The 56,417-nt window shown below is 74.1% G+C and carries 51 protein-coding genes (2 of these 51 running past the window's edge); 26 read left to right on the top strand and 25 right to left on the bottom strand.

What is annotated here, in order from left to right:
- From ACZ4UX_RS06070 to ACZ4UX_RS06055, 4 genes are all read left to right on the top strand, one after another.
- Positions 1–739, top strand: the end of a protein-coding gene (locus tag ACZ4UX_RS06070; protein ID WP_465705970.1) for a fumarate reductase/succinate dehydrogenase flavoprotein subunit. It extends 1,205 nt beyond the left edge of the window; only the last 739 of its 1,944 coding nucleotides appear in the window; its start codon lies off the left edge, out of view; it ends in the stop codon at positions 737–739.
- On the top strand, positions 736–1,473 hold the full coding sequence (locus ACZ4UX_RS06065; protein ID WP_465705771.1) for a succinate dehydrogenase/fumarate reductase iron-sulfur subunit: 738 nt from the start codon (positions 736–738) through the stop codon (positions 1,471–1,473). The genes ACZ4UX_RS06070 and ACZ4UX_RS06065 overlap by 4 nt, the downstream gene beginning before the upstream one ends.
- Positions 1,474–1,636: 163 nt before the next feature.
- Entirely contained in the window at positions 1,637–1,801 is a 165-nt protein-coding gene (locus ACZ4UX_RS06060; protein ID WP_465705770.1) for a hypothetical protein, read from the top strand.
- Entirely contained in the window at positions 1,798–2,100 is a 303-nt protein-coding gene (locus ACZ4UX_RS06055) for a hypothetical protein (RefSeq protein WP_352295314.1), read from the top strand. The genes ACZ4UX_RS06060 and ACZ4UX_RS06055 overlap by 4 nt, the downstream gene beginning before the upstream one ends.
- A 76-nt stretch (positions 2,101–2,176) precedes the next feature.
- Here the strand turns inward: ACZ4UX_RS06055 and ACZ4UX_RS06050 are convergent, their stop codons facing one another.
- Positions 2,177–3,103 (bottom strand): DUF2797 domain-containing protein, encoded by a 927-nt coding sequence (locus tag ACZ4UX_RS06050; RefSeq protein WP_465705769.1) that lies wholly within the window; start codon positions 3,101–3,103, stop codon positions 2,177–2,179.
- 265 nt (positions 3,104–3,368) lie between these two features.
- Between ACZ4UX_RS06050 and ACZ4UX_RS06045 the strand changes: the two genes are divergently transcribed.
- From ACZ4UX_RS06045 to ACZ4UX_RS06025, 5 genes are all read left to right on the top strand, one after another.
- Complete coding sequence (locus ACZ4UX_RS06045; RefSeq protein ID WP_359839214.1) at positions 3,369–3,587, top strand: hypothetical protein; 219 nt, start codon at positions 3,369–3,371, stop codon at positions 3,585–3,587.
- Positions 3,588–3,652: 65 nt separating this feature from the next.
- Positions 3,653–4,339 carry a maleylpyruvate isomerase mycothiol-dependent enzyme family protein gene (locus tag ACZ4UX_RS06040; RefSeq protein ID WP_465705768.1) on the top strand — a complete coding sequence of 229 codons (687 nt, stop codon included), beginning with the start codon at positions 3,653–3,655 and terminating at the stop codon, positions 4,337–4,339.
- A 510-nt stretch (positions 4,340–4,849) separates the two neighbouring features.
- Entirely contained in the window at positions 4,850–7,084 is a 2,235-nt protein-coding gene (locus ACZ4UX_RS06035) for a restriction endonuclease (RefSeq protein ID WP_465705767.1), read from the top strand.
- A 188-nt stretch (positions 7,085–7,272) separates the two neighbouring features.
- Entirely contained in the window at positions 7,273–8,043 is a 771-nt protein-coding gene (locus tag ACZ4UX_RS06030) for an ABC transporter ATP-binding protein (protein WP_329486010.1), read from the top strand.
- 47 nt (positions 8,044–8,090) lie between these two features.
- A complete protein-coding gene (locus ACZ4UX_RS06025) occupies positions 8,091–10,670 on the top strand; it encodes an ABC transporter permease (RefSeq protein ID WP_465705766.1) in 2,580 nt (859 codons plus the stop codon).
- A gap of 100 nt (positions 10,671–10,770) precedes the next feature.
- Here the strand turns inward: ACZ4UX_RS06025 and ACZ4UX_RS06020 are convergent, their stop codons facing one another.
- The 5 genes from ACZ4UX_RS06020 to ACZ4UX_RS06000 form a co-directional block, all read right to left on the bottom strand.
- Positions 10,771–11,418, bottom strand: a complete 648-nt coding sequence (locus tag ACZ4UX_RS06020; protein ID WP_465705765.1) for an HNH endonuclease family protein — start codon at positions 11,416–11,418, stop codon at positions 10,771–10,773.
- 433 nt (positions 11,419–11,851) lie between these two features.
- Entirely contained in the window at positions 11,852–12,700 is an 849-nt protein-coding gene (gene efeU / locus ACZ4UX_RS06015; protein WP_329486013.1) for an iron uptake transporter permease EfeU, read from the bottom strand.
- A 51-nt stretch (positions 12,701–12,751) separates the two neighbouring features.
- A complete protein-coding gene (efeB, locus tag ACZ4UX_RS06010; protein ID WP_359807904.1) occupies positions 12,752–14,077 on the bottom strand; it encodes an iron uptake transporter deferrochelatase/peroxidase subunit in 1,326 nt (441 codons plus the stop codon).
- Positions 14,078–14,238: 161 nt separating this feature from the next.
- Entirely contained in the window at positions 14,239–15,384 is a 1,146-nt protein-coding gene (efeO, locus tag ACZ4UX_RS06005) for an iron uptake system protein EfeO (protein ID WP_465705764.1), read from the bottom strand.
- Positions 15,385–15,705: 321 nt separating this feature from the next.
- Positions 15,706–16,530 (bottom strand): ABC transporter ATP-binding protein, encoded by an 825-nt coding sequence (locus ACZ4UX_RS06000; RefSeq protein WP_465705763.1) that lies wholly within the window; start codon positions 16,528–16,530, stop codon positions 15,706–15,708.
- A gap of 277 nt (positions 16,531–16,807) precedes the next feature.
- Here ACZ4UX_RS06000 and ACZ4UX_RS05995 point away from each other — a divergent pair, with 277 nt between their 5' ends.
- Entirely contained in the window at positions 16,808–19,072 is a 2,265-nt protein-coding gene (locus tag ACZ4UX_RS05995; protein ID WP_465705762.1) for an amino acid adenylation domain-containing protein, read from the top strand.
- Between the two features lie 45 nt (positions 19,073–19,117).
- Here ACZ4UX_RS05995 and ACZ4UX_RS05990 read toward each other — a convergent pair whose 3' ends face one another.
- Entirely contained in the window at positions 19,118–20,446 is a 1,329-nt protein-coding gene (locus ACZ4UX_RS05990) for a hypothetical protein (RefSeq protein WP_465705761.1), read from the bottom strand.
- 418 nt (positions 20,447–20,864) lie between these two features.
- Between ACZ4UX_RS05990 and ACZ4UX_RS05985 the strand changes: the two genes are divergently transcribed.
- Positions 20,865–22,457, top strand: a complete 1,593-nt coding sequence (locus ACZ4UX_RS05985) for a M4 family metallopeptidase (protein WP_380392468.1) — start codon at positions 20,865–20,867, stop codon at positions 22,455–22,457.
- 102 nt (positions 22,458–22,559) lie between these two features.
- Here ACZ4UX_RS05985 and ACZ4UX_RS05980 read toward each other — a convergent pair whose 3' ends face one another.
- The 3 genes from ACZ4UX_RS05980 to ACZ4UX_RS05970 form a co-directional block, all read right to left on the bottom strand.
- Positions 22,560–23,519, bottom strand: coding sequence for a D-2-hydroxyacid dehydrogenase family protein (locus tag ACZ4UX_RS05980; protein WP_465705760.1), 960 nt, complete (start codon positions 23,517–23,519; stop codon positions 22,560–22,562).
- Between the two features lie 85 nt (positions 23,520–23,604).
- Positions 23,605–24,504: an aminoglycoside phosphotransferase family protein gene (locus ACZ4UX_RS05975; RefSeq protein ID WP_465705969.1), complete on the bottom strand. Its 900-nt coding sequence runs from the start codon at positions 24,502–24,504 to the stop codon at positions 23,605–23,607.
- A 261-nt stretch (positions 24,505–24,765) separates the two neighbouring features.
- Positions 24,766–24,906: a hypothetical protein gene (locus ACZ4UX_RS05970; protein WP_465705759.1), complete on the bottom strand. Its 141-nt coding sequence runs from the start codon at positions 24,904–24,906 to the stop codon at positions 24,766–24,768.
- Positions 24,907–25,193: 287 nt separating this feature from the next.
- Here ACZ4UX_RS05970 and ACZ4UX_RS05965 point away from each other — a divergent pair, with 287 nt between their 5' ends.
- Positions 25,194–25,775, top strand: coding sequence for a TetR/AcrR family transcriptional regulator (locus ACZ4UX_RS05965; RefSeq protein WP_465705758.1), 582 nt, complete (start codon positions 25,194–25,196; stop codon positions 25,773–25,775).
- 338 nt (positions 25,776–26,113) lie between these two features.
- Complete coding sequence (locus ACZ4UX_RS05960) at positions 26,114–27,373, top strand: SDR family oxidoreductase (RefSeq protein ID WP_465705757.1); 1,260 nt, start codon at positions 26,114–26,116, stop codon at positions 27,371–27,373.
- Between the two features lie 90 nt (positions 27,374–27,463).
- On the opposite strand, the gene ACZ4UX_RS05955 is transcribed toward ACZ4UX_RS05960, so the two are convergent.
- Both ACZ4UX_RS05955 and ACZ4UX_RS05950 read right to left on the bottom strand, forming a co-directional pair.
- On the bottom strand, positions 27,464–28,081 hold the full coding sequence (locus ACZ4UX_RS05955; RefSeq protein WP_465705756.1) for a class I SAM-dependent methyltransferase: 618 nt from the start codon (positions 28,079–28,081) through the stop codon (positions 27,464–27,466).
- Positions 28,082–28,487: 406 nt separating this feature from the next.
- On the bottom strand, positions 28,488–28,718 hold the full coding sequence (locus tag ACZ4UX_RS05950) for a hypothetical protein (protein WP_329486024.1): 231 nt from the start codon (positions 28,716–28,718) through the stop codon (positions 28,488–28,490).
- Positions 28,719–28,995: 277 nt separating this feature from the next.
- Between ACZ4UX_RS05950 and ACZ4UX_RS05945 the strand changes: the two genes are divergently transcribed.
- A complete protein-coding gene (locus tag ACZ4UX_RS05945) occupies positions 28,996–29,703 on the top strand; it encodes a hypothetical protein (RefSeq protein ID WP_465705755.1) in 708 nt (235 codons plus the stop codon).
- Positions 29,704–29,771: 68 nt separating this feature from the next.
- Here the strand turns inward: ACZ4UX_RS05945 and ACZ4UX_RS05940 are convergent, their stop codons facing one another.
- The 5 genes from ACZ4UX_RS05940 to ACZ4UX_RS05920 all read right to left on the bottom strand — a co-directional run bounded on the left by ACZ4UX_RS05940 (position 29,772) and on the right by ACZ4UX_RS05920 (position 36,716).
- On the bottom strand, positions 29,772–31,931 hold the full coding sequence (locus tag ACZ4UX_RS05940; RefSeq protein WP_465705754.1) for an acyltransferase family protein: 2,160 nt from the start codon (positions 31,929–31,931) through the stop codon (positions 29,772–29,774).
- Between the two features lie 281 nt (positions 31,932–32,212).
- Positions 32,213–32,380 (bottom strand): hypothetical protein, encoded by a 168-nt coding sequence (locus ACZ4UX_RS05935; protein ID WP_465705753.1) that lies wholly within the window; start codon positions 32,378–32,380, stop codon positions 32,213–32,215.
- A 281-nt stretch (positions 32,381–32,661) separates the two neighbouring features.
- Positions 32,662–34,407, bottom strand: a complete 1,746-nt coding sequence (locus ACZ4UX_RS05930) for a glycosyltransferase family 2 protein (protein WP_465705752.1) — start codon at positions 34,405–34,407, stop codon at positions 32,662–32,664.
- Between the two features lie 180 nt (positions 34,408–34,587).
- Complete coding sequence (locus tag ACZ4UX_RS05925; RefSeq protein WP_465705751.1) at positions 34,588–35,157, bottom strand: GNAT family N-acetyltransferase; 570 nt, start codon at positions 35,155–35,157, stop codon at positions 34,588–34,590.
- A 131-nt stretch (positions 35,158–35,288) separates the two neighbouring features.
- Positions 35,289–36,716 carry a phytoene desaturase family protein gene (locus tag ACZ4UX_RS05920; RefSeq protein ID WP_465705750.1) on the bottom strand — a complete coding sequence of 476 codons (1,428 nt, stop codon included), beginning with the start codon at positions 36,714–36,716 and terminating at the stop codon, positions 35,289–35,291.
- A gap of 289 nt (positions 36,717–37,005) precedes the next feature.
- Here ACZ4UX_RS05920 and ACZ4UX_RS05915 point away from each other — a divergent pair, with 289 nt between their 5' ends.
- The 10 genes from ACZ4UX_RS05915 (at position 37,006) to ACZ4UX_RS05870 (ending at position 45,802) form a co-directional block, all read left to right on the top strand.
- Positions 37,006–37,908, top strand: a complete 903-nt coding sequence (locus tag ACZ4UX_RS05915) for a lysozyme (RefSeq protein WP_465705749.1) — start codon at positions 37,006–37,008, stop codon at positions 37,906–37,908.
- Positions 37,909–38,514: 606 nt separating this feature from the next.
- Complete coding sequence (locus tag ACZ4UX_RS05910; protein WP_465705748.1) at positions 38,515–39,033, top strand: DUF6879 family protein; 519 nt, start codon at positions 38,515–38,517, stop codon at positions 39,031–39,033.
- Entirely contained in the window at positions 39,030–39,881 is an 852-nt protein-coding gene (locus tag ACZ4UX_RS05905; RefSeq protein ID WP_465705968.1) for a helix-turn-helix domain-containing protein, read from the top strand. The genes ACZ4UX_RS05910 and ACZ4UX_RS05905 overlap by 4 nt, the downstream gene beginning before the upstream one ends.
- Positions 39,882–40,223: 342 nt before the next feature.
- Positions 40,224–40,397 carry a hypothetical protein gene (locus tag ACZ4UX_RS05900; protein ID WP_359837504.1) on the top strand — a complete coding sequence of 58 codons (174 nt, stop codon included), beginning with the start codon at positions 40,224–40,226 and terminating at the stop codon, positions 40,395–40,397.
- A gap of 115 nt (positions 40,398–40,512) precedes the next feature.
- Positions 40,513–41,439: a hypothetical protein gene (locus tag ACZ4UX_RS05895; protein WP_465705747.1), complete on the top strand. Its 927-nt coding sequence runs from the start codon at positions 40,513–40,515 to the stop codon at positions 41,437–41,439.
- 39 nt (positions 41,440–41,478) lie between these two features.
- Positions 41,479–42,720, top strand: coding sequence for a tetratricopeptide repeat protein (locus tag ACZ4UX_RS05890; RefSeq protein WP_465705746.1), 1,242 nt, complete (start codon positions 41,479–41,481; stop codon positions 42,718–42,720).
- Positions 42,721–43,064: 344 nt separating this feature from the next.
- Complete coding sequence (locus ACZ4UX_RS05885) at positions 43,065–43,436, top strand: PRC-barrel domain-containing protein (protein WP_329486032.1); 372 nt, start codon at positions 43,065–43,067, stop codon at positions 43,434–43,436.
- 118 nt (positions 43,437–43,554) lie between these two features.
- Positions 43,555–43,827, top strand: a complete 273-nt coding sequence (locus ACZ4UX_RS05880; RefSeq protein WP_329486033.1) for a hypothetical protein — start codon at positions 43,555–43,557, stop codon at positions 43,825–43,827.
- 185 nt (positions 43,828–44,012) lie between these two features.
- On the top strand, positions 44,013–44,969 hold the full coding sequence (locus tag ACZ4UX_RS05875) for an NHL repeat-containing protein (protein ID WP_465705745.1): 957 nt from the start codon (positions 44,013–44,015) through the stop codon (positions 44,967–44,969).
- A gap of 182 nt (positions 44,970–45,151) precedes the next feature.
- A complete protein-coding gene (locus ACZ4UX_RS05870) occupies positions 45,152–45,802 on the top strand; it encodes a DUF3995 domain-containing protein (RefSeq protein ID WP_465705744.1) in 651 nt (216 codons plus the stop codon).
- A gap of 71 nt (positions 45,803–45,873) precedes the next feature.
- On the opposite strand, the gene ACZ4UX_RS05865 is transcribed toward ACZ4UX_RS05870, so the two are convergent.
- The 7 genes from ACZ4UX_RS05865 to ACZ4UX_RS05835 form a co-directional block, all read right to left on the bottom strand.
- Complete coding sequence (locus ACZ4UX_RS05865) at positions 45,874–47,322, bottom strand: WGR domain-containing protein (protein ID WP_465705743.1); 1,449 nt, start codon at positions 47,320–47,322, stop codon at positions 45,874–45,876.
- 181 nt (positions 47,323–47,503) lie between these two features.
- Positions 47,504–47,788, bottom strand: coding sequence for a hypothetical protein (locus tag ACZ4UX_RS05860; protein WP_465705742.1), 285 nt, complete (start codon positions 47,786–47,788; stop codon positions 47,504–47,506).
- 87 nt (positions 47,789–47,875) lie between these two features.
- Positions 47,876–48,292: a hypothetical protein gene (locus ACZ4UX_RS05855; RefSeq protein WP_465705741.1), complete on the bottom strand. Its 417-nt coding sequence runs from the start codon at positions 48,290–48,292 to the stop codon at positions 47,876–47,878.
- 221 nt (positions 48,293–48,513) lie between these two features.
- The gene (locus ACZ4UX_RS05850) at positions 48,514–49,773 is read right to left on the bottom strand and encodes a vWA domain-containing protein (RefSeq protein ID WP_465705740.1); all 1,260 of its coding nucleotides are present in this window, start codon (positions 49,771–49,773) and stop codon (positions 48,514–48,516) included.
- Positions 49,774–49,841: 68 nt separating this feature from the next.
- Positions 49,842–51,140 carry an AAA family ATPase gene (locus ACZ4UX_RS05845; RefSeq protein WP_465705739.1) on the bottom strand — a complete coding sequence of 433 codons (1,299 nt, stop codon included), beginning with the start codon at positions 51,138–51,140 and terminating at the stop codon, positions 49,842–49,844.
- A 69-nt stretch (positions 51,141–51,209) separates the two neighbouring features.
- On the bottom strand, positions 51,210–52,610 hold the full coding sequence (locus tag ACZ4UX_RS05840; protein WP_465705738.1) for a hypothetical protein: 1,401 nt from the start codon (positions 52,608–52,610) through the stop codon (positions 51,210–51,212).
- Between the two features lie 223 nt (positions 52,611–52,833).
- Positions 52,834–54,216, bottom strand: coding sequence for a hypothetical protein (locus ACZ4UX_RS05835; RefSeq protein WP_465705737.1), 1,383 nt, complete (start codon positions 54,214–54,216; stop codon positions 52,834–52,836).
- Between the two features lie 276 nt (positions 54,217–54,492).
- On the opposite strand from ACZ4UX_RS05835, the gene ACZ4UX_RS05830 reads away from it, so the two are divergent.
- A complete protein-coding gene (locus tag ACZ4UX_RS05830) occupies positions 54,493–55,338 on the top strand; it encodes a class I SAM-dependent methyltransferase (protein ID WP_465705736.1) in 846 nt (281 codons plus the stop codon).
- A 45-nt stretch (positions 55,339–55,383) separates the two neighbouring features.
- On the opposite strand, the gene ACZ4UX_RS05825 is transcribed toward ACZ4UX_RS05830, so the two are convergent.
- Positions 55,384–56,016, bottom strand: coding sequence for a TetR/AcrR family transcriptional regulator (locus ACZ4UX_RS05825; RefSeq protein WP_329486045.1), 633 nt, complete (start codon positions 56,014–56,016; stop codon positions 55,384–55,386).
- 222 nt (positions 56,017–56,238) lie between these two features.
- Between ACZ4UX_RS05825 and ACZ4UX_RS05820 the strand changes: the two genes are divergently transcribed.
- Positions 56,239–56,417, top strand: the start of a protein-coding gene (locus ACZ4UX_RS05820) for an SDR family oxidoreductase (protein WP_329486046.1). It continues 580 nt past the right edge of the window; only the first 179 of its 759 coding nucleotides appear in the window; its start codon is at positions 56,239–56,241; its stop codon lies beyond the right edge, outside the window.

Genomic DNA, 56,417 nt, shown 5'->3' with positions numbered 1-56,417 from the left:
GCCGATGCGGATCTACCCGGCGATCCACTACACGATGGGCGGACTCTGGGTCGACTACGACCTGCAGACCACCGTCCCGGGCCTGTTCGCGGTCGGCGAGGCCAACTTCTCCGACCACGGCGCCAACCGGCTCGGCGCCAGCGCCCTGATGCAGGGCCTCGCCGACGGCTACTTCGTCCTCCCGCCGACCCTCAACGACTACCTGGCCCGCAACCCGCTGCCCGCCGTCCCGGCCGACCACGCCGAGATCGCCTCGGTGGAGGCCGAGGTGACCGACCGGCTGAACCTGATCCTGGCGGTCGGCGGCGACCGGACGCCGGACTCCTTCCACCGCGAACTCGGCGAACTCCTCTGGGACGAGTGCGGGATGGCCCGCGACGAGGCCGGACTGCGCCGCGCCCTGACCCGGATCCCGGAGCTGCGCGAGGAGTTCTGGCGACGGATCCGGGTGCCCGGCACCGGGCAGGAGCTCAACCAGTCGCTGGAGAAGGCCAACCGGCTGGTCGACTACTTCGAACTGGCCGAGCTCATGTGCCTGGACGCGCTGCACCGCGCCGAGTCCTGCGGCGGCCACTTCCGGACCGAGAGCCAGACCGAGGACGGCGAGGCGGCCCGCCGCGACGACGCCTTCTCCTACGCCGCCGCCTGGGAGTTCACCGACACCGGCAGCGCCCCCGTCCTGCACCGCGAGCACCTCGACTTCGAGCACGTCCACCCCACCCAGCGGAGCTACGCGTGAACCTCACCCTTCGGATCTGGCGCCAGGCGGGCCCGGACACCCCCGGCTCGATGACCACCTACCAGGTCACCGGGATCAGCCCGGACATGTCCTTCCTGGAGATGCTCGACACCCTCAACGAGGAACTGATCACCCGCGGCGACACGCCGGTGGCCTTCGACCACGACTGCCGCGAGGGCATCTGCGGCGCCTGCGGCATGGTCATCAACGGCCAGGCCCACGGCCTCGAGCGGACCACCACCTGCCAGCTGCACATGCGGCACTTCGCCGACGGCGACACGATCGACGTCGAGCCCTGGCGCGCCGCCGCCTTCCCGGTCGTCAAGGACCTGGTGGTGGACCGCTCCGCGTTCGACCGGATCATCGGCTCCGGCGGCTACATCACCGCCCCCACCGGCAGCGCGCCCGACGCCCACGCCACCCCGGTGCCCAAGGAGGCCGCCGACACCGCCTTCGAGCACGCGGAGTGCATCGGCTGCGGCGCCTGCGTCGCCGCCTGCCCCAACGGCTCGGCGATGCTCTTCACCTCCGCCAAGGTCGTCCACCTCAACGTGCTGCCGCAGGGCGCGCCCGAACGCCGCTCCCGGGTGCGCGACATGGTCGCCACGATGGACGCCGAGGGCTTCGGCGGCTGCACCAACACCGGCGAGTGCGCCACCGCCTGCCCCAAGGGCATCCCGCTGCCCAGCATCGCCGCGATGAACCGGGAGTTCCTGCGCAGCGCGGCGGGCTGAGCACCCCGCCGGCCGTCCCGCCGCCGCTCCCCGCCGGGTGCCGCCGGGACGGCCGGGGCGCGCGGGGCGGGCGCACGCGCCCCGTGCGGGTGGTGGTTCGTCAGGACCGCTGCTGTACTCCGGGAATTCGCGCTACGGTGGTCCCCGCGCCAAGGAGGGTCATATGCCCGAGGTTCAGTCCTGCGCCGGGTGCGGCGGGTCCGGGGGCACCGAGAAGACCGAGGCCACGGTGGAACTGGACGAGGAAGGGAGCATGGTGCCGAAGCTCAACACCTTCTGGTCGCCGTGCAGTCGATGCCACGGAGCCGGGACGGTGATCGTCGGATGAGGCTGGTCTTCGAGTGCGTCGAATGCGGCGGCCACTACCTGCCGCCGGAGACCATGGCGTACCCCGACGGGCCCGCCTCGGCGCTCTGGTGCGCGCACTGCCAGGCCGCGAAGCGGGCGGCGGGCCTGCGTGAGGACCCGCTGCTGGCGCGGATGGCGCTGGCCGGCGCCCGGGCCGCACTGGCCCACCGCGCCGCCGAGGACACCGGGGCGACGCGCGCCGACATCCGGCCGTCCAGGCCGCCGCTGTCGCGCCGGGCCCGGTCCGGCCCGGGCGGGGTGCGCGGCAAGCTGGCCTGAGCCGGCCCCTCCTCGGCCGCGATCGGAACAGGCCGCGGGTCAGCACAGGCGGCGGTCGGAACAGGCCGCCGTCGGATCAGAACAGCGCCTCCTGGGTGTCCGGCTCCTCGGGGCGCGTCCGGGGGCTCACCACCAGGCCCGACACCGGGCGGCCCACCGCCGGGGCGAGCGTCCACCCGGTGAGTCTGCGGGTGTCGAGCAGCAGCGGTTCGGCGCCGCCGGGCTGGTCCAGCAGCAGATGGCGCCCGATCGGCGGGCGGAGCGTACCGGCCACCACCGCGCCGGCGGCGAGGGCGTCGATGTGCCCGTAGGACACCGGCGCGCCGTCGGCCAGCCCGAAGATCCCGACCTGGTCCACGACCGGGTGGTCGGGCAGCAGCTCCACCGCGTGCCCGTCCAGCAGCCGGTGGGCCGCGGCGCGGGCTCCGGCCAGCAGCGCGCGGCGGTACTCCGCGTCGCCGTGCCGCCACCAGTGCGCCGTCTTCACCCGGCCCGTGAAGCGTTCCCGGGCCATCCCCGAGGCGGCGACGGTCAGCTCGGCCCGGCGGACGGCGGGCAGCGCGCCACGGGCGGCGAACGTCCAGGCGAGCGCGCCCTGTTCGAGCAACCGGGCGGTGCCGCGCGACTCCCCGGTCAGGCCCACCTTCAGCAGCCCCTCGCCGAACCAGGCGAGATAGAGGCGGTAGGTGCGCCCGTCGTCGAGGATCTGGTCCCGGGCGAGCGCCAGCCCGCGGTCGACGCTCTGGCAGGCGGCGCACTGGACAGCGCCGCCGTCCGGGTCGATGACGGCGTGGTGCGGGCACGGCGTTCGCTCGGTGGCCCCCACCAGCAGGGCGCCGGTGCAGCGGCGCGGCCCGCCGATCAGCCAGCCGATCTCCGCCCCGGGCACCACCACCCGCTCGTGCACCCGGTGCCCGTGGACCGCGCGGAGCACCGGCTGCCCGTCGCGCCAGTGCAGGCCGGTGGAGACCCACCCGCCGCCCGCCTGCTGCGGCACCTTCACGCTCACCCTCCCGTCACCGGCTCACCCGTCCGTCCATCCGTCCATCCGTCCGAACCAGCGAGGCTACCCGCTCCCTCCGACAGGCCGCCCGTGCGCGCCGACGACGGCCCCCTCGGGGCGGCCCGCCCCGGCGCCCGGTGCGGTGATCACCCGTACGCGTGGCATCCGGCCGGGCCCCGCCCTCGTTGCTCCGGGCATGAGCCATACGAACCCGCCCCGTGCCCTGCACGTCGTGTCCACGCCCCCCGAAGGCACCCCGCGGGCCGTGGAACTGACGCAGTCGTGGGACAGCAGCGCGGCGGAGCGGGCCGCCGACGCGCTGGACGCGCTGCGCACCGTCGAGGTCCCCGTGGGCGCCGTGCGGGCCGCTCTGCTGATCCTGGCCGACCTCGTGCGGCGGCCCGGCGAGAGCGAGGAGATGCGGGCCGCCGCCCGGGACGTGTGCGCCGTCCTGGTCGGGCTCACCGACGCCCTCACGGCCTGACGGGGCTCCCCGCGGGCACCCGGGCACGGGCGACCGGGACCGCGCCACGGGGTACGGTCGGCGCCATGATCGACAGCGCCCACGGGCCGAACCCCGCCCCCGACCCGGCCCCCGGCCCGGTCACCGCCGACGACCTCGCGCTCGTCCTCCGGCTCGCCGCCGCCACCCTGCGCGGCGTGCCGGAGGACGCCGACTGGTCCCGGCCCGCCGGAACGCTCAGCTGGGACTGCTGGGCCACCGTCGAGCACCTGGCCGACGACCTGCTGGCCTACGCGGCCCAGCTCGGCCCCCAGGACCCGCCGCGGGACCGCTACGTGCCGTTCCGGTCGGTCCGGCTGTCCCCGGGCGCGCCGAACAGCTTCGTCTTCGCGCAGCGCGAGAGCGGCCCGGACGGGCTGGTCGAGGTCCTGGAAGCGAGCGGGGCGCTGATGGTCGCGATGGCGCGCACCGCCCCGCCGGACACCCGCGCCTACCACCCGTGGGGCCTCGCCGACCCGGCCGGGTTCACCGCGATGAGCCTGGTGGAGACGCTGGTCCACCTGCACGACGTCGCCGAGGGGCTCGGCCTCGCCTGGGAGCCGCCGGCGGACGTCTGCCGACGCACCCTCGCCCGGCTCTTCCCCGACGTTCCGGCCGACGGCGCCGCCGGACCGTGGCCGACCCTGCTCTGGGCCACCGGGCGCGGCGACCTCGCCGGCCGCCCCCGGCGCACCGACTGGCGCTGGGACGCGGCGGTCCGCCCGGGCGGGTAGCCCCACCCACGTCACTCCCCGCCGGGGGTCAGCGCCGCGCACGGCGCCGGCAGCCGACCGGAGGCACCGGCGCCGAGGTGGTCGAGGACCCCGGTCCGGCCACCGTCGACCGGTCGGTCCGCCGAGCCGTGGAGCGCCGGCGAGGCGTACGCGGGGTCGCCGACGACGTGGAAGCGGGGTCGCCCGCGGCCATCCACCGGGAGTTCGTCGGCAGCCGCACCGGCCCGGAGGCGATGCTGTGCCCGGTCGGACCACGGGCTGCGCCCGGCGGCCGGGCGGGAGTTCGGCTTCGGCGAGTACCGGACGCCCACCGGCACTTCCTCGCCCGCGACGCCGTCGCAAGGACCGTCGTCCGGGTGGCCGGACGACGCCGGGCCCCGCCGGACGCCGTCGCAGGTCATGGGCGCTTGGCCGGTTCACCCGTCCACGTTCTATTGTGGCGGGCGCGGCGACGACGCGGCCGGGAGGCGGCGCGCGGGCGCGGCCGGGCGTGAAGCAAAGGGGTGGACGGTGGCGGGGCGGCGGAACGACGGGGTACTGGCGGTCTGGGCGGAGACGCAGCGACAGGAACAGCGCCGGGAGGAAGCCCGGTGGCGCGCCCAGACGGCCGAGCAGCGGCGGCGCGAACGCGAGGAGCGCGAGATCCAGCGGGCGGCCGCCCGGGGCGAGCGCGAGGCGGTGCGGGCGTACCAGCAGTCGCGGGAGGCGGAGGCGGCCCGGCGGACGGCGGAACTCGACGAGCGGGTCGAGGAGTTGAAGGGACTGCTGACGGCGGGCCTGGGGCGGCCGGCGTTCAGCCCGCAGGCCCTGCTGGCACCCGCCGCGCTGCCGCCCTTCGAACCGGGCCGGCTCGGCGAGCCGGTGCCGATGCCCGATCAGGCGGACTACCAGGTGCCGCCGCCGACCCCCGCCCAGGCCCGCAACCCGGGGGTCCGCCAGCAGTACGAGCAGTACGTGGCGCAGGCCCGGACCCGGTTCGAGCAGGACTGGTACGCGGCGCAGGCGGCCGAGGCGGACCGGCAGCGCCGGCTCGCCGAGTACCACCGGCAGTACCTCGACTGGGCGGCCCAGCACCGCCGCCAGGACGAGGACCGGGCGTCCCGGACGCAGGAGTTGCTGCGCCGGCTGCGCGACGGCGAACCGGACGCGGTGCAGGAGTACTTCACCGCCGTGCTGTACGCCTCGGCGGGCTGGCCGGAGGGGTTCCCGCACCGGCTGGTCGCGGCCTGGGAGGCGTCGACCCGCCAACTGGTCGTCAACTGGGAGCTGCCCGGCCCGGACGTCGTCCCGGCCGCCGGCCGGGTGCGGTACGTGAAGTCGGACGACCGGGAGGCCGAGGTGGCCCGGCCGGCCACCGAGCGCAAGGCGCTCTACCGCGAGGTGCTGGCGCAGAGCGCGCTGCGGGTGGTGGCCGAGCTGTTCCGGGCGGACGCGGACGGCAAGTTGGCGTCGGTGGTGCTGAACGGCTTCGTGCGCGGCATCGACCCGGCGACCGGCCGGGAGGCCGAGCGCTTCCTGTCGACGGTGACCGTGGACCGGTCCGAGTTCGCGGGTCTGGCGCTGGACCGGGTGGCCGCCGTGGAGTGCTTCCAGGGGCTCGGCGGCGTGCTGTCCGCCCGGCCGGAGCGGCTGGACGAGGTCCGGCCGGACCGGCTGCCGGAGACGGTCGGCGGCAACGTCGCCGGTCAGGGCGGCGAGGACGAGCCGGACCTCTTCGAGATGGACCCGATCGAGTTCGAGGAGCTGATCGCCGAGCTGTTCCGGCTGCGCGGCTTCCGGGTGATGACCACGGCACGCAGCGGGGACGCCGGGGTGGACGTGGTCGCCGAGGACCTCGACCCGGTGACCGGCGGACGGATCGTCATCCAGGCCAAGCGCTACCGCTCGACGGTCTCCCCCACCGCCGTCCGGGACCTCGACTCCACCGTGCGCCACCACGGTGCGATCAAGGGGATCCTGGTGACCACGGCCGGTTTCGGCCCCGGCTCCTACGAGTACATCCGCAACAAGCCGCTGACGCTGGTGAGCGGGCCGGAGCTGGTCGAGCTGCTGGCCGAGCAGGGCCTGCGCGGCCGGCTCGGCGGCGGCGCGAACGGCGAGGGCAACGGCGACGGCGGTGACGGCGGCGGCGGCAGTGACGGCGGTGGCGCGAACGGCGGCCGTCCCGGGGCCGGTCGGGCGGCCGGGCACGGCTCGCCCGCCCCGGCCGACGGCGCCGAGCCGGACGAGCGTCCGACCCTCCTGCGGCTCTCCTGGCAGAGCCGCACGGCCGGCGGGGACGCCGTGGAGCTCGACGTCTCCGCCTTCCTCTGCGCCGACGGACGGGTGCTCGACGACGAGCACTTCGTCTTCTTCAACAACCCGCAGGACCCGGACGGCGCGGTCCGCCTGCACCCCACCCGCTCGGTCCCCGGCGAGCCCGCCCGGGAGGCCGAACTCAGCCTGCACCTGGGCCGGGTGGCGGCGGGGGTGGACGAAGTGGTGGTCGCCGTCTCCACCGAGGAGGAGGAGTCGCCCGCGCTGCCGCTCGGCTATGTGCACGGGCTGGCCCTGACCGCCTCGTTCGGTCCCGGCGCCGAGGGCCCGGCGCACTGGGCGGCCGTCACCGGCGGGGTGTCGGACAGTGCCCTGGTGATCGGCTCGTTCCACCGCAAGGGCGGCGACTGGCAGTTCGCCCCGGCCGGGACAGCGGTGGCGGGCGGCCTGGCCGGGCTCGCCCAGCGCTGGGGCGTCGCGGTCGAGTGATCCGCCGGACGGCGGGGCGCCCGGGCGCCTCAGGGACCGAGGTCATACCTGAGGAGGAGCGGGCCCCCCGCCGGACCGTCGGGACGGCGGGGGGCGGCCGTACCCGCGGGCGACACTTCGGACCGGAACGGATTGGGAGGATGGAACGGAACCCGATCATCCCGTTCCGTCCCCGCAGGAGTTCCCCCGTGACGATGTCCGCAACCGCCGTCCGTACCGGCCGGGCGGCCGCCCGCGCCACCGGCCTCAACAAGGTCTACGGGGACGGGGAGACCCGCGTCGTCGCGCTCGACAACGTCAGCGTGACGTTCCCGCAGGGCGAGTTCACCGCCATCATGGGCCCCTCCGGCTCCGGCAAGTCCACCCTCATGCACTGCATGGCCGGCCTGGACACCGTCTCCTCCGGCTCCTCCACCATCGGCGACACCGAACTCGTCGGGCTCAAGGACAAGCAGCTCACCCAGCTGCGCCGCGACCACATCGGCTTCATCTTCCAGGCCTTCAACCTGCTCCCCACCCTGACCGCCCTGGAGAACATCACCCTCCCCATGGACATCGCCGGCCGCAAGGCCGACAAGGCCTGGCTCGACCGCGTCGTCGACACCGTCGGCCTCTCCGGCCGCCTCGGCCACCGCCCCAGCCAGCTCTCCGGCGGCCAGCAGCAGCGCGTCGCCTGCGCCCGCGCCCTCGCCGGAAAGCCCGACATCATCTTCGCCGACGAACCGACCGGCAACCTCGACTCCCGCTCCGGAGCCGAAATCCTCTCCTTCCTCCGCAACTCCGTGCGCGAACTCGGCCAGACCGTCGTCATGGTCACCCACGACCCCGTCGCCGCCGCCTACGCCGACCGCGTCGTCTTCCTCGCCGACGGCCGCATCGTCGACGAACTCGCCGGCCCCACCGCCGACACCGTCCTGGACCGCATGCGCCGCTTCGACGCCAAGGGCCGCACCAGCTGACCCCCCGCCGACAGCAGCCCGCCCCTCCGCAGAGTTCAGGACACCCCATGTACCGCACCGCACTGCGCAACGTGCTGGCCCACAAGGGCCGACTCCTGATGACGGCCCTCGCCGTCATGCTCGGCACCGCCTTCGTCGCCGGCACGCTCGTCTTCACCGACACCCTCGGCAACGCGCTGCGCTCCCAGAGCGCCAAGAGCTACACCGACATCGCCGTCACCATCAGTGACCGCAGCGCCGTCGACCGGGGGTACGACCTCAGCGGCGGGAGCACCACCGACCCCACCCTGACCGAGTCCACCCGCAAGGCCGTCGCCCTGCTGCCCGGCGCCGCCGAGGCCCGCGGCGTGGTCACCGGCTTCGCCGGCATCGCCGACCGCAAGGGCGCGCTGATCGGCGACGGCTTCTCGACCACCGGCACCAACTACGTGCCGGGCGCCGACGGCACCGACCCGCGCTACCCGCTCGTCGACGGCCGCGGCCCGCGCGGCTCCGGCGAGGTGGCGCTGGACGTGAAGACCGCCGACAAGGGCGGCTACAAGGTCGGCGACACCGTCCGGGTGGCCGTCAACGGCCCGGTCATGGAGCTGAAGCTCACCGGCACCCTGCACACCAACGACCCGCGCGTCGTCTCCGGCGGCTCGCTCGCCGCCTTCGACACCGCCACCGCCCAGCAGCTCTACCTCAGCCCGGGCCGCTTCGCCGAGATCGACGTCAAGGGCCGGCCCGGCGCCGACGACCGCGCGCTGCTCACCGCCGTCCGGCAGGCCGTCCCGCAGGACGACTCGATCGAGGCGAAGACCGGCCGCGAGCTGGCCGACGAGCAGGACCGGATGATCCAGGAGGGCACCAAGGGCATGAGCGGCGTGCTGCTCGGCTTCGCCGCGATCGCGCTGTTCGTCGGCATCTTCATCATCGCCAACACCTTCACCATGCTGGTCGCCCAGCGCACCAAGGAGCTCGCCCTGCTGCGCGCCGTCGGCGCCAACCGCAGGCAGGTCACCATCTCCGTGATGGTCGAGGCGCTGCTGGTCGGCCTGACCGCCTCGGTGGCCGGACTGCTCGCCGGCATCGGCATCGCCACCGGCCTGCGCGCGCTGCTGAACGGACCGATGGAGGCCAACCTGCCGGACGGCCCGCTGGTGGTCGCCCCGTCCACGGTGCTCGTCTCGGTCGCCATCGGAGTGCTGGTGACGGTGCTCGCCGCCTGGCTGCCCGCCCTCCGCGCCTCCCGGATCGCCCCGGTCGCCGCGATGAGCTCGGCCGAGCAGCCGGCCACCCAGAAGAGCCTGCGGGTGCGCAACACGATCGGCCTGCTGTTCGCCGCGGCCGGCGTCGGCGGCCTGCTGGCCGGCGCCGCCGGCAAGGAGGGCAAGCTGGTCGGCGCCGGCGCGGGCGCGCTGCTGATCGGCGTGTTCGTGCTGACCCCGCTGCTGGCCCGGCCGCTGATCGCGCTGTTCGCCCCGCTGCTGCGCAGGCTGTACGGGACGCCGGGCAAGCTGGCCCGCGAGAACGCCGTGCGCAACCCGCGCCGCACCGCCGCCACCGCCTCGGCCCTCACCATCGGCGTCACCCTGATCACCGCGCTGACCGTGATCGGTGCCTCGGTGAACAAGGCCGTGGACGAGGAGACCGAGAACGACACCAAGGCCGACTACACCATCGCCATGCAGAACTCCTCGATGCTGTCCCCCGAGGTCGCGACGCAGGTCGCCCGGACTCCGGGCGTGAGCGCGATGAGCGTGGTGCGCACCGTCCTGGTCGGGACCGGCGACGCGGCCGGCACCGGCGACCGCGACGACCGCGAGGTGGTCACCTCGGTGGACGCCGCGGCCATCGACCAGCTGGCCACCATCACGGTGAAGGCCGGTAACGCGGACGCGCTGAAGCGGGGCGAGCTGCTGGTCGGCTCCGGCACCGCCGACCGCCTGCGCCTGAAGCCCGGTGACCCGCTGGCCTTCACCTACCCGGACGGCACCAAGGGCTCGCTGACCGTCGGCGGCGTGCTGGAGGCCGGCACCGCGCTGGCCGGTCTGGTCGCCCCGGACTCCGTGGTCGGCCCGCACGCCGCACCCGGCACCGGACCGCAGAAGGTCCTGGTCAAGGGCGTGAACGGCGCCGACGCCAAGCTGAAGCAGGCCCTGCGCGACGCCACCGGCGGCAACCCGCTGATCGCCGTCAAGGGCGAGAAGGACATCAAGGCGGAGAACCGCCAGCTGGTCACCGCGGTGCTGAACATCATGTACGGCCTGCTGGGGATGTCCGTGGTGATCGCCGTCCTGGGCGTCGTCAACACCATGGCGATGTCGGTGTTCGAGCGCCGCCGGGAGATCGGCATGCTGCGGGCGATCGGCCTGGACCGGCGCGGCATCGGCCGGATGGTCCGGCTGGAGTCGCTGATGATCGCGCTCTTCGGCGGCGTGGTCGGCGTGCTGCTCGGCATCGTGACCGCCTGGGCGGGCACCCGCACGATGGCGGACACCTTCAAGGGCATCACCACGGTGGTGCCGCCGGTCCAGATCCTGGGCTTCCTGGTCGCCGCCGCCGTGATCGGCCTGCTCGCCGCCCTCTGGCCGGCCCGCCGGGCCGCCCGGATGGACATCCTGGGCGCGATCAAGAGCGAGTAGCGCCCCGGGAAGGCCACCGACACCCGAAGAGCTCCGCCCGCCGGGAAGGACCCGGCGGGCGGAGCTCTGTGCATGAACGATTCGTCAGCAGTGGGTCGGGTCAGCAGCCGTTGAGGATCGAGGAGAGGGTGCTCTTCTCGGCGCTGTCCACGGAGAGGCCGTAGAAGTACTTCACCTGCACCCAGGCGCGGGCGTAGGTGCAGCGGTAGGAGGTCTGCGGCAGCCAGTGGGCCGGGTCCTGGTCGCCCTTGGAGCGGTTGGAGCTCGCGGAGACGGCCAGCAGCTGCGGGCGGGTCAGGTCGTTGGCGAAGGCCTTGCGCTGGTCCGTCGTCCACGCCCAGGCACCGGAGCGCCAGGCCTCGGCCAGCGGCACCAGGTGGTCGATGTCGAAGGAGGAGGCGTTGGTGGTGGTCGCGTTGTCGTAGACCGAGGACCAGGTGCCGCTGACGGAGGCACAGGCGGAGTCGGTGACCACGCCGCTGCCGTCGCGCTTGAGGACGGTCTCCCGGGTGTTGCAGGTGCCGGCGATGGTGATCCAGTGCGGGAACAGCGTCCGGTCGTAGGTGTCGTCGTGGGTCTCGGCGCCCGTCGCGATGGAGGCCAGGTAGGTGCGGGCCGTCGCGGCCGAGACCGGGGTGGGCAGGGCGGCCTGGGCGGTGCCGGCGCCGGCCAGCAGCGCGGTGAGGGCGAGCAGCAGGGCGCCGAGGGCGGCCGGCAGGGCGCGGTGCAGCGTGCGTATCGCAGGCATACGGGGACTCCAGAGTCGGTGTGAGGGCAGGCGGAAGCCCCCGGGCGGAAGCGGCCCGGGCTGGCAACCAGCATGGCGCGTCGGGGGTTTACGCGGGTAGACCCTGGGATGAACTTTTTGACCGGTGGTCAGCTCGGCGCGGGGTACCACGCGGGCGCCGCGCGGCGCGGGGCGCGGCCGCACGGCGCTGTGCGGTGCCGTACGCGGTGGGAGCGCCGGGCGGCCGGCACGCCGGGCGGCGCCCCGGGGGTGATGACGGGGATCGGTCCCGCCGCCCTCGCGGTCCTCCTCCTGACGTCCGGGCCGCTGCGGCAGCCTGCGGCACCGTGGCCGGACGAGACCCCGGACATGCCGAACCGCCCCGTCCGGCGGCGGCCGGGCGGGGCGGTTCGGGTGCTGTGCGGGTGCTGTGCGGGTGGCGGCCGGTGGGCCGTCAGGCGGCGGTCTTCGCCGGGCCGGCGTTCGCGAGCGGCTTGGCCGGGCGGCCGCCGAAGAGACCGAAGAAGATCGCCAGGGTCGGGATCAGGTACGCCGCCCAGACGACCAGCTGGAGGACGGTCGGGTCGGGCTGGAAGTTGAAGACGCCCTTCAGCAGGGTGCCGTACCAGCTGTCCTTGGGGATGGTGCTGCTGATGTCGAAGGCCTGGCTGTGCAGGCCGCCGAGCCAGCCGGCCTCCTGGAGGTCGTGCACGCCGTAGGCGAGCACGCCGGCCGCGACGACGACCAGCATGGCGCCGGTCCAGGTGAAGAACTTCGCCAGGTTGATCCTCAGCGCGCCCCGGTAGAACAGCCAGCCGAGCACCACCGCGGTGGCCAGGCCCAGGGCCGCGCCGATCACGGGGTTGTAGCCGTCGTCGGTGGCCTGCACCGCCGACCAGATGAACAGCGCGGTCTCCAGCCCCTCCCGGCCCACGGCCAGGAAGGAGGTGACCACCAGCGCGAAGGTGCCCATCGCCATCGCCGCGTCCAGCTTGCCGTGCAGCTCGGTCTTCAGGTGCCGGGCGGTGCGCCGCATCCAGAACACCATCCAGGTGACCAGACCGACCGAGATGATCGACAGCGAGCCGCCGAGCGCCTCCTGCGCCTCGAAGCTCAGCTGCGAGGAGCCGAACTGCAGGACGGCGCCGAAGGCCATGCTGAGGACGACGGCCGCCACCACGCCCGACCAGACCGGCAGGAGCTTGTCCTTGCGGCCGGTCTTGACCAGATAGGCGATCAGGATGCAGACGACGAGGCTGGCTTCGAGGCCCTCGCGCAGGCCGATCAGGTAGTTGCCGAACACGCTGGCTCCTGGGGGTGAAGAGGTGGTACGTGGGTGGGCGGGAGCGCCAGGTCAGCCGAAGAGGGCCTGGCCCCACCACTCGCCGGGCTTGCGGACGCCCGCCGGGCAGGCGAAGTGGGCGGAGCCGACGTGCTGGATGTACTCGTTGAGCTTGTCGCTGGAGGCGAGGCGCTGCTGGAGGGGGACGAACGCCTTGCGGCTGTCCCGCTGGTAGGCGAGGAAGAACAGGCCGGCGTCCAGGCGGCCGAGGCCGTCGGTGCCGTCGGTGAAGGAGAAGCCGCGGCGCAGGATCATCAGGCCGCTGTTGCTGTCCGGGTGGGCCAGGCGCACGTGGGAGTCCTCGGGCATCGCCTTGAGGTCCGGCGCGTCGTGCTCCTTGGGCTTGCCGTACGGCGCGCCCTCGCCCTTGGTGCGGCCGAAGACGTCCTCCTGCTCCTTGAGCGAGGTACGGTCCCAGGTCTCGATGTGCATCCGGATCCGGCGGGCGACCAGGTAGGAGCCGCCGGTCATCCAGTCCGGGCCCTCGCCGGGGGCGACCCAGACGTGCTCGGCGAGCTTCGCCGTGTCGCTGCCGGCGATGTTGTGGGTGCCGTCCTTGAACCCCATCATGTTGCGCGGGGTCTGCGCGTCCGGGGTGGTCGAGGACGTCTTGCCGAAACCGAGCTGCGACCAGCGGATGTTGACCGTGCCCATGCCGATCCGGGCCAGGTTGCGGATCGCGTGCACGGCGACCTGCGGGTCGTCGGCGCAGGCCTGGACGCAGAGGTCGCCGCCGCTGCGCTGCGGGTCGAGCTTGTCGCCCTTGAAGTTCGGCAGGTCGATCAGGGCCTCGGGGCGCCGGGCCTTGAGGCCGAACCGGTCCACGCCGTCCTTCTCGAACAGGCCGGGGCCGAAGCCGATGGTGAGGGTGAGCCGGGAGGCGGGCAGGCCCAGGGCCTCGCCGGTGTCGTCCGGCGGCGCCTCGGGCAGGCCGCTGGCGGCGCCGGTGCCGACCTCGCGACCGCCCGTCATCGCGGCGGCCGCCTTGGACCACTCCTTGAGCATCTTGACCAGCGACTCGCGGGTGGCGGTCGCCGAGACGTCGAACGCGGCGAAGTGCAGCCGGTCCTGGACGGGCGTGGCGATGCCCGACTGGTGCTCGCCGTAGAAGGGGATGTTCGCGGGGGTGGCCGCCGGCGCGGGGGTGTCGTCGTCCTGCCGGGTGGCGGCGGCCACCGAGCCGACCCCGGCGGCGCCGATCGCGACGCCCGCGCCCGCCCAGCCGATCACGGCCCGGCGGCTGATCGGGCCGCGGTCGGCGCCGCCCCGCCCACTCGCGGTGGCGTCGGCGTCGGTGCCGGCCGGCGTCCCGCTCTGCTGCTGGTTCTCGGCGTCCATCGACGGGCGGCCCTTCTCTGCGCTGTCTCACGGATGCCGTGGCGGCCACGGGGGCCGCCACGGCGATGTGGTGGAGGCTAACCCGGCTACGGGAGCCGACACCTCCTAGGGTCCTGCTTGTCGACCGGTCCTGCTTGTCGACCGGTCCTACGGGTCGCCCGTTACTTGACGACGACCGCGGCGGCCAGCTTCGACAGCGGCTCGCCCAGCGAGTTCACCGCGTCGGAGAAGGTCTTGCGCTCGGCCTCGGTGACCTTGTCGTAGGAGGTGTAACCGCCTTCGGCCTGCTTGTACTTGGCCAGCAGCGCCTGGATCGCGGTGAACTCCGCGTCCAGGGTCTTGGCCAGCCCGGCGTCCTTCTCCGAGGCGACCGGCTTGAGCAGCTCGTAGGCCTTCTGCGCACCCTCGACGTTGGCGACGAAGTCCGCCAGGTCGGTGTGGCTGTAGCGGTCCTCCTCGCCGGTGATCTTGTTCTTCGCGACCTCGTCCAGCAGCTCCTTGGCACCGTTGGCCATGCTGGTCGCGGTGATCTCGGCCGCCGGGATCTTCGTCTGCCAGTCCTTCAGGTCCGTCACCAGCTGGTCGGCGAGCTTCTTCTCGTCGTCGCCGATCCTGGCGTCGGCCCAGAGCGACTTCTCCAGCTTGTGCCAGCCGGTCCACTCCTGGCCGGGCTCCAGGCCGTCCTCACGGGTGTCGGTCTTCGGGTCGATGTCGCCGAAGCTCTCGGCGACCGGCTCGGTGCGCTCCCAGCCGGTGCGCGACGGGGCGAAGAGCGACTTGGCCTTCTCCAGGTCCCCCGCCTTGATCGCGTCGGCGAACTGCGTGACCACCGGGATGGTGGCGTCGGCCTGCTCCTGGGCGTAGGTGCGGTACGCGTCCACGGCGGCGGTCAGCCGCGGGTCGGTCGAGGCGCCGGAGGAGGCGGCGTCACCGGTGACGGTGATCTTCTGGCGGATGCCGTCGCCGACCATGCCCGGCTTGCAGGCGATCTCGTACGAGCCGGCCTTGATCTCGGCGGTGATCGACGCCTTGGTGCCGGGGCCGATGTTCTCGCGCTCGGTGATGATCTTGTCACCGTCGCCGTAGACGTAGACCTCGGTGGTCTTCGAGCCCTTGTTCGCGATGTCGATCACCACGTGGCCGGCCGGGAAGCTGGTCTTGGAGACCTCGCACGCGCTGTCGGTGGCGTTCACCTTGACGGCGTCGGCGGAGGCCTTGTCGTCCTTCTTCTGCGAGCAACCGGCCAGCGCGGCGGTCGCCACAGCGAGGGTGAGCAGCGCGGCTGCGGTGGAACGACGGGCGGACATGAGGGCTCCAGCGGGGAGGACAGGCGGTTCCGGGCATGGCTCAGCGTGGGTACGGGAACCGGGGCCACCGGCGCCCCCACCCACTTAGCTAAGGCATACCTTAGGGACATCTGATTTTGCCGTCTACACCGGGGCCGCCTTCGATCCGCGCAGGTGGGGGGTGGGCCAGGCGGCCACGGTGCCGTCAGCCCACCGACCAATTCCGGCCACCGCCGGTGGCCTGTCCCACGCCCCGCCCCGCCCGGGAGCCGCCCGGCGCGCGGGCTCAGCGGCCGGGCACCCGCGGCGCCGAGGTGCCCAGCGGCCGGGGGTCCGGCGGGCTCAGCGGCCGGGGGTCCGGCGGGCGGCCGCGCGGGCGCTCCAGCGGCCCTCGTGCCGGCTGATCCGGATCGGGTGGCCGAAGCAGGCGCTCACCAGCTCGGTGGTCATCACCTCGTCCACCGGACCGGCCCCGACGCATTCGCCGTCCCGCAGCAGCAGCGCGTGCGTGGTGCTCTCCGGCAGCTCCTCCAGGTGGTGCGTGACCAGCACGCTGGCCAGCTCGGGGTGCTGATGGCGCAGCAGGTCCAGGCTGTCGAGCAGCAGCTCGCGGGCCGTGAGGTCGAGCCCGGTGGCGGGCTCGTCGAGCAGCAGCAGCCGGGGGCTGGGCATCAGGGCGCGGGCGATCAGGGCCCGGCCGCGCTCCCCCTGGGAGAGGGTGGGCCACGGGGACTCCGCCATGGCCGTCATGCCGAGGGTCTCGATCAGTCGCTCGCAGCGGTCGAGCTCCTCGGGGGACGGCTTGCGGTGCAGGTCCGGTTCGATGGTGTTGGTGAGGCCGGTCAGCACCACCTCGCGGACGGAGAGCGGCGAACGCAGCGGGTGGCGCGGGTTGACGTGACCGAGGTGGGCGCGCAGCTCGCGGATGTCGACCCGGCCGAGCCGGCAGCCCAGCACGTCCACCGTGCCCCGGGTGGGGTGGGAGACCGCGCCGAGCAGCGCCAGCAGCGTGGACTTGCCGGCGCCGTTGGCACCGAGCAGTGCCCAGTGTTCGCCGGGCTCGATGGTGAGGTCGATCCCGCGCAGCAGGTAGCGGCCGTCCCGGACGACGTCGACGTCCCGGGTGCGCAGCAGCGGGCCGGCGGGCAGCGGTTCGGACGTGCTCATGGCGGGCGGGCCTCCGTGGGATCGGCGCCGGACAGGGTGCGGGCGCGGCGCCGCACCGGGCGGGCTGGCACCGGCCGTCCGCGTGCAGAGTACAACCGTCGGAGCGGCGGCGGCCCGGGGTGTCCGAGGTGTGGACCGGCTCCGGCGCTCGCCCCGCTCCGGGGCGCGCGGGGGCGGGCCGGGGCGCGGACCGACCGGCCGGTCCGCACGCCCCTGTTCGCGGCGGGCAGTTGGCGGGAGGATCGGAGCGGAGCACGATGCGAAGGGGGCTGGACGGATGGGGTGGGACGCGGAACCGGCGGGGCGCGCCGGAACGCTGCACGGGCGGTTCGAGGAGCAGGCGCGGCAGACGCCCGACGCGGTCGCCGTCCGCTGCGGCGCGCGGGAACTGACCTACGGTGAGCTGGACGCGCGGGCGGACCGGCTGGCCCGCCACCTGGCGGCGGCCGGGCTGGAGCCCGGCGGCCGGGCCGCGGTGGCGCTGGGCCGGGGCACCGAGGTGTTCGTCGCCCTGCTCGCGGTACTGAAGGCCGGTGGCGCGTACGTACCGCTGGAGCCGGGGGCGCCCGACCCGCTGCTGCGCCATGTGCTCGCGGAGGCCGATCCGGCCGTGGTGGTGACCGAGGAGAGCCACCGGGTACGGCTGACGGACGCCGGCGGGCGGGCCGTCGTCTGCGTGGACGCGACGGCCGGGGCGGCGACGGTCGGAGCGGGCGAGGCTGCGACGGTCGGAGCGGGCGAGGCGGCGACGGTCGGAGCGGGCGAGAAGGTCGGAGCCGTCGGGGCTGTCGGGGCCGTCGCCGCAACCGAGGCGGTCACCGCGCTGCCCACCGGTCCGCCGGTGGTGGCCACCGGCCCGGACGACCTCGCCTGCGTCTTCTTCACCTCCGGCTCGACCGGGCTGCCCCGGGGCGTGCTGATCGAGCACCGCAACCTGCTGGCCGCCTACCGCGGCTGGCGCTCGGTCTACGGGCTCCGCGCCGCCGACCGGATCCTGCAGACGGCGAGCCTGGAGTTCGACGTCTTCACCGCGGACTGGGTGCGCGCGCTCTGCACCGGCGCCACCCTGGTGGTCGCACCGCGCAACCTCACCCTGGACCGCAGCGCCGACATCGCCGACCTGCCGGCCCTGGTCGCCGCCGAGGGCATCACCGTGCTGGAGCTCAACGTCCGCACGGCGCGCCGCCTGCGGACGCACCTCGCGGCCTCGGGCGGGTCGCTGACCGGTGTGCGGCTGCTCACCGTGGGCGCCGAGAAGTGGTACCTGGACGAGCAGTTGGGCCTGCAGGGGCTGCTCGGCGCGGACGTCCGGGTACTGAACGTGTACGGCCTCGCCGAGGCCTCCGTGGACAGCAGCTACTTCGACGCGGCCGGGGCGACCGGCGGCGAGGGCAGCGAGCGGGTCTCGCTGGTCGGCCGGCCGTTCCCCGGCGCCCGGGTCCATGTGCTCGGCCCGGACGGCGAGCCCGCCCCGAGCGGGACGGTCGGTGAGATCGCGGTCGCCGGCGCGGGCCTGGGCCGGGGCTACCTCAACCGGCCCGAGGAGACGGACCGCCGGTTCCGGCCCGCGGCCTTCGACCCGGACGGCCGGGTCCTGCTGACCGGCGACCTCGGGCGGATCCGCGCGGACGGCGTACTGGAGTTCACGGCCCGCGCCGAGGCCGTGGTGGGGCCGGTCGACTCCGCCCGGGCCGCCGCCGTGGTCGAGCGGGTCACCACGGCCGCGGCCGCCGAGGGCGTACTGCGCTCGCACCCGGCGGTCCGGGAGGCCGCCGTCGCCGAGGTGGAGCCGGAGCCCGGGCGGCGGGCGCTGGTCGGGTACGCGGTGACCGACCCGGAGGCCGAAGGGGCGGACGCGTGGTCGCTCTCCGCCTACCTGACGAAGCGCCTGCCCGCCGGCGACCTGCCCACCGCGGTGGTGCCGCTGTCGGCGCTCCCCCGCACCAGGGCCGGCAAGCTCGACCGCGGCTCCCTGCCGCTGCCGGCGCCGCGCGACTCCACCGGCCCCCGGGCCGGGAAGGCCGGCGCGGGCGGCTCGGCCGGTCACAAGGGCGCCGGCTTCAAGGGCGCGGGCGGGGGGACCGGCTCCGGCCGGGCGGCCGGCGCCGGCGGGCCCGGCCTGTCCGGCTGCGGCTGGCTCCTCATCGCCCTGCCCTTCGCCTTCGCGGCCTGGCTGCTCACCGACTCCCTCTGGCCGGGCTCCACCGACCTGTCCCGGGTGCCGGACCCCTTCGCCTCCTACTTCCACGCCCTGTACATCGCCGAGTGGCTCTCGTTCGGGCTGGGCGCGGCGTTCCTGCTGGCCGGGTGGCCGATGCTCACCGCGCACGGCAGGCCGCGGGGACTCACGCTCGCCACCCACCTGTCGGTGTTCTGGCTGCTGGCCTCCTGGTGGCCGCAGGACAACCTGTACCGGACCAGCTCACCGGTGGACTGGTCGCGGCAGTCGCTCCTGGTCTACGTCTTCAACGTCGCGCTGATGATCGCGGCCGTGGTCGTGGTCCGCTTCCTCGCCTGGCACCCGCCGTCCGCGCGGAGGTGAGGCGGCGGCGGGTCGAGCACGCGGGCCCGGCCGGTCCGGCACCGCTCAGCGCAGGGCCTCGAACATCCGGCCCAGCGCGTGGTTCCCGGCTCCGATCAGCGCCTGTGCGGCCTCCAGCGCCTCGGCCTCGCGCGCGGCGAGGGCCAGTCCGACGGCGGGCTCCGGCTCGTAGCCCGCCGTCGCGACCAGCGGCAGGACGGTCACGCCGAGACGGGCGCAGCGCGGGCGCAGCCGGCCCAGGTGGTCGTGGAGCGCCTCCTGGGAGATCCGGGCGCCGAGCGGCAGCGCGTCCAGGGTGCGGACCAGGTGGCCGGGGCCGCGGACCAGGTCCAGCCGGGCCCGCAGCACGAAGGCGATCGCCGGGCCGGTGAGCCGCAGGTTGATCTCGGTGGGGGCGAGCCGGCGGTCCCGGTCGGTGACGAAGTCGACGTCGTACCAGCCGCGATGGCCCTCGGCGGCGAGCCGCTCGCCGACCGCGAGGCCGAACCGTTCGGCGATCGCCGCCGCGCCGGTCGGCACCACCCCCGGGCCGACCGTCACCCCCTGGTAGCGGGTGCCGTGCACCGCCATCTCGCCGACGCCGACCGGGTGGACGCGGCCGTCGTCGGCGACCACCGCGTCGAAGGTGAGGTCGCGCAGCCGGTCGGCGCGGCCGCCGTCGATGTACTCCTCCAGCAGCACGTCCCCACCGGGCGCCGGCAGTTCGGCCCCGGTCAGCCGGCGCAGCAGGGCCCGGCCGCCGCCGGCCGCGAACACGTCCTGCGGGGTCACCACGACCGTCCCGTAGCCGCCGACGCCGTGCGGGCTCTTCAGCACGGTGGTAAGGCCGCGGCTCGCGCGGGCGGTCAGCCGGCGGGCGGCGCGGCGCCGGGAGCCCGGCTGCTCCTGGTGGGGGACGACGATCCCGTGGTGTTTCGGGGCCAGTTCGGTGAACAGGGCGTGCGCGGCGGCCTTGGACTCGTAGCGCCGCACGGCCGCCAGCTCCGCGCCCTCGCCCTGGGCCGCCGTCCGTCCCCACGGCAGCACCGGGAGACCGGCGGTGGCGATCCGCTCCGCCAGGGCCGGCCGGTCGGCGAGGGCCTGGGCGAGCGTCCGATCCGGCGCGATCCCGCTGTACAGCTCGACCGGCCCCCACTCCAACTCCCGGGCGAGCCAGTCGATCCAGGCCCGCTCGACCTCCCCTGGCAGGACCAGCAGCGCAGGCTCGGGGCTGTAGCAGCTCGCCATCCCGGCGTAGTGGTGTGCCTGCCGCAGGCGCCGGGACCGCTGGTCGGGGTCCGTCCCCGGCGCGAGGAACTGTTCGTTGAAGTCGGCGACGTTCCCCAGGTGCACCGCCCGCCGCCCGCCCGTCCAGGCGCCCAGCCATCCGTCCATCCCGCGAGCGTACGGGCCGGCGGGACCGCCCGCAGGGGATCGGCGACACCGGGCGACGGCGCTCGCACTCGGTCCCGCGCGGAGGGGTAGTCGGAGGTGCGGGTCAGGGCACTGGCCGGAGGCACCGGCCAGAAGCACCGGTCAGCGGCACCGGTCAGTGGCGCGGGAGGCCGGTGCCGACGGGGGCCGGACCCCTCCGCATGCAGAGCGGCCAGTTCACCGTGGGTGAAGGCGCGGCGCCAGAGGTACCGGGTCGTCACGGTGGGCTCCCACGGCATTTGTTCACTACCTATCAAGTTCGATCAGGACAGAACACGGAATGGTCAAGGTCTCTTCAAATCTCTAGCCAACGTTGTCAGTTCACCGTCAAACTCTGACCCAGCTCGTATCCCTGCAGCTACCCCCGACTGGAGTCAGAGTGAGCCCCATCTCCTCTCACCGCCGCAAGCTCGCGGCCGGAGCCATAGCGGTCACCGCCGCACTCGTGGCCGCCACCTTCCAGACCGCCACGGCGTCGGCCGCCCCCACCGACCACGCCGCCGCGATCGCCCAGGCCAGGGCCAACGTCACCCACAACGCGGGGGTGTTCGGCTTCGGCGACGGCCAGGACCTCCAGGTCAAGGACGTCATCATCGACGCCGACGGCACCCAGCACGTCCGCTTCGACCGCACCTTCCAGGGCCTGCCCGTGGTCGGCGGCGACCTGGTCGTGCACCAGGACGCGCGCGGCCGGCTCAAGGACTCCTCCCGCGCCGCCGCCCACGAGGCCGCGGTGGCGTCCATCGTCCCGAAGGTCCCGGCGCAGACCTCCGCGAGCCGCGCCCTCCAGTCCGCGCCGTCCATCGGCTCCGCGACCAGCTCCCCCGAACTGGTCGTCTGGGCCGCCGACGGCACGCCCCGCCTCGCCTGGAAGACCACCGTCGCCGGTGTCGGCGACCACGGTCAGCCCGCCGGGAAGGTCGTCGTCACCGACGCCTCCACCGGCGAACAGATCGAGAGCTACGACTCCGAGCACCAGGCCAGCGGCACCGGCCACTCCGAGTACACCGGCGACATCACCATCGACACCACCGCGCAGTCCGGCGGCTTCGCGCTGATCGACCCGGTGCGCAAGCACACCACCAGGGACGCGCACAACGTCTCCGCGGGCTCGCTCAAGGCGAGCTCCGGCACGCTGTTCACCGACACGGACAACACCTGGGGCGACGGGAAGAAGTTCTCCACCGACCGCGCCACCGCCGCCGTCGACGCCCACGCCAACACCGCCTGGACGTACGACTACTACAAGAACACCTTCGGCCGCAGCGGCATCAAGAACGACGGCAAGGGCGCCACCGTCTTCGTGCACGTCGGCACCGACTGGGACAACGCCCAGTGGTCCGACAGCTGCTTCTGCATGATGACCGGTGACGGCGACGGCTCCAAGGACCCGGAGCAGGTCGACCTCGACACCATGGGCCACGAGATGACCCACGGCGTCACCAGCGCGACCGCCAACCTGCGCTACAGCGGCGAGTCCGGCGGCCTCAACGAGTCCACCAGTGACATCTTCGGCACCATGGTCGAGTGGTACGCCAACAACAAGGTGGACACCCCCGACTACCTGTTCAGCGACCAGTCCACCCCGCCGTGGCTGCGCCGGATGGACAAGCCCTCGCTGGACGGCGGGTCCGCCGACTGCTGGACCAGCAAGGTCGGGCAGCTCGACGTGCACAACTCCTCGGGCGTCGGCAACCACTTCTTCTACCTCGCCAGCGAGGGCAGCGGCAGCAAGACCATCAACGGGTTCACCTACAACAGCCCCACCTGCAACCAGTCCACGGTGACCGGCATCGGCAACCAGAAGGTCGCCAAGATCTGGTACCGCGCGCTGACCGTCTACATGACCTCCACCACCAACTACAAGGCCGCCCGCACCGCGACCCTGAGTGCGGCGAAGGACCTGTACGGCGCGACCAGCACCGAGTACAAGGCCGTCGCGGCCGCCTGGAGCGCCGTCGCGGTCAGCTGACGACCCGCTCCGCGCACCAACGGCGGCCCGTCGCCCCGGGGTTTCCCGGGGCGACGGGCCGCCCCGGCGTGCCCGGCCCGGTGTTCCGGACCGGCCGGGGCCTCAGCCCAGGACGCGGACCGGGGAGCCGGCCAGGAACGCCGCGATGTCCTCCACCGCCTGGCCGTAGAACGTCCGGTAGGTGTCGCCCGACACATAGCCGAGGTGCGGGGTCGCCAGCAGCCGGGGCGCGGTGCGCAACGGATGGTCGGCGGGCAGCGGTTCGACGTCGAAGACGTCCACCGCCGCACCCGCGATCCGGCCCTCGGCCAGGGCGGCGAGCAGCGCGTCCTGGTCGACGATCGCCGCCCGCGAGGTGTTCACCAGGTACGCCCGCGGCTTCATCGACGCGAACTCGGCCTTGCCCAGCAAGCCCCGGCTGCGGTCGCCCAGCACCAGGTGGACGGAGACGAAGTCGCTCTCCCGCAGCAGCTCCTCCTTGGTGGCGGCGCGCCGGACGCCGACCTCGGCGGCCCGCTCCTCGGTGAGGTTCGGGCTCCAGGCGACCACGTCCATGCCGAACGCGAGGCCGACCCGGGCCACCAGCGCCCCGATCTTGCCCAGCCCGAGCAATCCCAGCCGCCGCCCGGCCAGGTCCGCGCCGAGGGTGCTCTGCCACGGGCCGCCCGTGCGCAGCGCGTCGTTCTCGGTGACGATCCCCCGGGCGAGCCCGAGCAGCAGCGCCCAGGTCAGCTCCACCGGCGGCGTGGACGAACTCGCCGTGCCGCAGACCGTCACCCCGTGCGCGCGGGCGGCCGCGTAGTCGATCACCGTGTTCCGCATCCCGGAGGCCACCAGCAGCCGCAGCCGGGGCAGCCGGGCGAACACGGCCGCCGGGAACGCCACCCGTTCGCGCAAGGTCACGATGATGTCGAAGTCGGCGATGGCGTCGACCAGTTCGTCCTCCGAGCCGAAGTGCCGCGGGAAGGAGGTCAGTTCCACCCGGTCGGTCACCGGTGACCAGTCGACGATGCTCGTCGCGACACCCTGGTAGTCGTCGAGTACGGCGCAGCGAAGTTTCATACCGGCACTCTCGCAGACCCGTTGGGCCGGGGGGACAGGGGCCGGGGGGACAGGGGCCGGGCCGTCCACCCGACCGGGACCCGCGTCAGACCTCCCCCAGCACCGTCCGGATCACGTGCCGGGCGTTGCGGGCCATCGCCGGGTTGGTCCTCCGGTAGTACGGCAGCGCGATCAGCGCCTGCGAGAGGGTCCGCCCGCGGCCGCGGATCCAGGTCGCGTCGTCCACGCCCAGCGCCTCGCGGAAGACCTCCCGCGCCCGGGCGGGCAGGAGGTTCCACGCCGGGAACAGGTCGCAGGCGGGATCACCCGTCCCCAGGCAGCCGAAATCGATGACCGAGGTCAGCCTGCCGGCTTCCACCAGCAGGTTGCCCGGCATGAGATCGGCATGCAGCCACACCGGCGGCCCGTCCCAGTCCGGGGTCCGCAACGCCTCCTCCCACACGGCCGTGGCGGCATCGCAGTCGACACCCTCCTGCGGGATCCCGCGCAGCTCCTCGATCGCCGCCCTGGTCTCCACGTCGAGCGAGGCGACCGGCCCGCCGCGGTGGGCCGGGGGCGCACCGGGCAGGGTGATGCTCCGCATCGCCGCCACGAACCCGGCCAGGTCCTCGGCCAGCAGCACCGGTTCGCTCAGGGCCTCCACCTCCGGGTTCTCCCCCGGCAGCCACCGGTAGACCGCCCACGGCCAGAGGAAGCCCTCGGCGGGCACCCCGTCACCGAGCGCCTCGGGGACGGGCCGGGGCAGCTGGGGCGCGAGCCGGGGGAGCCAGGCCCGCTCCAGCAGCACGTCGCCGGCCCCGCCCCGCGTCAGCGGCAGCCGGACGACCATGTCGTCGCCCAGCCGGTACATCGCGTTGACCGTCCCGCCGGACGGGAACCGCTCGACCGCCAGCCCCGCCCACTGCGGGAACTGCCCGGCGATCAGCCGCCGTACGAGATCGACGTCCGTGGGGTAGGTGCCGGGATGCATCTGCCCTGCGCTCATGTTCATGGCAGGTAATCGAACGGCCTGACGCCGGCGAGCGTCAACCGCTTTCCGACGACCGCGGCTGCGCGGCACACCCAGCGGGGTCCGCTCCACCGTCGGCCTCGCCGCTCCCCCGCCGCCGCTCCCCGCCGCCGCACGGCCGCCGCACGGCCGCCGCACGGCCGGTCGCGCCGGCGTCCCTGCCGACCTGCCCGGGCGGCGGGGCCTCGGGGTGTACTGCGGCTCAGCCCCGTTCGACGGCCGTGGCGCTGGTGACGATCAGCCGAGCGCGGTCGCCCGGGACGGACCGGCCGCGGGCGCGGCGTCGGGGTGGGGGGCGTCGGGGTGGGGGGCGTCGAGGTGGGGGGCGACTGTCCGGTCGACATCCGGTTCGGCCTGGTGCTGGTGGCTGTGCGTCATGCCTGACAGGCTAGGAACGTAGCCGAACCGGAAGCCACGGATCCGTCAATCGCCCATGACCATGGGGCGTGCGATTGCCGCCCGTGGCGAATTCCTTGCGCGCAATGGTTGGTTCGTCTCCGCACGGCACCGGTTCACATGGCGGCGGGGTACGCGTCCCCGAGGGCGCCCGGGGCCTGGTCCCTGGTGCCCGGTGCTCAACAGGGCGTCAACGGCCGACCCCCCGATGAACCGGCCACCCGGGTCGAAGGTCGACAGGAATATACAGACCGGTCTACTGTTTCCTCATGGGAGTCAAGGGAGAAGAGACCCGCGCCCGGCTGATCGCCGGCGCGCGCAACCTGATCGAGGCACAGGGCTACTTCGGTACCGGCCTCAACCAGATCGTGGCGGAGAGCGGCGCACCGCGCGGCTCGCTCTACTTCCACTTCCCCGAGGGCAAGGACCAACTGGTCGCCGCCGCCCTCGTCCAGGCCGGGCAGGAGGTCGAGGAACTCCTCCGGACGCCCGTCGGCCGCAGCCCGGAGGCGACGGCACTGGTCGACCGGCTCACCGAGGTCTTCATCGCCCGCCTGGAGGAGTCCGACTACAGCAAGGGCTGCCCCATCGCGACCGTGGGCCTGGAGGTGGCGGGAAGCAACGAGCCTCTGCGCCGCGTCTGCGCCGAGGTGTACGCGAGCTGGCAGCTCGTGCTCACCGAACGCCTCACCGCCCAGGGATTCGCCCCCGCCGAGGCGGAGACCGCTTCGGGCCAGGCGCTCGCCGTACTGGAGGGCGCCGTCCTGCTCGCCCGGGTGCGTCGCGACCGCCGCCCCCTGGAGGACGCCCGGCACGCCGTCCACCACCTGCTCGGCGCCAAGAAGAAGTGACCGACCGGCCGCGCCCGTCCTGACCTCACGTGCGGGGCCCACCGGTCCGCCCGACCCCGCAGTCGGCCGAGCTCCGATCGGCTCCGCTTGATCGTCGCCTGAAAATATACCGACCGGTCTACCGAATCTCAGCTGACGCCCTGACTTCCACCCCAGGCCACCGAGAGAAATCAACCGACCGGTCTACCGAGTCTGAGGCCCTCCAACTCCTGTCACCGTAGGCCGCGTCTGGAAATCTGCCGACCGGTCTACATACTCATCTGCCCTCCCCGCGCCCTCACTCCCACTCAGGCATCCCCCAAAAATATGCAGACCGGTCTACAGAAAAGGACCTCCCGATGAACTCCACCACCCCGCCGCAGCGCCGGCTACCCCAGCCCCTGCCGCGCACCCTGGTCCTCGGCGCGACCGGTTTCCTGGGCCGCTGGCTGGTTCTCGAACTCCTCGACCGCGGCGAGCCGGTGGCCGCCGGCATCCGGGGCGGGCGCGGATCCGCACGGGACGGGCAACTGCGCCACTGGCTCCGCGAGCACGGCGCCGACGACACCGCGCTGACCACCGTCGCCGCCGACCTCACCCGCCCCGGCCTCGGCCTCGGCACGACGGACGAAGCCCGGCTGACGGACATCCGCGACATCCACAACCTCGCCGCCCTCTACCGGTTCGGCCTGGAGCGCACCGAGGCGGACGCCGCCAACGTCGACGGCGCGCTGCACGTGCTGCACTGGGCCGCCGCCCGTCCGGGGCTCCGGCGGCTCGTCCACCTCTCGGGCTACCGGGTCGGCCGGGACGCCACGCCGCGCTACCCACTCCCGGCCGCCGAGACCGACGCGCTCTACACCCGCCTCGGCGCCTACGAGGCCTCCAAACTCGTGGGCGACGCCGCCGTCCGCGTCACGGCCGCCCGCCTCGGCGTACCGCTCACCACGGTCAACCCGAGCAGCGTGGTCGGTCATTCGGTCACCGGCGAGGCCGGACAGTACCTCGGCCTGGCCGAGCTGGTCCGCCAACTCGCCCATCGGCGCCTGCCGTTGCTCCCGGGTTCGGCGCGGACCTTCCTGCCGGTGGTCGCGGTCGACCACCTGGCCCGGTTCCTCGCCGCCGTACCGGAGTTCGACGACGGTCCGGCGCACTCCCACACCGTGCTCGACCCCGCGACGCCCCCGCTGCCCGAGCTGATCGGTCTGCTGGCCGACCACCTCGGAGTGCCCGCACCCCGCGCCCTCGTCCCGGTCGGCCTGGTCCGCCGGTTGCCCCGCGCGCTGACCGGCGCCGACCCCGAGACGCTCAGCTTCCTCTCGGAGGACGGCTACGACACCACGTCCGCCGACCGCCTGGCCCGCGCCGCCGGTCTACACCACCCACCCGTCGCCGACGTCCTGCGCCGCTGGGCGACCCGCCTGGTCGCCGACGGCTTCGGCACCACCACCACCGGCACGGCCCCCCTCGCACCAGACCCACGCGCACCCGGCCCCCTCGCACCAGGCCCACGCGCACCCGGCCGACCGAACCCGGATCGCGCCCCTTCCCGAACCGGCCGGTTCGGGAGGTTCAGCCGCTTCGCCCGGTTCACCAGGTTCGGCGACCGGCGCCGCTGACCGGGGCGCCAGCACGGTTCACCCCCGGCTCGGGCCGCATCGGGGGGTGAACCGTCCTGCCGCCGTCCGAGCAGCGGATGCCCGGCGGCCTCAGCCCTCCCCGGCGCCTGTCCGTTCGAAGGCGAGCAGGGTCCAGGTCACGCCCGGGCGGGCGTGGAGGTCGGGACGGGTGACGTGGGTCAGCAGGGTCAGGCCGTGCCGGTCGGCGAGCGCGACGGTCTCGTCGGCCGGGACGTCGAACATCCGGCGGCCGGGCGGGACGGGGCCGTGGCGGAGGGAGAGCATCACCCGACCGGCGGGCGCGAGCAGACGGGCGAGCGCTGCCATCGCCAACACACGCTCCCGGTCGGCCAGATGCATCCAGACGGCGGTCAGCAGGACCAGGTCGAAGCGCTCCTCCGAGGCGGTGACGGCAGCCGCTTCGGGCAGCGCGTCGTCCACCCAGCGGATGTCGCTGTCGGCGTGGATCCGCTGCCCGATCCGGCGCAGCTCCCCGGTGGGCTCGGCGGCGACGACCCGGTGGCCGAGGGCCGCGAGGGCGGCCGCGTCCCGTCCGGTGCCGGCACCGAAGTCCAGGACGGTGCTCGGCGCCCCGGGGAAGAGGTGCAGCAGTTCGCGGTGGACCTGTTCGAAGGTCACCTCCTCGTACTGCACGGCGAGTTCCGCCGCCGCCTCGGCGTAACCTGCGGTGCCGGCCGGTCGGTTCACGTGCCCCCCTGATGTGTCGGACGGCTGCGGTCAGGCCGGATCGCCCGCCACCGCCGGGGCGATCTTCCCCCGATTGCCGCAGCGCTCCAAACCGCGCTTCTTCGCTTCGGCGGCCACCACCGGCGCGAACGCCCGGCAGGCCCGAAACAGGTGCGGCCCGCATGCACTCACGCCCCAGCGCCGGTCACCCGCAGCACCCCACACCCGCAGCACCCCACGGCCGCAGCACCGCGCATCCGGAGCACCTCCTCCACCGCGGCGTCCTCCGAATGGGCGGCTGATCCGACGACAGCGCGCGCCCCTCCCCCACCGCTCACTCCGCCCTGCTGCCGCCTCCGCACCGCCGACCCCGCCACCGGCCGCCCGCCGGCCCGCCCGACGCCCGGGGCCCGGCGACGCCCGTCCCTCAGGCCTCGCCGGCGTGCCAGGCCGGCCACTGCCAGGGCCGGTCCACCCAGTGCACACGGGACTCGTCGCGTGGATCGAGGTCGGGGAAGAGCTGGTGGATCCGTGGCTCGAACTCCTCCGGGGCCAGCGGCTCCCAGCCGTGGCCCTCGAAGTGGACCAGGCGGTAGCGGCTGTCGGTACGGAACTCGGCGACCTCGACCAGGGGCTTTGACGTGCTGTTCGTTTCCATGCCCCCAGCATGTGGCGGACCTCCGCCGCCCGCACCCGGGGTACGGCCGGCAGCGTACAGCCGGGACGGAGTGCGGAGCGAAGTGCGGAACGGACGGCGCGACAGAACCCTCTTCCGGGTCATGTCCCGCCGTCGGCGCGCTCGTTGAGTACGGCGAACGGGTCGCCGGACGAGGCGGACGGACCGCACCGGGATCGAGGTCGACCCGGGCGGTGGACCCGGCAGTGGCGCAGCGGCGATTCGGCGGCGGCGAATTCGGCAGCAGGAGGACGAGGGCATGAGCGGGCAACCCGGCGATGGACAGTGGCAGTGGCCGACGCAGGCGTGGGAGCCGCCACCGGTACCCGCCGCGCCCCCGGTCGCGTCGCACGTCGCACCCCCGCCCGCCGCACCCGTGCCGCCCCCGGCCAGGCCGCGGTCCCGCCGGGCGTGGGCGGCAGCGGCCGCCGGGATCGGCGCCGTGCTGGCGTCCGTCCTGGTGATGTGCGGGCCCGGATCGGGCGAGGAGTCGTCCGGCGTGGTGGCCTTCCCCGGTACGTCCCCGTCGCCCTCGCCCTCGCCGTCGGTGCCCGCGGTCCCCGACCTGCTGCCGGTACCGGCCCCGCCGACCACCACCGCCCCGGCCTCGGCGGACGCGGCTCCGGGCGGCGCCGCGGGCCCGACGGCCACCGCCGGCACGGCATCCGAGGCCTCGCCGGGGGCGGAGCGGGCGGGAGTGGACGGCGCGCCGGGCGCGGCACGCTCCGCCGCCGCCCGGGCGAGGCAGAGCCGGACGCCCCGCCCGGCCCCGGCCCGGAGCCCGGAGGCCCCGGGGGCCGGCGGGTCGGCGCCCGCGGGGCCGTCGGCCACCGCGGGGACCCCGGGTGCGAGCGGCGGCGGACCGGCCACGACCGGCGGCGGCTCGATCTGCGACCAGGCCGAGCGCTTCGGCCGCTGGCCCGCCGGCTCGGAGCAGGCCAGGCTCTGCCACAACATCTACGGCTGACCGGTCGCCCCAACGATCTGTCCCCGACAGCCCGGCCCGCCACCACTCCCGGGGCCGGGCCGGGTGCCTCACCCCGCCGGCAGCAGCCCCTTGTCCAACCGGGGCGCCAGCACCTTCGCCAGCGTGTCGGTGATGTGCCCCGCGTCCCGGTAGAGCACCACCCCCTCCAGGACCGCCGGGCAGTCCGGGCCGGTCCCGGGGCAGAGCAGCGGCCCGAGGTCCAGCACCCGGACGCGGTAGCGCTCGGCGAGCCCACCCGCGAGCAGCGGGTCCTGCTCGAAGGCCGTCTCCCGGGGGAAGAAGCAGGCGTCCGAGCGGCCGTCGGAGGCTGCCAGGCAGGTCGGGATGTCCTTGCCGGGCATCGGCGTGTCGCCCAGGTAAGCGAGCGGCGCGCCGATGGCCGAGAGGCGGTCCAGCGTGCGGCTCCAGCCTTCGGCGCGCTCCGGCCCGCTGCCGTACCGGTTGAGGCCGGCCATCACGATCAGCCGTGGCTTGGGACCGGTGGCCAGCCGGGTGAAGGTGTTCTCGCGCCAGCGGTCGCACTCGTCGAAGGTCCGGCCGAGGACGTTGTTGCGCACGGTCAGGGTGGCCAGTGGGCAGCCCGGCTTGACCAGCACCTCCAGGGCCCAGTTCCGCTGCTCGGCCAGGGCGAGCGCGCCCGAGATCCACTGGCCCGCGTGCGAGTCGCCGATCAGCACGATCCGGTCGGGGCTGTCCTCGGCGCCGAACAGGCAGCGCGGGCTGTTCTCGGCACCGAGCGGGATCTCGCAGCCGTGCCCCGGGGGGAAGTCCTCGCGGGCCCGGGCCAGCGAGGGCGTCAGGCTCAGGACCCGGCTGCCGGGGGCGAGCAGGGCGGGGCCGTCGACCGCGCCGGCCGGGACGGCGATCGGCCCGGTGGTGTCGCCGAGGGCCCGGACGGTGCCGCCGCCCAGGGTCAGCCCGGCGATCAGCGGGATCACCAGCGCGCTGGCGCCGACCGCCAGGCCCCGGCGAGGGGCCGGGCTGCTGCCGTAGCGCAGCGGTTGTTCGACCAGCCGCATGGTCAGCCAGGCCGGGACGGCGCTCGCCGCCGTGAGCGCGACCAGGGTGGTCCAGGGCAGCGCGCCGTAGCGGGCCTGGGCGATGGTGAGCACCGGCCAGTGCCAGAGGTACCAGACGTAGGAGAGCCGGCCGGCGGCTCGCAGCGGACGGGCCGCGAGCAGCCGGCCGACGTCGGTGGCGCCGAGCGCGCGGTGCGCGGGTCCGGCGAGCAGCACGGCGGCGGTGCCGAGGACGGGCAGCAGGGCGGCGCTGCCGGGGAAGGGGGTGTTGCGGTCGTACCGGAGGACGGCGACCACGACCGCCGCCGCGCCGGCCCAGCCGAGCAGACGCAGGGCCCGGCCGACCGGCCGTCCGGAGCGGCCGGCCCGCGGCAGCCACCCGGCGAGGGCCGAGCCGAGCATGGCGGCGCAGGCGCCGGCGGCGAACTCCCAGAGCCGGCTGGCGGTCGAGAAGTAGCCGAGCGGCGCGGAGCCGGCCGTCCAGCGGATGCAGAGCAGCAGCGAGACGCCACCGATCGCGGTGGTCACGACGGCGATCACGGCGGTGCGCCGGCGGCCCCTCAGGTAGCGGGCGAGGCCGAGCAGCAGCACGCCCCAGAGCAGGTAGAACTGGTTCTCCACGCCGAGCGACCAGAAGTGCTGGAGCGGGCTCGGGTCGCGCTCGGCGCCGAGGTAGTCGGTCTGCTGGCCGACGAACCGCCAGTTGGCGAACTGGCCGGCCGAGGCGATCAGGTCCCGGGCCAGGTCGGTGCCGCGCAGCGGGTCGAGCAGCGCGCCGCCGGCCAGTGCGGTGGCGACCAGGACGACCGCGGCGGCGGGCAGGATCCGGCGGGCACGGCGGGCGGCGAAGTCCCGGAGGCCGATCGGTCGGGCCAGCAGCAGGCCGGTGATCAGGAACCCGGAGATGACGAAGAAGATGTCGACGCCGACGTAGCCGCCGGTGAAGGCCGGCACGGCGGCGTGGAAGGCGAGGACGGCGAGCACGGCGACGCCGCGCAGTCCTTCGATGTCGGGGCGGAAGGCCGCCCGCTTCCGGGGCTCCTCGGCCGGCTGCGCCTGCGCCGCCACGGCGGTGCCGGCTGCCGTCAGCAGCACGAGGTCGGCCGCCGGGTCGGGGTCGGCGGCCGCACCGCCGGCACTCGGCGCGGCGGCGGTGGCGGAGGCGGCAGTGGCGGCGGTGGCGAACACCGAAACCGCAACCGGCTCACGAACACGATCCGGGACAGCAACAGGAACAGGAACAGGAACAGCAACAGGGACAGGAACGGGAACGGCGCGCGGCGGTTCGGCGTTCGGTGGTACGGCCGTTGACACGGCGGGGCTCCTTGCAGGGCTGGCAGCGGCGGTTCGGGGGCCGCGCGGCCGAGTGGGGCGGCCTGGCGGGTGAGGTCGTTCCGCGCCGGTGGGGCGACGCGCAAGGGCGGCAAAGGAAGTCAACTAACTTACAAAGTCAGCTCATTGATGGAACATCAGAAGAGCAGCGGGTCCGCCCAGCCGGAGGCCAGCAGGCCGCACAGCAGCAGGACGGCGGTGACGGCGACGGCCTCGGCACGCCCGAAGCGCAGATCGGCGGCCGCACCGCCGGCACTCGGCGCGGCGGCGGTGGCGGAGGCGGCAGTGGCGGCGGTGGCGAACACCGAAACCGCAACCGGCTCACGAACACGATCCGGGACAGCAACAGGAACAGGAACAGGAACAGCAACAGGGACAGGAACGGGAACGGCGCGCGGCGGTTCGGCGTTCGGTGGTACGGCCGTTGACACGGCGGGGCTCCTTGCAGGGCTGGCAGCGGCGGTTCGGGGGCCGCGCGGCCGAGTGGGGCGGCCTGGCGGGTGAGGTCGTTCCGCGCCGGTGGGGCGACGCGCAAGGGCGGCAAAGGAAGTCAACTAACTTACAAAGTCAGCTCATTGATGGAACATCAGAAGAGCAGCGGGTCCGCCCAGCCGGAGGCCAGCAGGCCGCACAGCAGCAGGACGGCGGTGACGGCGACGGCCTCGGCACGCCCGAAGCGCAGATCGGCGGCCGCCCGCTCGGCGGCGGTTCCCCGGACGGTGCCCCCGTCCGCGCCGGTGGCGCGTCGAACGGGCGCGGCGACGTCGCCGCCCTTGCCGCCGCGCAGCAGCGGCCAGAGCGACCGGACGAGCGGGATCATCGTGTGGGCGGTGAGCCCGAGCAGCCCCACCAGCGCCCAGTACGGCTGCCAGCCGTGCAGCGCGACGGCCCGGCCGAGACCCACGGCCCCGGCGACCACGACCAGGCCGAGCCAGCCGACCCCGATCCGGGCGACCGCGCGGGCCAGCGCGCTGCCGCCGGAGACGGCACCGGTGGGCACCCAGTCGGCGCTGCGGCGGCGCAGCGCGTGCGCGATGGCGACCACGTGGCAGAGCCCGCCGAGGAGTTGGACGCGGGTGACCTCGAAGCGCCAGCGGGTGCGGGACATCGCGGGCAGCAGGACGAGGGCGACCCAGATCGGCGGCAGGAACGGCAGGACCTGCCAGGGCTCGATCTCGTCGGGCGCGAAGAACAGCATGATCAGGGCCGGCAGCGGGATGGCGAAGACGTTCACCGCGCTGGTCAGGTAGCCGAGGATGCCGTTCCAGAAGCAGAGCCGGGCCGAGCGGCTCAGCGGCCCGCTGCGGAAGCCGGGATCGCCGACCAGGGCGAGCGAGCCGAGGCACCAGCGGTACTGCTGGCTGATGAAGGCGGGCAGGCCGGTGGGCGACATGCCCTTGGCGACCAGCGCGGGGACGTAGCGGGTGGTCCACCCGGCGCGCGCCAGCGAGAGGCCGGTGTAGAGGTCCTCGCTGTGGTCGATCTCGGCGAAGCCGCCGACCCGCTCCAGCGCGGCGCGCCGGTAGAGCGCGTTGGTGCCGCAGCAGACGGTGCCGTCCTGGGCGTCGCGGGAGGGCTGGATCCAGCGGTAGAAGATCTCCTGGGTCGCGCCGGCGGCCCGCTCCAGCCACGACATGTCCGGGTCGGTGTCGAAGCACTGGGGGCTCTGCACGATGCCGACCTCGGGGGTGTCGAGGTAGGGCACCAGGTGGTGCAGGAAGTCGGGGCGCGGGCAGAAGTCGGCGTCGAGGACGGCGATGATGTCGCCGGTGCCCTCGGCCAGGCCGTGGTTGAGGTTGCCGGCCTTCTTGAACCGGCCCCGGTCGGGCCGGGCCCGGTACTGGAAGCCGTAGGACTCGGCGAGTTCGCGCACCTCGGGGCGGGCGGCGTCGTCCAGGACGAGGACGGTCAGCGCGCCCGGCCAGCGGACGGCGGCGGTGTGGCGGTAGGCGTTGTCCAGCACGGCCAGCGGCTCGCCGGCGGTGGGCAGCAGCAGGTCGACGCCGGGGTGGCGGGCGGGCTGCCAGGCGCGCAGCAGCAGGTCGTGCGAGTCACGGGTGAACCGGCGCGCCCGCTGGCCGTCGGCGAGGGAGAGCACCCAGGTCACGGCGTTGAGGACGGTCAGCACCAGGAAGGGCCAGAGCAGCGGCCGGCTGAGTGCGAAGAGGCCGAGCGTGACGGTCGCGCCGGTGTAGGAGAGGGTGGCGCAGAGCAGCACCCAGCGGCGCTGCGGGCCGAAGTACCAGTAGAGCTCCTGATCGTCGGGTGGGCTGGGCAGTCGCAGCGAGTCGTCCGCGACGGCGAGGCGCGGACCGGTGTCGGATGCGGGCATGGCGGTGCCATGGAGTACGGGCATGCGGAGATGGCCCCCCTGGGCTCGGACGGAACGTGGCCGTTCGTTCCGCCAGCCTCTCACATTGGCCTAGACCAATAATGAACGAGGTGTGACATCTCCACATCGCCGCAGGTCAGCACTTTGACATTGCGTCATCGCACTGATGGAACGTCATCATTACTGCTCGGTAAGGTCCTTCACCAGCTTCTCGAACCGCAGGTCGGGGCGGCGCGGGACGCCGAAACGCTCGTCGCCGTAGGGGAACGGCGAGTAGACGCCGGTGCGGTGGAAGCCCCGGCGCTCGTACCAGGCGATCAGGTCGGCACGCTGCTCGATCACCGTCATCTCCAGCTCGACGGCGCCCCACTCCCGCGCGACGAACCGCGCGGCCTCCTCCAGCACGGCCCGCCCCACGCCGCCGCCCTGCCGGCCGGGGCTCACCGAGAACATGCCGAAGTAGGCGGTCGGGCCCCGGTGTTCGAGCTGGCAGCAGGCGACCAGTTCGCCGGCCCGCTCGACGAGCAGCACCACGCCGTCGGGGTGGGTGACGGCGGCGGTGACGCCCTCGGCATCGGTGCGCTGGCCGTCCAGCAGATCGGCCTCGGTGGTCCAGCCCGCCCGGCTGGCGTCGCCGCGGTAGGCGGACTCGACGAGGGCGAGCAGCGCGGGCACGTCGGCCACGGTCGCGATACGGAAGTCGAGGCTGTCCGCCTCGGGCCGGGCGGTGTCCGGGGTGGTCGCGGGCACGGTGGTCCTCTTCTCATCGGTAGGGCGGCGGCCGTTCGGGTGCCGACTCAGGCATCGTGCCACAACGGCACCGCACCCCCTGGCGGCCGAGGCCGCCGCCGCGCCCCGGCCCCGACGGAGGCGCCCCCGCCTCACCCGGGCCCACCGTGCGGCACGGCGCGCAGGGCGGCCCGGGCCGCGTTGGCACCGCACATGCCGTGCACCCCGGCGCCCGGCGGGGTCGCCGCCGAGCAGAGGTAGACGCCCGGAATGCCCGTGTCGTACGGGTGCGGCGCGGTTCTCGGACGCAGCACCGTCCGGACCGGACCGTTGGCGCCGGTGCAGATGTCCCCGCCGACGTAGTTCGGGTTGCGGCTCTCCAGCCCCCCGGGGCCGGTGGCGACGGAAGCGAGGATCCGGTGCCGGAAACCCGGTGCGAACCGCTCGATCCCGGCGACGAGCAGGTCCTCGACGTCACCGGGGTAGCCGTGCGGCACGTGCGCGTAGGCATGGACGGGGTGGACGTCGCCGGCCGAGCGGTCCGGGTCGGCGAGGTACTGCTGGGCCACCACCAGGAACGGGCGCTGCGGCATCCTCCCCCGGGCCACCTCCCCCTCGGCGAACGCCACCTCCTCCAGCGTGCCGCCCACGTGGACGGTGCCGGCCCGACGGCAGTCCGCGTTGCGCCACGGGATGCCGCCCGCCACCGCGAAGTCCACCTTGAAGGCCGCCGGCCCGTGCCGGTAGCGCAGGTACGCGCGCCGGACGGGGCGCGGCAGGGCGGGCCCGCAGATCGCCGCGGCCGCGCGGGGGGCCACGTCGAGCAGGACGACCGGGCACGGGCGCAGCTCGGCCAGCGAGGTCACCCGCACCCCGGTCTCGATCCGGCCGCCCAGCTCGCGCAGCCGCCCGGCCAGGGCCGCCGTGATCGCGCCTGAGCCGCCCTCGGCGACCGGCCAGCCGCGGTGGTGCGCGGCTGCGATCAGCAGCAGTCCGGCCGCGGAGGTCAGCGGCCGGTCCAGTGGCTGGAAGCTGTGCGCCGCGGACCCGGCGAACAGGGCGCGGGCCCGTTCGGTGTGCCAGCGGCGGGCGAGCACGGTCGCCGGCAGGAGGGCCCGGCTGCCGAACCGGGCGAGCCGCACCGGGTGGGCGGGTACCCGGACGATCGGGCGCAGGGTGTCCTCGGCCAGCTCGTCGAAGCCTTCCGACAGGTCGCCGAACAGGCGCAGCCAGGCCGCGCCGTCCGACCCCAGGGCGCGGGCGGTGGCGCGTACGGACCGTCCGGCGGTGACGGCGTCGCCGTTGTCCAGCGGGTGGGCCAGGTCGACCTCGGGCAGCCGCCAGCGCAGGCCGTGGCGGGCGAGGTCGGCGGAGCGCAGGAACGGCGAGGCGATCCCGAAGGGGTGCACGGCGGAGCAGTGGTCGTGCAGCACCCCGGGGAGGGTGGCCTCACCGCTCCGGGCGCCGCCGCCGATCTCCGCCGCCGCCTCCAGGACGGTGACGGCCAGGCCGCGTTCGGCCAGGGTGACGGCGGCGGCGAGGCCGTTGGGGCCGGAGCCGACCACGATCGCGTCGCTCATCACCGGACCTCCCGTCGAGGTGCCGCCGCGCCCTCCGGGTCACGGGACGGCGGTTCGCGAACCCACGATGCCAGCCTGGCGGACGGCCCGGGCCGGCGCACCCGCTGGCGTAACCGTCGGGCCGGGCCCGACCGTGCCGCGGCCACCCGGGGGCCGCCCCCACGAGGTGTCCGGGCCTCTGGCCACCCTGGCGGGTACATGGCTACTCTGCTCTCCGTCCGGGTCAACTCCCGGGCACCAGAGGCCTCATGGGCCCTCACCGGACCATCACCGGATCAGAGGAGTGTTCATGCTCAGCACGTCCCGCTCCGCAGGCCCCACCGGTACCGCCGCACCCTCGAAATCCCGCCGTCTACCCCTCCTGGGCGCACTCGCCGCAGCCGTCGCACTGGTCACCGGCGTGACCGCGCCGGCCTACGCGGCCGAGCCCGGGCCCGCCCCGACCACCGGCGGGCAGGCGGACCGCCACCTGCCCGCCCTCCACCCCGAGCTCGACTTCGCCGGCTCCACCGTGGCCGCCCACGAAGGAAGAGCGAGCACCGCGGGCGTCGCCGCCCTCGCCGCCACCCAGACCCCCGGGCTGGACGTCTCCAGCTACCAGGGCAACGTCAACTGGGCGTCGGTGAAGGCGAACGGCGCCCGCTTCGGCTACGTCAAGGCCACCGAGGGCACCACCTACACCAACCCGTACTTCACCCAGCAGTACAACGGCTCCTACAACGCCGGCCTGATCCGCGGCGCCTACCACTTCGCCCTGCCGGACCGTTCCTCCGGCTCCGCCCAGGCCACCTGGTTCGTCAACCACGGCGGCGGCTGGTCCCGCGACGGCAGGACCCTGCCGCCCGCCCTCGACATCGAGTACAACCCCTACGGCGCCACCTGCTACGGCCTCGGCCAGAGCGCCATGGTCAGCTGGATCCGCTCCTTCAGCGACACCGTCCACGCCCGCACCGGCCGCTACCCGACGATCTACACCACCACCAACTGGTGGTCCCAGTGCACCGGAAACAACGGCGGCTTCGGCACCACCAACCCGCTCTGGCTCGCCCGCTACGGCTCCACCGTCGGCACCCTCCCGAACGGCTGGGGCTACCAGACCTTCTGGCAGTACGCCGACTCCGGCACGTTCCCCGGCGACCAGAACCTCTTCAACGGCGCCTACGACCGCCTCCAAGCCCTCGCCAACGGCTGACCCACCGCACCCCACCGCGGGCTCCCGCCACTTCACCACGGCGGGAGCCCGCTGCCCCGGCGGGCGACGGTCGGGAATTCTCTCCGCCCGCGGGGCTACCCCTGGCACGCGATCTCCGACTCGGACTCGATCCGCTCGCCGACCGCATCGCCGATATCCCTGGTCACGGCCGAGCCAGGGCTGTCGGCCCCTGGCCACTGCAAAGAGCACCGCCCTGCCCTCGACCACGAGCTCGCCACGGGCCGACGGCCGCGCACCACGGAGACCACCCTGTCGGGCGTCGGGACGAGCAAGTTCGAGCAAGTTCATGGCACGGGTGGCGACCTGTACGGAAAGATCGTCCGAGGCAATCGGCTCCGACCTGCCAGGAGGCCCACCATGGCTTTGCACAAGCTCGGACAAGACCCCGACAGTCCCGAAGGCAAGTCCCCGACAGTCCCGAAGGCAAGTCCCCGACGGTCTACTTCGACGACGCGACGGGCAACTACGTCCTCCAGGGCTGGAAGGTGCTCGACCCGGAACGTCTCGCTCTGATGGACATCCCCGGGCACGAGACGGTGATCGAATTCCCCAGGCGGATGATGCAGTTCTTCCCGGAGGTGAACGGTGGCAGCAGTTCCATCGCTTGAGGACCTGCTTCGGACCTGTACCCGCTCAGCTCTCCATCTGGAGATGCGCGACGGATACATGCGGGACGACCCCCTGTTCCTCCGCTGGCTCAGCGGCCGACGCGACGACCCCGCCGACCGGCCGTCGTGGTGGAGCCCCTGGTTGCAGCTCATGGAGGAGACCACGAGCCGCGGCGTCGATGTGCTGCGTGCGCGGGTCGTCTCGGAGCCGGTGAGCGAGTACATCCGGTTCGAGCACGAGATCACGTTCCGGAACGTCGGCTCCGGCGAGCAGGTCAGGTGGCTTCCCCGTCGACAGACAACCGGCCTGGCGCTTCCGGGCAACGACTTCTGGCTGATCGACGGACAGCTTCTCGTGGTTCACCACTTCAGCGGTGATGGTGACTTCGTGGACGACGAAGTCACCACTGATCCGCAGGCCGTGAGGCTCTGCGCCTCCGCCTTCGAAGCCGTCTGGGATCGGGCGGTCCCGCACGAGGACTTCCGGTTGCGCTGACCGTGTCCGCGTCGTCCAGCATTCAGCAAGCCAAGCAGGCCCTCGGCCAGCGTCTGCGCGACATCCGGAGAGACTCCGGACTCAGCGCGCGGGCGCTGGCCATAGCTGCGGGATGGCATGAATCGAAGTGTTCCAAGATCCAGAGCGGCCGGGTGACGCCGACCGAGTCCGACCTACGCGCCTGGACCGCCATCTGCGGCGTCCCGGATCAGGCCGCAGACCTCATCGCGACGGCCCGGAACATCGAGGGAATGTACGTCGAATGGCGGCGCCTGGAGCGCGCCGGCCTCAAACGTGCACAGGAGTCAGTGCGCCCTCTCTTCGAGCGCACACGGAGATTCCGGATGTACCAGTCATGGGTCGTCCCCGGACTGCTCCAGACGGCGGCCTACACGCACGCGGTGCTGAGCACGATCGTCTCATTGCGCGGTACTCCCGACGATGTCGACGCCGCTGTCACCGTGCGAATGGAGCGCCAGAAGGTGCTGCACACGGGAGATCACCGGTTCGCCGTTCTGATCGAGGAGTGGGTGCTGCGAACCGTCATCGGCACCCCGGACATCTTGGTCGGCCAGCTCGGCCACCTCATCACCGTCGGCTCGCTCCCGTCGGTCAGCCTTGGAGTGATTCCCCTCGGTTCGACCAGAAACGCCGGCTGGCCAGTTGAGTCCTTCACTGTCTACGACGACACCCAGGTGAACGTCGAACTCGTCTCCGCCCACCTCACCATCACCCAGCCGGCCGAGATTTCGGAGTACGGCCAGGCGTTCTCCGATTTGGCCAGAATCGCTGTCTACGGTGCCGATGCGAGATCGCTCATTGCTGGAGCCATCAACGCGCTCGGGTGAATGCGAGCAAACTCAGGCAAGTTCGTCGACCGCACACCGCGCTTCTCCCTACCGTCTCTCAGTGCCACCAGACGTCCTGAGACGGAGGGAGCGCCGCCATGGCAATCAGTCCGGGGAGTCCTCGGGTCGCCCGCGCCCGCAACCCCCGGCGCCATGCCGCGCCCGACAGGCGGACTCCGCACTCATCGCCTCAGGCCGCTTCCAGCCGAGTCTCGCGCCCTCGGGCGCCCACACGCTCCCGGCCCGCCGGAAAGGGTCTTCTGCCGGGCCGGGGCCGCACCACCCCGCACAGCTGTCCGCCCACCCCCGGGCGAGCGGAGGCCAACCCGATTGGAGAGGCACATGAGTATCGCCACCAAGCTTGGTGATCCGGAGGTCACCAACCTCACCCATCGTTCGGACCAGAGCGTCCCCGACGGCGACTTCGTCCCGCAGACGGTCGTCAACACCCTGACCCGCCGCCTGGACCACTCGGTCCCGGACGGCGACTTCGCCCCGGTCGCCACCGAGGTCTGACCTCAGCCTCCAACCGATTCAGGTTGGTTGACGACACAGGCGGGTCGGCGAGAGGTGCTCTGCCCTCCCGGCCCGCCGATCCCAGCCGCACACACCCGATCAAGGAGAGTCCGCAGTGAAGCCCGCCATCACTGACCGTGTTCCCATCGGCTCCTTCTTCGACCTCGACCGCAAGGACCCGAACCTGATCCGGCTCCGTGAGCAGGGTGCGGAGATGGCGCTCCCGTTCGTTCTGATGGAGTGTCTGGTCAAGTCGGGCACCCCCTACGCGGAGCACGCCCTCTCCCTGCGCAGCGAACACGTGACCGTGGCCGGGACGTCGTTCGACTGGTACGACGCCGCACTCCCCGACGAGATCGCCAACGAGATCAACTTGGCGGACTACCAGATCGCCGAGCACACCGACGAGCGCCGCACGATGCTCACCCGGGCTCTGGACCACCTCTCCCTGGCCCACCCCGAGGACTTCGACCGCGTACGCGAGTTCGTCCGGGGCCTGCTGTGGGTGGTTCGTAAGCCCGGGGTCCGCGTCTCCTCGCTCACCAGCTCCAGCGACCCCGCGCTCCCGTACGTCATCGTGTTCTCCGACAAGGCGTCCCACCACATCCCTCCGAACACCGTCAGCGATCGGTCCTCTTACCTCTACCTGGCCGAGAACCTGCTGCACGAGGGCACCCACCAGTCGGTCAGCTTCCACATCCTCCAGCACCAGGTCTTCGCCACGGGGTACTCCTCCCAGACCTCCCCCAAGATCGAGATCAGATGGCGGGCCGGTCAGAGCGAGGACCGCAACCGGTACTGGGAGATCGACCGGGCCTTCCATGCGACCTGCGTCTACAACCAGCTGCTCCGGTTCCGCCAGGCCGAACTGCGCCGCGACGACCTCATGCCCGCCGAGCGTGCGACCTTCCAGAGCGCGTACAACGAGGGGCTGACAGCCGTGCGCTACCTCATGCGCGAACTCGAACTCCTCACCGAGCACTTCACCCCACACGGAATCGAACTACTGGCTGACCTTCGCCACCGCACCCACCACCTGTAGAGCCACGCTGAACGCAGCTGAGCGACGGACGGAGGTCACGTGCTGGATCACCTCATCACCCACGACGACAACCTGCGGATGGTACCCACCGACCGGAACGAGCTGACTGCGGCAGTCGGCCACCTCCAGGAGGAACTGCGGGCCCTGCCCGAAGGGAGCGACACGGCCCGTGCCCGGGTCCTGACCCGGTGGATCGGCATCGCTCAGCTGTGCCTGGGCCACCACGACGAGGCCCGGACGTCCCTCCGGCAGTCGCTCGAACTCGCCGTGATAATCGGCAACAGCAGGGCCGTCGTCGCAACCGGGCTCAATCTCGGCGATGCGCACCGCTATGCCGGAGACGTCCGAGGCGCGGACGCGCTGTACCGCAGCGCCCTGAGTACCGCCCGCTACCATCACCCGGAACTGATGGATTTCGCGCTCCAGCACACCGGCAAGCACCTGATGGAGTGCGGCGACCCCGCAGGCGCGCGGGCCCACCTTCAAGAAGCGCTGCGGCTCCGGATCGCCAAGGGAGACGCCGAGCTCGTCAAGTCCACACAGGCTGCACTCGAAAGAGTGGAACTGCTGATCAGCCAAGCCGGCGCATCGGCGACCGGCCACGCCGTCCCCGGCCAATGGAGCCGCCAGTGGACCGCCTGGCTGCAGTCCCGCATCACGACCCGGACGCCGCGCCGGTGGGCACAGGATTTCCCGACAGTCCGGTACGCCGTGGCCGGGCTCACCGCGCACCAGCGTGTACACCCCTGCCATCTGCGCGACCAGTCGTTCCCCTCCGCGCTGCTCACCGCGATGGCGGAAGAGGCCGAGAAGGCCGTCGCCGCCGACGGCTACCTCCACAACGGGAAGTGGAACGCCGCCACCCTCGACGCCGTGAGCCTTTTCGTCGGGCAGGTGGATCTCGCCAACGTCGTGTCGCGCTCCAGCGGTCTGGCAGTCGAACCCCCACACACCGCCGTGTACATCGCCTACGCGGAGGGACAGCGACTCGACTTCCATCTGGACGAGTTCGGCTTCGGCGAGGCCAACCTGATTCTGTGCCTCAAGCACGAGCGGCCCGCTGAGCTGCCCCGGGCCAGCACCAGCGTGTTCCTCACCGCCGACAGCTACCTCGAATGCGACCTCGCCGCAGGTGACTGCGTCGTGTTCGACGGCGCGCTCACACCGCACGGCCGTACCCCCCTAAGCGCCGGGGAGAGCGTCACCCTCGTCTGCTTCGGCTTCCGCGCGCGCGAGCAGGCTTCGCGCACGGTCACGCACCTGCCGCCGGTCCCCTCCTGACGGGCGGCACTCGGCCGCCCCGAAAGCGCCCCCGCACCACGATGCGCCCCCCTGTGCGGCCACGCCGGCACCTGATGGTGGCCGACGCCGGCACACCGACCGACGAGCACCGCGTTCTCCCGAGCAAGTGCGCCGTGCGGCCGGGCCCGGACCAGCCTTTGAGATTGGGCCCGGCTGCGGTACGTCCTGCTGGCCGAACCCAACGGCCGGCCGACCGCTGCCGAACTGGCCGGTTTCCTCTGATTTCTCCCCCACCCCGCATGAACCCGGCGAGGCGGGGCAGTCGGGGTGGCGAGCGCCGCCGGGGCATTCCCGGCGCAGCACACCGTGCGGAAGGGAGAGTCGTGAGCAACGACGTCAACATCTGGGAGTTCCGCTCCACCTCCGGCTACGTCACCGGGTCCGACCTCGTCGACTTCCGGGTGGAGGCCGTGGACGGCCACATCGGCAAGATCGACAAGCTGTCCGAGCAGGCCGACGCCCGGTACCTGGTGGTCGACACCGGGCCGTGGATCTTCGGCAAGCACGTCCTGCTGCCCGCCGGCACCGTGGTCCAGGTCGACTTCGAGGAGCGCAAGGCGTACGTCGACCGGACGAAGGACGAGATCAAGAACGGGCCGGAGTTCGACCGGGACCGACACGACCACGACGACACCGACTACCAGGAGAAGTACGCCGGGTACTACGGTCCCTTCTACGGCGGACCGGCGATCTGACCCGCCCACCCGTACCCGCGGGTTGACCCGGCCGCGAAGCCCGGCCGGCACGGACGAGCCCGGGCGGCCGCCCCCGACACCAGGGGGCGGCCGCCCGGCTGTACAAGGGGAGGCAGGAATGGCGGAGATCCTCGGGGCGGACGGGCACACCGTGGACCTGACGGGCTACCGGGTCGAGGGGCCCGACGGGAAGATCGGCCGGGTGGACCGGCACTCGGACTACGTCGACGAGCGGCACCTGGTCGTCGACACCGGCTTCTGGGTGTTCGGCCGGGAGGTGATGGTCCCGATGAGCGCGGTCACCGCCGTCGACGAGGACCGCCACACCGTGCTGCTCTCCCTCTCGCACGCCGAGATCGACCGCCTCTACCGCACCGAGACCTCCGGCTGACCCGGCCGGCGGGCCCGGGGCCCAGGGCAGACGGCGGCGCTCCCCCGAACAGGGGCGGCCCGAGCGGGGGATCTCCCGGTGGCACGGCGGCGCAGCACCGGGGTCGGGCCACCGGGCGTGCTCTGCTGGCGGCAGGACCGCGAGGTCCGTCCCCGCCGCACTCCCGAACGTTCGAGGAGAACCCCATGCCCCGCCGCCTCGCCGGACTGCTCGGCACGGCCACGGCCGCCTCCGCCGCCCTCGCCCTGCTGGCCGCCACCCCGGCCGTCGCCGTGGCGCCGCCGCTCACCGCGCCCCGGATCATCGCCCACTTCGACCTGGCCCAGGGCCTCCAGCCGGAGAACATCGCCCTCGAACCGGACGGCTCCGCCGACCTCACCTTCTCCTTCGCCCGCGCGATCGGCCGCGTCGACCCCGACGGGAACCTCACCCTCGTCGCCACCCTGCCCGCCCCCGCGGACCCGAACACCCCGGTGCTCGGCGCCGCCGTCGTCAGCGGTATCGCCCGCGCCCACGACGGCACCCTCTACGTCGGGTACGCGACCGGCACCGCCGATCTGACCGGGATCTGGCGGCTCTGCCCCGGCGGCGCACCCGAACGGATCTCCGCCTTCCCGGCGGACAGCCTCCCCAACGGCCTCGCCCTCGACGAGCGCGCGGGCCTCCTCTACTCGGCCGACTCGGCGCTCGGCGTGATCCGCACCGTCCCCGTGGCAGGCGGCGACCCGACGGTCTGGTCCGACGACGCGCGGCTCAGGCCCACCGCGGCCTTCGGCGCCAACGGCCTCAAGCTCCACCACCACGCCGTCTGGGTCGGCAACACCGACACCGGCACCCTTCTGCGCATCCCGCTCGGCCGGAACGGGACCGCGGGCCAGGCCGAGGTCCGCGCGACCGGTCTCCCCGGGCTGGACGACTTCGACTTCGCGGGGCACGGCGACGACGTGATCGCGGCCCTCAACAGCGGCAGCGAGGCCGCCTACATCGCGGCGGACGGGACTCATCACACCGTCCTCACCGGTGCGGACGGCCTCTCCAACCCCACCTCGGTGGCCGTCCGCGGGGACACCGTCTACGTCCCGAGCGCGGCGTACTTCACCCGGACCGACCCCAACCTGCTGCTCGCCACGGTGGAACGGTAGCGGTCGGCCGGCGGCCCGGACAGGCCCGGGCACGCCCCGCACGGACCCCGCACGGACCCCGCACAGCACCGCCGGAAGACGGCTCAGCCGGGAGACGGCTCGCCCGGAAGTAGCTCGCGCGGGGGATGCCGATCGTCTCCGGGGAGGACGCCTCCTCGCCCCGGCCGCGCCACGGTGGAGCCATGACGATCAAGCACTGCGGGCCCGGCCCGATCCGGCCGGACCTGCGTCGGACGCCCCTACCGACCTCGGGCCGGAGGCCGGCCCCGGGCCGGCGGCCCACCCCGGACGGGTGGCCCGGGGCGGTCGCCGCGGCATGGGGGCTGCTGTTCGCGGTACCCAGCTTCGTCTGGGCTGCGGGCAGCACCCTCGGTGCCCGGTCGACGGTGTCGCCGTCCCTGCTGGAGCTGGCCGACGACCGGGTCACCTGGTTCGTGGCCGTCCTGTGGGTGACCGGATTCCTGAAGCTCTTCGGGGCGCTGCTGGGCGTCGGCCTGACCCGCCGGCGCGGCGGGCGGACCAGCCGCCCCCTGATGCTCTGCGGCGGCGGAGCGGCGGTGCTGCTCCTCTGGCACGGCGCTCTGTTCGTGGCCCACGGCGTGCTGGTGGAGGCCGGGGCGCTCACCCCCGCACCCGACCTGGTCGGGCTGACCCGCTGGTACCTCTACCTGTGGGGGCCGTGGTTCGTCGGCGGAGGCCTGGCCTTCGCCGCCGCCACCACCCGGTACGTCCGCCGCCACGAGGACCGGCGCGGGCTGCGGCGCTACGGCGCCGCGGGGGCGCTGGGCGCGTTGCTCCTGTCGTTGGCGTCGACCGTCACCGGGATCGGATGACGACGGTCGCGCGGCCACCGGCCACGCGACGGTCCACGACGGCTCGGCGGGGGCGAGCCCCCGCCCGCCGGTCACAGCAGGCGCTTGATGTCGCCGCGCGCCCGGTAGAACCCGCCGTTGCCCGACTCCAGCACCTCCGCCACCACGTAGCGGGCCCCCGGCACCCGGATGTCCTTGGGGAACTGCACCCGGCGGTTCCGGTCGTACCCGGCCGACACCACCCGCACCCGCACCCGGGTGCCCTCCTGGACGCACTCCACCTCGATGCCCCCGGCCGCACCGGCCGAGCCGGCCACCACCACCTCCAGCTCGGCGCCCGCCACCGCCGCCTGCCACCCGCTGCCGTCCACCTCGGCGGCCTGCGGCACCTGGCCGCCCTCGGCCGCCCGGACCGCCTGCTCGCTCGCGTCCAGGCAGGCCAGCGAGCCGTCGGTGGTCACGATGTAGAGCCGGCCGTCGCGGTACTGCATGCTGTAGGCCGAACCGCAGCCCGTGCCGAGCTTCCACAGGCGGGTGCCGTCCGCGGCGAAGCAGTAGACCGAGGAGTGGTTGTCCCCGGCGAAGACGTACCGGCCGTCGGGCGAGGACGCGCAGGAGAACACCGCGGCGTCGCAGCGGTAGCGGGCGGCCTCGGAGCCGTCCGTCTTGCGCAGCCGGTGCACCCAGCCGCGCGAGGTGCCGGCGAACACCTCGTCGCGCTCCTGCCAGCCGAACAGCACCTCGCCCTCGGTCGGCGTGTGCCAGACCGGGTCGCCGCTGCGGGCCGCGTAGCGGGCGACGCCGCGCGAATGACCGTGGAAGACGCCGTCGTCGTCGCAGCGCACCATCCAGCCGTCGGTGCCGGTGGCCTTGCGACGCCACTGGAACTCGTCCTCGTGGTCGACGGTGGTGATGCCGCCGCGCGCGTCGGCCACGCCGAGCACCCCGTCGTGGATGTCCAGCCAGTAGATGTCCACGTCCTCGGCGATCTCGTACGCCACCCGCGGCACCTTGCCGCCCAGGTCGTACACCTTGCCGTCGTCGCACCCGGCGTAGATCCACCAGTCGTCGGCCACGATGCACTTGACCCCGTCCGGCAACCCGTACCGGCCGGTGACCCGCCCGTCGTGGGTGAGGGTGTAGACGTCGCCGCGCTCGTTGCCGACCCAGGCGTGCTCCTCCCCGACGAAGATCCCGAACGCCGCGGCGCCCGAGCTGAAGCGCCACAGGACCGGCGCCTGACGGGCCGTCGACCCGCTGCTGACGATCGCCCGGCGGGTGACCGCCCGTCGCTGCCGCACCCCGCGCACCGCCGGGGCGTAGCCCTTGCGGACCTTCTCCCCCAGCTTCTTCGCCGCGGCGGCGGCCGCCTTCTCCACCGTCGGGTAGGAGGTGGTCTTCTCCTGGCCGCTCTCACCGATCCGCCCGTACCTGACCGTCACGACCACGCCGGCGACCCGGACCTCGTAGAACTTGTGCGCGCTGCCCGCGTCCTCGGACAGCTCCAGATAGGTGACCTGCTCGTCGGCGGCGACTGGCATGGCAAGGGCCCCTTTCGGGCGACGTCGGAAGCGTCGTCGCACGGGCCGTACCCGCCGACACCGCACAAGCTAGCCACTGCCACCGACAACGCGACGGGCAGCCCCGCCCACGGCCCCGCGGCCGGGCTCCACGGGCGGCGGCCGTACCGACGGACGGCCGCCGCCCGGGTCGTCCGGCGGCTCAGCCCAGCCGGGCGGCCAGCCGGCGCAGGGCAGAGGAGAGGGCGGACGGCCGGGTCGACGAGCGGGCCGACGGCCGGCGCCGCGCCCGGTCGGTGTCGCACGCGGTCGGACCGCCGCCGAACTCCTCCGCAACGGGGGGCAGTTGCTCGGCGGACGAGGCGGACGAGGCGGACGGGGCGGACGGGGCGGACGCTGTCGGCGTGGCGGGCAGGGCGGGCGTGGTGGTGCGGCAGGCCTCGGCGCGCACCAGCGCGCCCATGGCGGTGTAGACGTCGAAGGGCATGGTGGATCTCCTGCGGTGTGAACCCGACGGTGGACACGGCGGAACCGCGCGGGGGCCCAGGACCCCCGAGCACGGCCCCGGGGCCGGTCAGCAGCGCAGGACGGTCCCTCGCCCGGCCCCGTCGGGGCGGGCGGGATCGGTGCCGGGACGGCCCGCGGCGCGACCGGGCGGGGCGCCGGCCACGAGGCCGGCCACCGTCCGTGGCGCCGGGGGCAGCAGGCCCGGCAGCGGAGCCCGGCTGTGGTGGCCCGCCCGGTGGGTGGAGGCGGTGCCCGAGGTGCTCCCGTGGTCGCGCCGGCGTTCGCCGGGCTCGGGGCAGGTGTCCGGGTCGAGCGGCACGGCGGGCGCGGCGGGCGTCTCCTGGGCCGTCACACAGCGGTCCAGGGCGAGGCGGTGGAGGGAGTCGACGGTCCCGGCCCCGGTCAGCAGGGCGAGGACGGCGGCCAGCAGGATCGCGAGCACGCAGCGGGTCGCGACGTCACCGTGCCGAACCGTACGCCCCATCCGCGCCCTTCCGAACGACCCCCGTCGTCCAGCTAACCGCCGCCTCCGCCCGACACCCGCCCGCCCCACCCGATGGAGTGAAGGACTTCACTCACCCGGCGGATCCCGACGGCGGGCAGGGGCGCGACCCGGCGGCGGCCGGACCGGCCGGCGGCGGATTGGACCGGTCGGCGGCGGACGGACCGGCCCGGGAGCGCCCGGAGGCGCCGGACCGCGCGTGCCTACCCGATCTGCACCACGGCGGCCCACTCCGGCGGGGCCTCCGGTTCGTAGTCCGGGTCCTCCTCGTCCAGGTGCGAGTCGGTCCGCGCCCGGGGGAACAGCCCGACCACCGTCCGGCACGGCGGCCGCGACTCCGGCCAGGGCGTCTGCCCGTCCGTCAGCACCACGACGACGTCCGGCCGGGACGGGCCCCGCAGCGCCCGGGCGAAACCCGTCCGCAGGTCGGTGCCGCCACCGCCCACCAGCGGGATCCCCTCGGCCCGGCAGAGCGGGTGCGCGACCCGGGCCGCCGCGTCGCACGGGAGCACGGTGACCAGGTCGCGGCCGCCGCCCACGGCCCGGGCGATCGCGGCCACTTCGAGCAGCGCGCTGCCCAGTTCGGCGTCGCTGACCGAGCCGGAGGTGTCGATCACCACGGCGACCCGGGGCGGTCTGCGCCGCAGGCTCGGCAGCACGACGCCGGGCAGCCCGGCCGAGCGCCGCGACGGCCGGCCGTAGGTGTAGTCCTCGCCCGCGCCCGAGCCGGCCGCCGCCGTGCGGACCGCCGCGCCCAGCAACTCCCGCCACCGCTGCGGCGGGTGGAAGGCCTCCTCGGCCCACCGCTGCCACGCCTGCGGCGCGCTGCCCAGCCGGGCGGTGATGCCCTGCGCCACCCGGAACCGCACCGCGTCCCGCTCCTGGGCGCTCAGCCCGTGCGCGCCGTCCGGCCCGAACTCCCACTCCCGCGCCAGTCCGTCGGCGCCGCTGCCGCAGTCCAGCCAGATCAGGCTCTCGGTCAGCGGCCCGAGGCTGAACCGGCGCAGGTAGTCCTCCATCAGATCCCCGTCGGGGAGCCCGAGGGAGGTCGGCCGGACGGCGCCCTCGGGCTCGACCAGCCCGTCGCCGAAGGCATCGTCGTTGATCTCGCAGTCGGCCGCGATGTTCATCCGCAGCCGCTCCCCCGGGCCGGTCAGCCCGCGCTCCTCGGCGACCCGGTCGCTGCGCCCGTGGTGGTCCCGCAGCAGGTGCGAGACCTCGTGCACCCAGACCGCGGCCAGTTCCTCCACCGGCGTGCGGTCCACGAAGACCGGCGAGACGTAGCACCGCCAGTGCCGGTCCACCGCCATCGTCGGCACGCGCCGCGACTCCACGGTGTGCAGCGCGAACAGAGCCGTCGCCAGATAGGGCCGGACCTTCGCCGCGTGCAGCCGGGCGGCGAACAGCTTGTCGAGGTCCAGCCCCCGGGGCCCGTCCGGCACCGCCACCCGGCCCGCACTCATCGAACTCCCCGGACTCATCCGGCTGATCGGGCTCCCCTGACTCCCCTGACTACCCTGGCTACCCTGACTCATCGGCCCGCCTTGGCGGCGACCCGGGCCACCGACCGGTCGGCCCGGTTCGACAGCGAGACCACCCCGGCCAGCCGCTCGATCGCGGCCGGGACGTCCCAGTCCGGCCGGCGCAGCGAGGCGAGCGTGGTCGCCGGGACGACCACCAGGTCCGGGGCGCCGGTCTCGGTCGCCCGGACGAGCAGCGTCCACGCCGCGTCCCAGCGGTCCTTCTCCGGCCGCTTGCGGACGGCGGCCACCACCCCGTCGAGCACGGCCTGGCGGAGGTCCCCGCGCTCGGGCAGTTCGGCGCCGGCCGGATCGGCCAGCAGCTCCTCCGGGTCCGGGAGGTCCATCCGGTCCAGGCTCGCCAGCAGCTCCAGCCCGGGTCCGTCCCCCACCGTGCCCCTGACCAGCAGGGAGAGGACGTCCCGGGAGGAGCCGGCCGCGGTGGCGAAGGCGACCAGGCAGAGCGCCGTCTCCCAGCTCCGGGGCGACGGCCAGGCGCCGCCCCGGCGGGTCTCGTTGGCGGGCAGCCGGTGGACGAGCGCGGGGCGGGCGGCGAGCAGGCCGCAGACGGCGCGCCGGGCGAAGGCGACCGACTCCGCCAGCCGCCGCGGGTCGAGCCGCGGCAGGGTGGCCCGGGGCCACGTCCCGCCGAGGCCGCGGACCACCACGTCGTGGTCGTGGACCCACTGGAGGTGGACGAAGCGGTTCGCCAGCGGCGGGCTCAGCTCCCAGCCGTCGGCCGCCGAGGCGCGCGGGTTGGCGGCGGCCACGATGCGGACCTCGGGCGGCAGTTGCAGCGAGCCGATCCGCCGCTCCAGGACGAGCCGGAGCAGGGCGGCCTGGACGGCCGGCGGCGCGGTGGACAGCTCGTCGAGGAAGAGCAGCCCCCGGCCGGCCCGGACCAGGCGCACGGCCCAGTCCGGCGGAGCCATCGGGACGCCCTGCTGCGCCGGGTCGGAGCCGAGGACGGGCAGGCCGGAGAAGTCGGACGGCTCGTGCACGCTGGCGATCACGGTGGTCAGCGGCAGGTCCAGGGTCTCGGCCAGCTGGGTCAGGGCGGCGGTCTTGCCGATGCCCGGCTCGCCCCACAGCAGGACGGGGCGGTCGGCGGCCACCGCCAGGGTGAGCGCCTCCAGTTGGTCGTCGGGGCGCGGTTCGGTACCGGTCTCGCGCAGCAGGGTGAGCAGTGAGTCGGCGACGTCGAGCTGGGAGGCCCGGTCCGGGTCGGCGAGGGTGGCGGCCGCCGAGAACGGGACGGCCGGGGAGTCGGACAGGGACGTGGACAGGGACGTGGACGTGGACATGGGCATGTTCGATCACCTCGGGGTCTGGGGGGGAGTACGCGTACGTGCGGGAAGGGCGGCGGGCGAGGCCCGGGGTCAGCGCGCGGTCGCCCCGAGGGCCCCGGCGCGGCGCTCGCGCGGGCGGCGGCGGTCCGGGCTCGGGCTGTGCTCGACCAGGCCGGCCCGGAACAGCCCGTAGCTGATCCGTCGCCGCGCGGCCGACTCCAGCTCGTCCCGCAGCGCGCCGCCGCGCAGCAGGGCGTCGGGGCCGAGCAGCCCCTCGACGACCGCCAGCGCACCGGCGGTGTCGCCGTGGTCGAGCCGCTCGCGGACACCGTGGAGGCCGGCGGGGCGCCGGTGCGCCTCGTCGATGGCCTGCAGGCAGGGCAGCGGTGTGCCGGTCAGCGCGACCAGCAGCTCCTCCCGGCGGATCTCCGCCGGGTCGTGGTCCAGCGCCGTCAGCACGCCGTCGACCAGGCCGATCCGGTGCCGGGCCCCGCGGCAGTCCACCGGGCGCGGCTGCCCGGGCCGGTCCTGGAGCGGGGCCGGTCCGGCCGGCGCGTGGCCGGGCGCGAGCGCCGCGGCGACCAGCGGGTGCAGCCGGTCGGCCCCGATCGCACCGGTGCGGAGCAGATCGAGGTCGGGGAGCACCCAGGTCGCCGCGTCGGGCAGCACCGGCAGGACCGGGCCGGCGCCGCCGACGGGCGCGGCGACGATCCGCCGGGCGGGCGGCCCCGGGCCGTCCCCGTCCGCGACGGGCTCCAGGAGCAGCCGCCGCCGCGCTCCCAGGCGGATGTCCACCGGCCCGCCGGCGCGCCCCTCGGCGGCGAGCAGGATGTCGGCCTCGGCGGCCCAGCGGCCGACGGCGCAGCGGAGCCCCGGTGCGTCCGGCAGGGGCGGCGGCTCGCCCCGCGGTCCGGGCTCCCGGTCCGGCCGGGAGCGGCCGTCGGCGCCGGACCGGTGGCGCAGTTCGCCGCTGCGGTGGGCGTCCCACAGGTGGCGGTGCAGGTCGAGGCGGAACCGCCGGTCGGGGCGGGGGTGGGGGTAGTGGGAGGCACCGGCCGCGCGGTGGGAGCCGTCCCAGAGGGCGAGGCTGATCCGCTGGCCGGCGTCCGCCCAGGCGGGCGGCGTCCGGGCGACGAGCCGCACCGGGGGCCCGCCGTCGGGCCGGTGGGCGTCGTAGCGGGCCAGGGCGACCGTCAGGCCCGGGCGCAGCAGACCGTCCGGGGCGATCCTCGGCAGATGCCAGCGGAGCAGGTCGGGGGCCAGTCTGCGCAGGTCGGCGCGGAGTTCGGCGGCGAGGGCCCGGCCGTGGGTGCGCGTGACGGTGCGCAGGTCGAGGTCGACGTCGATGTTCGCGGCGGCGCAGGCTCCGGCCCAGTCGCCGGCCTGCCGGCGGGCCGTCGCGGTCTCGATCATGGACGGCGGCACGGCGAACTCGCGCACGCGCAGCCAGAGGGAAAGGCGGGAAGGCCTGTCCGCGGTCGAAGTGAGCATCAGCACTCACCTTGCGCGGACGGGGCCCCCAATCCGAATGCGGAAGGAGTAGTCATCGCGGGGAGCGTAGCGCGGGTGCCGTCGGACTGTCAGCCGCTTTTCCGCGGGCCTGCCCCGACGGCCGGACGCGCCCCGGCAGACCGGGCGCGACGTGACGAACCGGGCGCCCCGACAGACCGGGCGTGCCCCGGACCGACCGGTCCGGGGCACGCCGTCGGCTCGGCTACGGCACCTTGGCGTCGGGCAGCCGGACGCCCTTCACCAGGCAGTCGCGGAACTCGTACCACGGCGCGGGGCCCGTCCAGCGCAGGAAGCCGGCGGCGCCGGTGCCCTCCGACCGGTTGGCGAACCGGCTGCCGTCGTACAGCAGCTTGCCGGCGGTGGTCGCGGTGCCGGAGGTCACCTGGTGCGACCCGAGCAGGGCGCAGTCCTGGTAGCGGATCACCGGCCCGCGCGAGGGGTTGACGGCGTCGAAGCGGTACACGTGGGGAACGACCGTGTCGTCCACCCAGGACTCGAACGAGCGGGCCGTGTCGTCGCAGGACACGAAGGTGATGCTGCCCTTGTACCAGGAGGAGTCGATCACCTTGTGGCCCGGGCCGCGGATCTCGAAGCGGATGCCCTGGGCGTACAGGCGCATCACCGAGTCGGCGCGCGGCGAGTTGGCGCCCAGCTTGAAGAAGGTGCCGGTCGACTTGGCGTCGACCAGGATGTACGACCCGCCGATGAAGTTCATCGAGCCGCCGCGCTCGTTGCGCACGAAGACGCCGGACTGGAACTCCACCTTGCAGTCACGGAAGGAGAAGTTGAGGAACTGGTCCTGCTGTTGCTCGGTCGGTGTCCCGCCCATCACCAGGAAGGCGTCCGCGTAGCTGCCGCTGATCTGGCAGTGGTCCCAGCCCATCTCACTGTTGAGGTTGGAGTTGGCGGTGGGGCCGTCGAGGACGATGCCGGCCTTCCAGGTGCCGCGCCAGTCGACGTCGGTGTACCAGGTGTCCTGCACGCCGAAGGTCTTGGAGGAGTACGAGTAGTTGAACGTCGCGGTGGCGTCCTGGCTCTCGAAGGTCAGGCCGCTGATCCGGATGTTCCGGTAGCGGTCCATGTTCCGCCAGAACACGGTGTCGCGGACCGTCGGCGCGTACACGATGCGGGAGAGGCGCTTGCCGAACCCCGTGATCGAGATGCCGTCGATGACGCTCTGCTTGGTGCGGTCGGTGTTCTGGGTGGCCGGCAGCAGGCTGTCGGGCTGGGTGAGCAGGTAGGTGCCCGGCGGGATCAGCAGGACCTTCCTCGGGGTGACGCCGCTCTCCGGCGCACCGGCGAGGACCTCGGCCACGGCCTCCCGGAAGGCGGTGTCGCTGGGCGTGGCCCCGGTCGGGTCGGCGCCCTTGGCGACCACGTCGACCACGTACCCGCCCGCACCGGCCGCCACCGCGGCGGGCGCGGCGAGGGCGCTCTGGCCGCCGAGCGCCAGGCTCCCGGCCACGGCGCCCGCGCCGGTCAGCCCGGCGAGCAGGGCGCGCCGGCCCGGACGGCGCCCCGGGCCGCCGTCGCCCTCGGGCCCGGAGGCCCCGGACCGCGTGCCGTGCGTGGAATGTGTGGACATCGCCAACCCCCGTCGATCAGAACTGTCGGGGCCACGACCCTTGAGTGGATCATGACCGAACACCGTGATCATCTGGCATGTCCCGGCCCCGGCACAAGACTCCGGACCGCCCGGATCGGCCCGCCCGGTCCGCCCTGGCCGACCGGGGCCCCGGACCCGGGCCACCCGGGCGGGCGCACCGGACGGCGGGCCCGGTGGCGCGTCGGTAGCTTGGGCGGGACAGCCGCGGCACGGAGCAGCTGGGCCGCGCAGCAGCGCAAGACCGGGCAGGTTCAGATGGTCAGTGGCGAACTCGATCTCCCCGGGCTCCGGCGGGTCTACGGGCGCCCGGGGAGCAGGCTCTTCTACACGCTCGTCTGTCGCAACGCCCGGCACTGGGGGTGGACCGAACCCGGCCAGTCGAAGTGGCGGTGCTGGCAGGCGCAGCGCCGGCTGGAGGGCGTCCTCGGCCGGAAGCTGTCGCTGCCCGCCGGGTCACGGGTGCTGGACGCCGGCTGCGGCGCCGGGGTGGTGGCGCGGCAGCTGGCCTCCCGGTTCGGCCTGCGGGTCACCGGCGTCGACGTGCTGGACTTCCACGTTCGCGAGGCCCGCCGGCTCAGCGCCCGTGCGGCGCTGGAGGAGCGGACGAGCTTCTCCTGGGGCGACTACCACGACCTGGAGTTCCCGGACGGCTCCTTCGACGGCGTCTACTCGATGGAGACCCTGGTGCACGCCTACGACCCCGAGCGGGCGCTGGCGGAGTTCCACCGGGTGCTGCGGCCGGGCGGGCGCCTGGTGCTGCTCGGCCCGGTGGGCGCGCCGCCGGAGGAGATCAGCCCCGAGGGGCACGCGGTGCTGGACCCGTTCATGGACGCGATGGTCTTCCCCGGGGCCAAGCGGTACGACTCCCGCAGCCTGAGCGTGCTGCTCGCCCGGGCGGGCTTCCGGGTCGAGGAGGCCCTGGACGCCACCGCCCGCTACCGGCCGACCTCCGACGCGCTCTACGCCTACTTCCGGCTGCCGTACGCCCTGCTGCGGCTGTTCGGGCCGGCCGAGAAGTGGCTCAACCTGCGGTCGGTGGTGGAGATGTACCAGGTGCGGGAGTACGTCTCGTGGTTCGTGCACACCGCCGTGAAGCCTTAGCCCCGGGCCCCGCCCGCGCGCCGCACCCCGACCCTCGCCCCGCGTTCAGCCGACCCGGGCGCCGAGCATCCGCAGCACCAGCTCGCCGTAGCGGCGGCCGAGTTCCTCCGGGCTCTCGCTGCTGCGGTCGGTGTACCAGCGGGACACGTCGATGCCCAGCGAGGTGACGGCGCGGGCCGCCGTGCGGACCTCGGCGACCTCGAAGGCGCCGGCCGCGACGCCCGCCGCGATGAGGGAGCTGACCTCGCGCTCGATGTCCAGCCGCAGCGCGGCGACCACCGTGTAGGCGTCCTCGGGCAGCGCGTGCAGCTCGTAGTTGACCACCCGGCCGACCGTCCGCGCCCGAGCGTGCCAGGCCGTGAACTCCTCCACCAGGCGCCGCATCCGGGCCACCGGCTCGCCCTCGCCGGCCACCGCGTCGCGGACCAGGGTGAGGGTGGCCGCGTGGCCGGCCCGGCTGATCTCGGCCAGCAGGGCGGCCTTGGACGGGTAGTGGATGTAGAGCGCGGCCGGGCTCATCCCGGCGGCGGTGGCGATGTCCCGGGTGGTGGTGGCGTGGAAGCCGCGCTCCGCGAAGGACTCGACGGCGGCCTGGAGCAGCCGGAACGCCGCCTCGGGGCGGGCGTCGGCGGCGCCGGGCAGGGCCGGCCAGAGCTCGGCGATGGGCGTGCTGGTCATGGCGCCATCCTCGCAGATGAGTCGTACCGGAATTCCGGCTGCGCCGGCCGGGAGGCCCGGCCGACTGTTGACAGGGTCCCGCACCGACAGCATGCTAAGCAAGCGCTTAGTCACGAGCCCGGTCGGGTGGTCCGTCCGGCCGGCCCGGCCCCCCTTGGCGGCCGGGCCGGCCGGACGGCGCGGGACCCGACAACTCCGCAGAACCGTGCGAAAGGACCCTCCGTGGTGCACTCCTTCAAGGGCCAGGTGGCCGTCGTCACCGGATCCAGCCGGGGCATCGGCCTCGGGATCGCGCGCGAGCTGGTCGCCCGCGGGGCCCGGGTCTGCCTGACCGCCCGCACCGCCGAGCCGCTCGCCGAGGCCGTCCGCGACCTGGGCGGCCCCGAGGTCGCCATCGGCGT

The sequence above is a fragment of the Kitasatospora sp. NPDC028961 genome (assembly GCF_055564815.1).
Note: the sequence above shows the minus strand (reverse complement) of the source record. Positions and strands in the feature narration are given on the sequence as shown.

What these genes read in the sequence shown, in the direction of transcription:
- ACZ4UX_RS05960 (WP_465705757.1), top strand. Translation starts at nt 26,114, where the DNA reads ATGAACTCCACCACCCCGCCGCAGCGCCGGCTACCCCAGCCCCTGCCG.
- ACZ4UX_RS05855 (WP_465705741.1), bottom strand. Translation starts at nt 48,292, where the DNA reads ATGGGGCGTACGGTTCGGCACGGTGACGTCGCGACCCGCTGCGTGCTC.
- ACZ4UX_RS05875 (WP_465705745.1), top strand. Translation starts at nt 44,013, where the DNA reads ATGCCCCGCCGCCTCGCCGGACTGCTCGGCACGGCCACGGCCGCCTCC.
- efeB (WP_359807904.1), bottom strand. Translation starts at nt 14,077, where the DNA reads ATGGACGCCGAGAACCAGCAGCAGAGCGGGACGCCGGCCGGCACCGAC.
- ACZ4UX_RS05990 (WP_465705761.1), bottom strand. Translation starts at nt 20,446, where the DNA reads ATGGACGGATGGCTGGGCGCCTGGACGGGCGGGCGGCGGGCGGTGCAC.
- ACZ4UX_RS06020 (WP_465705765.1), bottom strand. Translation starts at nt 11,418, where the DNA reads ATGCCTGCGATACGCACGCTGCACCGCGCCCTGCCGGCCGCCCTCGGC.
- ACZ4UX_RS05970 (WP_465705759.1), bottom strand. Translation starts at nt 24,906, where the DNA reads ATGACGCACAGCCACCAGCACCAGGCCGAACCGGATGTCGACCGGACA.
- ACZ4UX_RS05835 (WP_465705737.1), bottom strand. Translation starts at nt 54,216, where the DNA reads ATGTCCACACATTCCACGCACGGCACGCGGTCCGGGGCCTCCGGGCCC.
- ACZ4UX_RS05975 (WP_465705969.1), bottom strand. Translation starts at nt 24,504, where the DNA reads ATGAGCGCAGGGCAGATGCATCCCGGCACCTACCCCACGGACGTCGAT.
- ACZ4UX_RS05930 (WP_465705752.1), bottom strand. Translation starts at nt 34,407, where the DNA reads ATGCCCGCATCCGACACCGGTCCGCGCCTCGCCGTCGCGGACGACTCG.
- ACZ4UX_RS05840 (WP_465705738.1), bottom strand. Translation starts at nt 52,610, where the DNA reads ATGCTCACTTCGACCGCGGACAGGCCTTCCCGCCTTTCCCTCTGGCTG.
- ACZ4UX_RS05900 (WP_359837504.1), top strand. Translation starts at nt 40,224, where the DNA reads ATGAGTATCGCCACCAAGCTTGGTGATCCGGAGGTCACCAACCTCACC.
- ACZ4UX_RS05860 (WP_465705742.1), bottom strand. Translation starts at nt 47,788, where the DNA reads ATGCCCTTCGACGTCTACACCGCCATGGGCGCGCTGGTGCGCGCCGAG.
- ACZ4UX_RS06055 (WP_352295314.1), top strand. Translation starts at nt 1,798, where the DNA reads ATGAGGCTGGTCTTCGAGTGCGTCGAATGCGGCGGCCACTACCTGCCG.
- ACZ4UX_RS05850 (WP_465705740.1), bottom strand. Translation starts at nt 49,773, where the DNA reads ATGAGTGCGGGCCGGGTGGCGGTGCCGGACGGGCCCCGGGGGCTGGAC.
- ACZ4UX_RS05915 (WP_465705749.1), top strand. Translation starts at nt 37,006, where the DNA reads ATGCTCAGCACGTCCCGCTCCGCAGGCCCCACCGGTACCGCCGCACCC.
- ACZ4UX_RS05965 (WP_465705758.1), top strand. Translation starts at nt 25,194, where the DNA reads ATGGGAGTCAAGGGAGAAGAGACCCGCGCCCGGCTGATCGCCGGCGCG.
- ACZ4UX_RS06025 (WP_465705766.1), top strand. Translation starts at nt 8,091, where the DNA reads ATGTACCGCACCGCACTGCGCAACGTGCTGGCCCACAAGGGCCGACTC.
- ACZ4UX_RS05880 (WP_329486033.1), top strand. Translation starts at nt 43,555, where the DNA reads ATGGCGGAGATCCTCGGGGCGGACGGGCACACCGTGGACCTGACGGGC.
- ACZ4UX_RS05950 (WP_329486024.1), bottom strand. Translation starts at nt 28,718, where the DNA reads ATGGAAACGAACAGCACGTCAAAGCCCCTGGTCGAGGTCGCCGAGTTC.
- ACZ4UX_RS06060 (WP_465705770.1), top strand. Translation starts at nt 1,637, where the DNA reads ATGCCCGAGGTTCAGTCCTGCGCCGGGTGCGGCGGGTCCGGGGGCACC.
- ACZ4UX_RS06040 (WP_465705768.1), top strand. Translation starts at nt 3,653, where the DNA reads ATGATCGACAGCGCCCACGGGCCGAACCCCGCCCCCGACCCGGCCCCC.
- ACZ4UX_RS05825 (WP_329486045.1), bottom strand. Translation starts at nt 56,016, where the DNA reads ATGACCAGCACGCCCATCGCCGAGCTCTGGCCGGCCCTGCCCGGCGCC.
- ACZ4UX_RS05830 (WP_465705736.1), top strand. Translation starts at nt 54,493, where the DNA reads ATGGTCAGTGGCGAACTCGATCTCCCCGGGCTCCGGCGGGTCTACGGG.
- ACZ4UX_RS06000 (WP_465705763.1), bottom strand. Translation starts at nt 16,530, where the DNA reads ATGAGCACGTCCGAACCGCTGCCCGCCGGCCCGCTGCTGCGCACCCGG.
- ACZ4UX_RS05870 (WP_465705744.1), top strand. Translation starts at nt 45,152, where the DNA reads ATGACGATCAAGCACTGCGGGCCCGGCCCGATCCGGCCGGACCTGCGT.
- ACZ4UX_RS05865 (WP_465705743.1), bottom strand. Translation starts at nt 47,322, where the DNA reads ATGCCAGTCGCCGCCGACGAGCAGGTCACCTATCTGGAGCTGTCCGAG.
- ACZ4UX_RS05980 (WP_465705760.1), bottom strand. Translation starts at nt 23,519, where the DNA reads ATGAAACTTCGCTGCGCCGTACTCGACGACTACCAGGGTGTCGCGACG.
- ACZ4UX_RS05845 (WP_465705739.1), bottom strand. Translation starts at nt 51,140, where the DNA reads ATGCCCATGTCCACGTCCACGTCCCTGTCCACGTCCCTGTCCGACTCC.
- ACZ4UX_RS05920 (WP_465705750.1), bottom strand. Translation starts at nt 36,716, where the DNA reads ATGAGCGACGCGATCGTGGTCGGCTCCGGCCCCAACGGCCTCGCCGCC.
- ACZ4UX_RS05945 (WP_465705755.1), top strand. Translation starts at nt 28,996, where the DNA reads ATGAGCGGGCAACCCGGCGATGGACAGTGGCAGTGGCCGACGCAGGCG.
- efeO (WP_465705764.1), bottom strand. Translation starts at nt 15,384, where the DNA reads ATGTCCGCCCGTCGTTCCACCGCAGCCGCGCTGCTCACCCTCGCTGTG.
- ACZ4UX_RS05995 (WP_465705762.1), top strand. Translation starts at nt 16,808, where the DNA reads ATGGGGTGGGACGCGGAACCGGCGGGGCGCGCCGGAACGCTGCACGGG.